This window comes from Paraburkholderia tropica, assembly GCF_014171495.1.
GTDB lineage: Bacteria > Pseudomonadota > Gammaproteobacteria > Burkholderiales > Burkholderiaceae > Paraburkholderia > Paraburkholderia tropica.
On record NZ_CP049137.1, the window covers coordinates 978,499 to 1,036,169 of the forward strand.

The following is a 57,671-nucleotide window of genomic DNA, read 5'->3' on the forward strand; positions in this document are numbered from 1 at the left end:
CAGTCAGTGCGCGTGGGCGTACGAATACCGGCGGGAGTAGCCCAGGCGATGCACGCGATACACGCCACGCGCCCTCGCGCCTCGCCTTGCTCACGCGCCGCCCGCTGCTGGCCGCGTTTGGCTTCGGCGCCTGCGTGCTCGCCTCGCAGGTCGCGACGTTCACGTTCGTGGGCTTGCGGCTCGCGCAGCCGCCGTACGGCTTCGGCACGGTGCAGATCGGCGCGCTCTACGCCGTGTTCCTGCTCGCCGTGGTGGTCACGCCGCTCGCGGGCCGCTTCGCGCGCCATCGCTCGCCGCGCGAACTCGCGCTCTACGCGGCGCTGCTCGCGCTGCCCGCCGCGGGACTCACGTTCGCGCACGGTTTGCTGCCGATCCTCTGCGGTCTCGCGCTCGGCTCCACGGCGGTGTTCGTCGAGCAGGCCGCCGCGAATGCCTTCATCTCGCAGACGGCGGGCGCCGCGCGCTCGACGGCCATCGGCGTGTATCTGTCGTGCTACTACCTGGGCGGCAGTCTCGGCTCGATTCTGCCGGCATCCGCGTGGCGACAGTGGGGTTGGGCGGGCTGCGTGGGGTTCGTGATGGTGGCGCAGGCGATCGCGGGCTGGCTCGCGTGGCGCTTCTGGCGCGATCCCGCACGCGCCCGCGCGACGGAAAAGCGCATGCCCGCCGTGCTCGATGGGCGATAAACAATAAACGCGTGCGTTACTTTGTGTCCGATGAACGCGCCGGGCGGGCATAGCGCGCGAGAAACATATCGGCGGCGCTTTGCGCAACGTGATCCTGCTCGGCGGCGCTGAGCGTCGGCTGCCCCATCGTCACCTGCGGCCAGAATGCGAATCCCTTCACCAGCGCATGCAATTGATGCGCGGCAAACAGCGGATCGAAGGGCGCGCCGTCCGCGTTGCCCAGACGCGCATCGGCGGCCGCCGCGCGGATCCAGATCGTCACGTCCTCCTCGCGCTCGCCGATGCGCGCGACCATGTCCCGCGCGCGCTCCGGCGAGTGAATGCCCGCCGCGAGCGCCACGCGCACGAGCGCGAGAAACGACGCGTCGCTCATCAGCCGCAGCTTGCGGTGCAGCAGTTCGAGCAGTTGCGCGCGCAACGGCGCGTCGGCGCGATAGGCGGGCGCGGCGCCCGTGAGCGCGGCATCCCAGAGCCGGTGCAGGATGGCCGCGAACAGCGCTTCCTTGCTCGGAAAATGGTTGTAGACGGTGCGTTTCGACACGCTCGCGCGCGCGGCGATGCGGTCCATGCTGGTGGCGTCGTAACCGGCGGCGAGAAATTCCTCGATGGCCGCTTCCAGAACGGCGGCGCGTTTCCGGTCGGTCAGGCGTTGTGGGGTGTCGGCGGTGCTCATGAGGGAATTTTACACCGGGCAGTTTACTTTTCTCCCGAATAAACTACACTAGCCAGTCTACTTTTGTCTTCAGGATGCCGACATGGCTTCGATCCCCGATTTTCTCGGCCGCACGCTCGGCTTCGCCGCCGCGAAGCGTTCGCGCACGCTCGCGAACGGCTCCACGCAGCACGACGGCGCGCGCTTTCGCAATGTGCGTCCGCGTCCGCAGGAAAGCCTCGCGAAGAGTCTGCGCATCATCTGGAACGTGCTGTTTCGCAAGCCGGGCGGTACGGTGCCGTCGGCGGCGCTGCCCGTCGACGCCCTGAGTCGCGCCGATCTGCATGCCGCGCCCCACGGCAGCCTCTGGCGTCTCGGCCACTCCACGATGCTGATGAAGCTGCGCGACGAATTCTGGCTGACCGATCCGGTGTTCGGCGAGCGCGCCTCGCCCTTCAAACGGCTTGGGCCGAAGCGCTTTCACGCGCCGCCCATAGACCTGGCCGACCTGCCGCCGCTGCGCGGCGTGATCCTCTCGCACGATCACTACGACCATCTGGACCGCGAAACCGTGCTCGCGCTGGCCGCGAGCACGGGCGTGTTCCTCACGCCGCTCGGCGTGGGCGACCGGCTGATCGAGTGGGGCATCGACGCGGCGAAAGTGCGTCAGTTCGACTGGTGGCAAAGCGCGAGCATCGCGGGCGTGACCTTCACGTCCACGCCCGCGCAGCACTTTTCGGGGCGCAGCCTGTTCGACGGCAACAGCACGCTGTGGTGCTCGTGGTCGATCGCGACCGACGATCTGCGCGTGTTCTTCAGCGGCGACACGGGGTATTTCGACGGTTTCCGCGAGATCGGCGAGCGCATGGGGCCGTTTGACGTCACGCTGATCGAAACGGGCGCGTACGACCCGCAATGGCCGTACGTCCACATGCAGCCCGAGGAAACCGTGCAGGCGCATCTGGACGTGCGCGGGCGCTGGCTCGTGCCGATTCATAACGGCACGTTCGACCTCGCGATGCATCGCTGGCAGGAACCGTTCGAACGCGTGATGGGGCTCGCGGCCGCGCGCAGCGTGATGCTGGCGACGCCGCGCATGGGCGAGCGTCTGCATCTCGCCGATCCGCAGCGCGGCGAGCGCTGGTGGCGCGAGGTGGCCGAGGAAGCCGCCGCGAGGAAGCCGCGCTCGCGCGTCTGGCCGTGCCGCGCGGCCGGCGGCGCCAACTCGTAAAAGGCGGGCTGGCCGCGCGCGCAAAGCGCGGCGGGCGGGAGCAGGGGGACGCCCCGGCGCGCTCGCGCCGCCTGGGCGGCGGCCGTGAGGCTGCGCGTTCGCCGGTCAAGGCCCTCGGTGGTTTATCGTGACGCGCAACGCTCTGGACGGCGCGGCGGCCCGCATGCCGCGCCGGCTCCCCTGTCTGGCCGGCGCGGGCGTGTCGGTCCGCCTTTCGCAATGCCTGGGCGCGAACGCCGAAGCGTCCCCCGTTCTTGCTCCCTGCGCCGCATGGCGCAAGGCCTGAGGAGCTTACCGGATGCGCATGCGCGGACTTGACCGTGCGTCTCAGTGCATGTCGGTGCGTCTCGATGCGCCTCAAGATGTGTCTCAAGCCCGCCGATTTCCGTGGCTCGAATCCGCGCCGGGGCTGAAAGCCGATCGTTGGTCTTTTTGTTATTTTTGCAACGAAGGCTTAATTATTGCCGCAGAGAGTCGACATACAGTCGGTCACCCCATCGGCTTCTTATGTCATTTCTCTCTCATCTGAAAATCGGCCCGCGTCTGTCGGCGGGCTTCGCGGTCGTACTGCTTCTTCTCGGTGCCGTCGGCGGCATCGGACTCCTCCAGGCTTCGCGCATCTATGACGGCACGCTCGCACTCGGCGACGACTGGCTGCCGAGCGTGCAGACGCTGGGCCGGCTGCGCTCCGTCGCCGACGACGTGCGCCGCACCTCGCTGCGCTCGCTGCTCGCGGTCGACGCCGCCGACAAAGACGCGCTGCGCACGCAGCACGCGCAGTTCATCACGGATTTCGCGGCGACGCTCGACGTCTATTCGAAGCTGGTTTCGTCGGCCGAGGAACGCCGTTGCTACGACGAGATCAACGCTGCGTGGACGGCCTATCTCGACCACGACAAGCAGTTGCAGACGCTGGCCGACGCCGGCGATTCCGGCGCCGCCGATGCGCGTGCGCTGGCGTCCGGCGCGTCCGCGAAGTCCTTCGCCACGGCGCAGTCGCTGATCAACGACGACATCAAGCTCAATCAGCAAGGCGCCGAGGCCGAGGTCGCGCGCGCCAAGTCGGCGTATGCGGGCGCGTTCGCCTGGACGATCGGGCTGATCGCGCTGGCAATCGCGCTCGGCATTGTCATCGCGCTCGTCATCACGCGCTCGATCACGGCGCCGCTCGCGCGCGCGGTCAGCGTGGCGGAAACGGTGGCGCGCGGCGATCTCACGGCGCGTATCGACGTCACGGGCAACGACGAGGCGAGCCAGTTGCTGTCGGCGCTGCGTCATATGAACTAGCGTCTCGTCGATCTGGTGGCCCGCGTGCGCACGGGCAGCGAAGGCATTGCGACGGCGGCCGCGCAGATCGCGGCGGGCAACACCGATCTGAGCCAGCGTACCGAGGAACAGGCGGCATCGCTCGAAGAAACGGCCGCGAGCATGGAAGAGCTCACGGCGACCGTGAAGCAGAACGCCGACAACGCCACCCAGGGCAACACGCTCGCGGGCCAGGCGTCGAGCACGGCGACGCGCGGCGGCGAAGTGGTGGGCCGCGTGGTCGATACGATGCGCGGGATTTCGCAAAGCTCGGAACAGGTCGCGCAGATCATTTCGGTGATCGAGGGCATCGCGTTCCAGACCAACATCCTCGCGCTGAACGCGGCGGTCGAGGCCGCGCGCGCGGGCGAGCAGGGCCGCGGTTTCGCGGTGGTCGCAGGCGAGGTGCGCACGCTCGCGCAGCGCAGCGCGACGGCGGCCAAGGAGATCAAGGATCTGATCGCGACCTCGGTCGAGCGCGTGAACAACGGCACGGCGCTCGTCGACGATGCGGGCCGGACGATGAGCGAAATCGTGCAGTCGGTGCGCCGCGTGGCCGACCTGATGGGCGAGATTACCGCCGCGTCGGGCGAGCAGCGCACGGGCATCGAACAGGTCAGCCAGGCCGTTTCGCAGATGGACGAGGTGACGCAGCAGAACGCGGCGCTCGTCGAAGAGGCGTCGGCGGCGGCGCAGTCGCTGTCGACGCAGGCCGGCGCGTTGCGCGAGCTGGTGTCGGTGTTCAAGGTGTCGGGGGCGGCGGCTTCGGCGGTTTCGATGACGTCGACGACAGCCGTGCGTGCGCCCGCCGCCGTGGCTGCGCCGGCGGTCAAGCCGGTATCCGCGAGTCCTGCTGCCGCGAAGCGCCGCGCGACGCCCGCGCCGCGCGCAGCGGCTAGCGAGCCCGCGCTGCGTCAACCGGCGCCGCGCGCCGAGCCGGTGGCCGCCGCCGCCGCCTCGGACGACGATTGGGAAACGTTCTGATCGGCGCGTCCTTCGCGTGAGGCAGTGAAAAACGCCCGGCCTGTGCCGGGCGTTTTCGTTTCCATCGCGTGATCGACGACATCGCGCACGCCAGCCGCGCCGCCTGCGCGCCCGATTAGCCCCCAAAACCCCGCTTACGCGCGCGTCTACATGCAAATTGCATTACAGCCAATCGTAAGTGTTGGTTTTTTGTAAAGAACTATCAAAAGCCAGGACCCTTTGCTAATATGCGCGCCTTATGTAATGCGAATCAGTCTCATTGACGTTTAGATTCTTTAGCGTTAAACCGGGGCGGGAGACGCCTCGAACACTGGCCGATATGAACAATCACGAAACCGCACGCCGTAGGGGCCAAAAGCTGCCCCGTCCTTTGCAGATCGCAGTCTGGCTGACGTTTGCCGCCGCCGCGCCATCCGCGTTTGCCCAGACCGCCACGACCGCGAACGACAGCGCCGCCGCGCCGGCCGGTGCGAGCGCTGCGGCCAGCGCCGCCGCGTCCGCCACAGGCGCGGAGAAGGCGTTGCCCGCCGTCAACGTCAACGCGGCCGCCGTGGTCGACTCGCCGCTGCATCTGGCCACGCCGGTTTCGAGCGGCGCGCTCGGCACGCGTTCGCAACTCGACACGCCGTTCTCGACCACGGTCGTGACGGGCGAGGATCTCGCCGACCGCCAGGCCAACAAGCTCGGCGATGTCTTCGCGGGCGACGCCTCGGTCACCGACAACAGCAGCGCCTATAGCGCGTGGGCGACCTACATCACGGTGCGCGGCCTGCCGATCGACTGGCAGAACGGTTTCAAGATCGACGGCAATCCGTTCATTTCGTATGGCATCACCATGCCGTACGAAAACCTCGAGCGCGTCGAACTGCTTAAGGGCGCGGGCGGTTTCATGTACGGTTTCGCGCAGCCGGGCGGCGTGGTCAATTACGTGACGAAGAAGCCGGGCAAGGACCCGGTCACGAGTTTCGACATCGGCTATCGCATGGACGGCGTGCTCAGCCAGCACGCCGACCTGAGCCGCCGCTTCGGCCCGGACGGCATGTTCGGCGCGCGCATCAACTACACGCACGAACAGGGCAAGACCTATAACGCGGGCGATATCAACCGCAATTCGGTGGCGCTCGCGCTCGACGGTCAGCTCACGCGCGACCTCGACATCTATTTCAACGCGATCTACCAGACGAGCCGTTCGAGCGGTCAGACGCCGGCGATCTATATTCCGTCGAGCTACGTGGGCACGAGTCTGCCCGCGACCATCAGCGGCGGCTCGAATCTGCTGAACAGCGCCGGCCAGCATCTGAACACCAATCTGCAGCTCTACACGGCGGGCGTGAAGTATCAGATCACGCCGGACTGGACGTTCAACACGTCGGCGAGCTACAGCAAGTCGGCGCGCGACCGCAACGAAAGCACGCTCACGCTGCTCAACCAGTCGGGCGACTACTCCGACTATCGCTGGAACGGCGACGAGGGCCACCAGGACATCTACTGGCAAGGCGCGTTCGAAGGCAAGGTGAAGACCGGTCCGTTCACGCATCAGATCGTGGCCGGTGCGTCGATCCAGCATCAGACCAACGACTACAGCACGGCGGCGGGCACTGCGGGCGGCACGCTCGGCGCGGGCAATCTCTACGTGCAGAACCCGTATGCGTTCTACTCGGGCAGCGGCCTCGACAAGTACCGGGCGAGCGAGATCAACCAGAAGGCGCTGTTCCTGAGCGACACGATGCAGATCACGAGCCGCTGGTCGCTGCTCGCGGGCCTGCGTTATACGAACTACGATCAGGAAAGCTTCTCGGAAGCGGGCGGCACGACCTCGTCGTACGGCAAGAACGGCGTCGTCACGCCGACCTTCGCGTTGATGTACAAGCTCGAACCGGAAACCACGCTGTACGCGAGCTATGTCGAATCGCTCGAAGCGGGACAGGTTGTTTCGGATATCTACGCAAATGGCGGATCGGTGCTCAATCCGCTGCGCTCGCGTCAGTATGAAGTGGGCATCAAGAGCGAGCACGCGCGCTGGAGCGCGAACGCGGCGCTGTTCCGCATCGAGCGCGGCGCGTCGTATGCGAACGACCAGAACGTGCTGATGCAGGACGGCAACTCGATCTACGAAGGTCTCGAAGCAGGCGCGAGCGTGCGTCTGGGTCGTAGCTGGCAAGTCGCGGGCGACATCATGCTGCTCGATACGTGGTACGCGAAGGGCCAGACCTATAACGGCAAGCGCGTCGCGGGCGCGCCGCAATTCACGGCGGCCACGCGCGTGACGTACGACGTGCCGTACGTGCCGGGCCTGCAACTGGGCGTCGATGCGAAGTACACGGGCAACACCGAAGTGCGTCCGGCCGGCGATCTGGAAACGGGTGGCTACCTGCTCGTGAATGTCGGCGCGAACTACGTGACGCGCATCGGCGGCCACGACGTGACGCTGCGCGCGGCGCTCGACAACATCACGAATCGCCGCTACTGGATGTTCCAGTACGACAGCTACATCGCGCCGGGCGATCCGCGCACGATCAGCCTGAACGCGAAGATCGACTTCTGATCGTCGCGACCTCATAAACGGCACGCTCTCGTTGCCGTGACCCCGCAGGCCACCCCTGACGCAGCATCCGGATGTTCCGGCTGCGTCGCGGGTGGCCTGCTGCTTTGCGCACGGACTGGCTCTATGTGCCGATGATCGCGCGCGTTAAGATACGCGCGTCGAAAAAATAAAGCATGGGCGAGACAGGAATGAGAAAGCATGTCGATGGGGCGGCCGTCGCCATCATGGTGACGCTGTGCTTCATCTGGGGTACGCAACAGGTCGCGATCAAGGCCGTGGCCGGCGACATCGCCCCGATGCTGCAAGTGGGCCTGCGTTCGGGCGGCGCGGCGGCGCTCGTCTGGCTGTTCAACCGTTTCGTGCTGCGCGAGCGCTGGCTGCCGGGCGTGGCGCTGCGCTCGGGGCTCGTCGTCGGCGTGCTGTTCGCGTTCGAATTCCTCTGCGTCGCCGAAGGGCTGCGTCTGACCAACGCCTCGCATATCGCCGTGCTGCTCTACACCGCGCCGATGTTCGCGGCCATCGGCCTGCATATCAAACTCCCCGACGAACGGCTCGCGCCCCTGCAATGGGCGGGCATCGCGCTCGCGTTCGTCGGTATCGCCGTCGCGTTTCTCGGGCCGGCGCTGCTGGGCAGCGGCCTGTCCGCGCCCGGTCTGCCCACGAATCCCAACTGGCTGCTCGGCGACCTGCTGGGCCTGCTCGGCGGCGCGGCGTGGGGCCTGACCACGGTGGGCGTGCGCACGACGCGACTCAGCGAAGCGCCCGCCACGCAGACGCTCTTTTGCCAGCTCGCCTGCGCATTCGTGCTGCTGATTCCGTTCGCGCTGTTCACGGGGCAGACCGCGTTTCATGGCACGCCGCTCGCGCTCGCGAGCCTCGGTTTCCAGACCGTGGTGGTGACGTTCGCGAGCTATCTGACCTGGTTCTGGCTGTTGCGCCGCTACTTCGCCGCGCGGCTCGGCGTGCTCTCGTTCATGACGCCGCTGTTCGGCGTCGTGCTCGGCGTGGTGGTGCTGCACGAGCACGTCGACGCCGCTTTCATCGCGGGCTCGGTGCTCGTGCTGACCGGCCTGCTGGTCGTGAACAGCCAGGCGTGGCTGCGCCAGCTGTTCGGGCGCGGATCGCGAGCGCGCGCGGGCGTCTAGGGCGTCTAAAGCGCAGGCGAAGGCAAACGGCCGACCACGCGCCAGGGTTGTGCCTGGCTTGACCGGGCGAGCCACGCGCGACGTCCGCGCGTCGATCGCGCGCTATGCCGAAATCGTCATTGCCGGCGGGCCGTTGCGACAAGACGGCCACGCGGGCGGCACCTACGATTGACGGCATGAAAACCCTCTCCGTCATCGATTCCCATACCGGCGGCGAGCCCACGCGGCTCGTGACCGAAGGCGGCCCCGAGCTGGGCCGCGGACCGCTCGCCGAGCGGCTCGAGATTTTCCGCCGCGACTTCGACCGCGTGCGCGCAGGCATCGTCTGCGAGCCGCGCGGCTCCGACGTGATGGTCGGCGCGCTGCTGTGCGAACCGCACGATCCGGCCTGTTCGGCGGGCGTCATCTTCTTCAACAACGTGGGCTTTCTCGGCATGTGCGGACACGGCACGATCGGCCTGATCGTGTCGCTCGCGCACATGGGCCGCATCGCGCCGGGCGTGCATCGCATCGAAACGCCGGTGGGCAATGTCGAAGCCGAACTGCACGCCGACGGCAGCGTCACCGTACGCAACGTGCCCGCGTATCGCTACCGCACCAACGTGCCGGTCGACGTGCCGGGCCTCGGCCGCATGCATGGCGATATCGCGTGGGGCGGCAACTGGTTCTTCCTCGTCGCCGATCACGGCCAGTCGCTCGACTTCGCCAACGTCGAAACGCTCACGAATGTGTCCTGGGCGATTCGCCAGGCGCTCGAAGCGAATGGCATCACGGGCGAGGGCGGCGCGCTGATCGACCATATCGAACTGTTCGCCGATTCGACGACGCCGGGCCTCGACAGCCGCAACTTCGTGCTGTGCCCCGGCAAGGCGTACGACCGCTCGCCGTGCGGCACCGGCACGAGCGCGAAGATCGCCTGCCTCGCCGCCGACGCGGCGCTTGCGCCGGGCGCCGTGTGGAAGCAGGAGAGCATCGTCGGCAGCGTGTTCGAGGCGAGCTACGAAAGCCACGAAAGCGACGGCGATCTCGCGCCCGGCTACGTGCGCCCGAGCATTCGCGGCACGGCGCACGTGAGCGCGCAGGCGCAGCTCATTTTCGCCGACGACGATCCGTTCGCATGGGGCATTCGCGCGTGATGAACATGGCAGCATCGCGTCCCGATGTCGTGGTGGTGGGCGCGGGCATCGTCGGCGCCGCGTGCGCGCACGAACTCGCGCGAGACGGCGCGAACGTGCTGGTGATCGACCGCGCGGGCATCGGCGGCGGCGTGACGGCGGCGGGCATGGGCCACCTCGTCGTGATGGACGATACGCCCGCCGAGTTCGCGCTTTCCGCGTGGTCGCGGCAGTTGTGGCTTGATCTTGCGCCGCGTCTCGATGCGCGTCAGGCGTTCGTGCGCTGCGGCACGCTCTGGGTCGCCACCGACGACGAGGAATACGAACTGGCGCAGTCGCGTCAGGCGGCGCTCGTGCAGCAGGGCATCGCCTGTCACATGCTCGACGCGAAACAGGTGCGCGAAGCCGAACCGTCGCTGCGTGAAGGCTTGCGCGGCGGCATGATGGTCCCCGACGACGCCGTGGTTTACGCGCCGTCCGCCGCCGCGTGGCTGCTCGCGCAACCGGTGAAAGGGCGCATCGCGTGCCGCCTCGATACGCGCGTGGCGCAGCTGAACCGGCAAGGCGTCGTGCTCGCCGATGGCGAAGTCATCGCGACCGGCGCGGTGCTGCTCGCCAATGGCCTGCAAGCGGCCGAACTGCTGCCCGGCTTGCCGATGCAGGCGAAGAAGGGTCATCTGCTGATCACCGACCGTTATCCGGGCGCGATACGCCACCAGATTCTCGAACTCGGCTATATCAAGAGCGCGCACAACGCGACCGGCACCTCGGTGGCGTTCAACGTGCAGCCGCGCCCGACCGGTCAATTGCTGATCGGCTCGTCGCGGCAATTCGACAGCGAAGATCCCGCCATCGAGCCGGAGATTCTCGCGCGCATGCTGCGCCGCGCCGCCGAATATCTGCCGCAGTTGCCGTCGTTGAACGCGATACGCGCGTGGACCGGTTTCCGTCCGGCGACGCGCGACGGCTTGCCGCTGATCGGCCCGGCCGGTCCCTTCGCGCGCGACGACGGTCATCCGCAGACGTGGCTCGCGACCGGGCACGAGGGACTGGGCGTGACGACGGCGCTTGCGACCGGCAAGCTGATCGCCGCGCAGATGCTCGCTGCGCGCGACGCATTGCCGATCGACGCTACACCGTATTGGCCCGCGCGGTGCGCGACGCAAGGAGCGGCTCATGTCTGATTTCGTCGTGCTCGACGTGGATGGCCGCAGCGTGCGCGTGGCGGCGGGCAGTTCGGTGGTCGCGGCGATCGCGCTCGCGACGAGCGATGGCGTTGTCGCGACGCGCCGTTCCGTGACCGGCGCGCTGCGCGGGCCGTTGTGCGGCATGGGCGTGTGCCAGGAGTGCCGCGTGACGATCGACGGCGTCGCGCATCGGCTCGCGTGCCAGACCGTGTGCGCCGAGGGCATGAATGTGGTGACGGCAAGAGGCGCGCAATGAAGTTCGATATCCTGATTATTGGTGCGGGGCCGGCCGGTTTGCAGGCGGCCCGCGTGGCCGCCGAGGCGGGCAAGCGCGTGGGCATCGTCGACGATAACACGCGGCCCGGCGGACAGATCTGGCGTCAAGGTCCGGCGCATTCGCCGACGGGCGAGGCGCGCGCGGTCATCGACGCGGTGGAGGCGTTCGTGCGGCGCGGCAGCGTGGTCCGCTTGAGCGGCACGCGCGTCGTGCAGGCGCCCGGCGTGCGGCAATTGCTGGTGGAAGACGCGCAACGCGGCTACACGATCGATTACGACAAGCTGATCGTCGCGACCGGCGCGCGCGAGCGCTTCCTGCCGTATCCGGGCTGGACGCTGCCGGGCGTGACGGGCGCGGGCGGTTTGCAGGCGCTCGTGAAGGGCGGTTTGCCGGTTCGCGGCGAGCGCATCGTGATCGCGGGATCGGGGCCGCTGCTGTGGGCCGCCGCCGTCACGGCGCGCGAGCAGGGCGCGCGCGTGCTGGCAATCGTCGAGCAGGCGCCGCCGTCGGCGGTGCGGCGCTTCGCGGCCGGGCTCGTCCACACGCCTGCGAAATTGATGCAGGCGGCACGCATGCGATTCGATCTGCGCGCGACGCCGTATTTCTGCGGTGCGCACGTGGTCGAAGCGATCGGCGAAGACAAACTCACGCGTGTGCGCATCCAGCACGGCGACAAGACGATTGCGCTCGATTGCGACCGCCTCGCCTGTGCGTATGGCCTCGTGCCGAATACGCTGGTGGGCGCGGCGCTCGGTTGCCGGACCACGGAGGCGCAGGGCATGGCCGCGCTCGCCGTCGACGACTGGCAAGCGACCTCGCTGCCCGACGTCTATGCGGCGGGCGAATGCACGGGCGTGGGCGGCATGGAGCTGGCGGCGCTCGAAGGACGCATCGCCGCGCACGCCGCCGTCGGCGAGCAGGACAAGGCGCGCGCCTTGTTTGGCGAACGCGCGCGCTATCGCGCCTTCGCCGCGCGGCTGCACGATGCGTTCGCGCTTGCGCCGCATCTGCGCACGCTCGCGGCGCCCGACACCGTGCTGTGCCGCTGCGAGGACGTGACGTACGGCGAGGCCGCGCAACACCGTTCATGGCGCGATGCGAAACTGCATACGCGCTGCGGCATGGGACCGTGTCAGGGCAAGATCTGCGGCGAGGCGGCGGCGTTCTGCCTGGGCTGGCCGCGCAACGGCCAGCGTCCGCCGTTCTCGCCCGCGCGTATCGGGACCTTGCTGGAAGTGTCGTCGCAGGCGTAACGCGCCGTTTCATGCGATATCGAATCACGGGCGGCGCGCGCGAGTGCGCCGCCCGATTTTCGTTTCAGATGCGCAAGCGTGCAACGGAAGGGCATAATCGTGCGGATCACGACTCGCCGCTCATCGCAATGCCCGAACTCGTTCTGCCCGCCGCCCTCGAAAACACGACGCTGCCGCAGATGGTGGCGCATTTCGCGTTGCTCGAACCGCTATTCGACGCCATGCCCGACGTGGTCTTCTTCGTGAAGGATCACGATGCGCGCTATGTGATCGCGAACGTCACGCTCGCCGCGCGCTGCGGTTTCAAGGACAAACGCTCGCTGCTCGGCAAGACCGCGGCGCAGGTGTTTCCCACGCGCTTCGGCAGCAGCTATACGGCGCAGGACGAAGCCGTGGTGCGCCTGAACAGCCGCTTCATCGATCAACTCGAATTGCATCTTTATCCGGGGCGTCAGCCGGGCTGGTGCCTCACGTCGAAAGTGCCGCTGCACGACGCGCACGGACGCGTGCTGGGCGTGGCCGGTATTTCGCGCGATCTGCAGGCGGCCGAGGGCACGCATCCGGCGTATCAGCGTCTGGCGATTGCCGCGAAATACATTCAGGACAATTACGCACAGCCGCTCAAGCTTTCGCATCTGGCCACGCTCATCAATATGTCGGTGGCGCAAATCGAGCGCTATTTCCACAAGATTTTCCATCTCACGCCGCGCCAGATGCTGCTGAAAACGCGGCTCGATGCGGCGTCCGAATTGCTCGCGAGCGAGCTGAGCATTACCGATATCGCCACGCGCTGCGGTTATAACGATCACAGCGCATTCACGCGTCAATTCAAGGCAACCGTGGGCCTCACGCCGAGCCAATATCGCGCGCTGCTGCATCCACAGGTTGCGCAAACCGGCGACGCCGCCGAAAAAGTTTAATGACCTAAGCGCGAAAAATACGGGTTGTCCCGGATAGCGAAAATGCACCCAAATGAGGCGTCGATGCACGTGTTCGGGACTGCGCCGCGATTGTGCTGATTTCGTCTCTTTGAGTCGCGAAAGGTCTCAAGCCTCGATCATTCTGGATAGCGATACTTCTTCGCATCGCCACACGGGTTGGCGCGATTTTTCAAACGAAGGAGATTGTCACTGTGAGCCGTAACGCTATCCAATGGAGCGGTGTGTTTCCCGCCGTCAGCACGCAATTCAAGGCGGACTTCTCCGTCGATATCGAAGCGACGCACCGCGTGGTGAGCAACCTCGTGAAGGACGGCGTGTCGGGCCTCGTGGTGTGCGGCACGGTCGGCGAAAACACGTCGCTCAACACGTCCGAGAAAATGGCCGTGATCGAAGCTGCGCGCGATGCCGCCGGCGGCAAGGTGCCCGTGATCGCGGGCGTGGCGGAATTCACCACCGAGTTCGCGCGCCAGACCGTGCGCGAAGCGCAGCGCGTGGGCGTGGACGGCGTGATGGTGATGCCCGCGCTGGTCTACTCGGCCAAGCCGCATGAAACGGCCTCGCACTTCCGCGCCGTGGCGTCGAGCACGGACCTGCCGGTGATGGTCTACAACAATCCGCCGATCTACAAGAACGACGTGACGCCCGACGTGCTGATCGCGCTGCAGGACTGCGAGAATATCGTCTGTTTCAAGGACTCGTCGGGCGATACGCGCCGCTTCATCGATCTGCGCAACGCCGTGGGCGACCGCTTCGTGCTGTTCGCGGGCCTCGACGACGTGGTGGTCGAAAGCGTGGCCGTGGGCGCGGAAGGCTGGGTCTCGGGCATGTCGAATGTGTTCCCGAAAGAAGGCGAGACGCTGTTCCGCCTCGCGAAGCAAAAGCGTTTCGACGAAGCGCTCGCGCTGTATCGCTGGTTCATGCCGCTGCTGCACCTCGATGCGCGTCCGGACCTCGTGCAATGCATCAAGCTGTGCGAAGAACTCGTCGATCGTGGCAGCGCGCTCACGCGTCCGCCGCGCCTCGCGCTCGAAGGCGACGCGCTCGCGCACGTGCGGTCCGTCATGAAACAGGCGCTCGCCACGCGTCCGCAACTGCCGGACGTCGGTCTGTAAATCCCCTTGCGCGCCGCGTGGGCGCGCTTTCTCTTGCCGCGCGCCTCTCGCGTTTCCATTCCTCTTTTGCGAGTCCGGCGGCGCGCGGCACCGACCGCGCCGCGTGCCCACACAACAACAACGGCACGCCGGCGCTGCGCCTCATCCCTTAACGAGGAGACACGGCTATGTCCACTCAAGGCAAGCTGCGCGGCGCGCTGCCCATGAGCGATGCAACGCGCGAGCACACCGGCGAAGGACGCTTCAAGAAGCAGCTCTCGCTCACCGATCTCACCTTCATCGGCCTCGGCGCCATTTTCGGCTCGGGCTGGCTGTTCGCCGCGAGCCATGTGTCGGCCATCGCGGGACCGGCGGGCATCGTGTCCTGGCTCATCGGCGGCTTTGCGGTGCTGCTGCTCGGCATCGTCTATTGCGAACTCGGCGCGGCTTTGCCGCGCGCGGGCGGCGTGGTGCGTTATCCGGTGTTTTCGCATGGTCCGCTGCTCGGTTACCTGATGGGCTTCGTCACGCTGATTGCGTTTTCCAGCCTGATTGCAATCGAAGTGGTGGCCGCGCGCCAATATGCGGCCGCGTGGTTTCCGATGCTGAGTCAACCGGGTTCGGGTAATCCGACCACGATCGGCTGGCTCGTGCAACTCGCGCTTTTGGGCCTGTTTTTCAGGCTCAATTACAAAAGCGTGAAAACTTTTGCGCGCGCGAATAATCTCATCAGCATTTTTAAATTCATCGTGCCGATTTCGGTGATCGGCGTGCTGTTCACGTTTTTCAAACCCGCCAATTTGAGCGTGCATGGATTCGCGCCGTTCGGCATGTCGGGTATTGAAATGGCGGTGTCGGCGGGCGGCATCATCTTCGCGTATCTCGGTCTCACGCCGATCATTTCGGTCGCGAGCGAAGTGCGCAATCCGCAACGCACGATTCCCGTCGCGCTGATTCTTTCGGTGCTGCTTTCCACGCTGATTTACGTGCTGCTGCAACTCGCCTTCATCGGCAGCATTCCGACCGCGATGCTCGAGAGCGGCTGGGAAGGCGTGAGCAAGGCGTTTTCGCTGCCGTACCGCGATATCGCGCTCGCACTCGGCGTGGGCTGGCTCGCGTATATGGTGGTCGCCGACGCGGCGATTTCGCCGAGCGGTTGCGGCAACATCTACATGAACGCGACGCCGCGCGTAGTGTATGCGTGGGCGAAGACCGGCACGTTCTTCCGCGTGTTCACGCGCGTCGATGAAGCGTCGGGCATTCCGCGCGCCGGCCTGTGGCTCACGTTCGCGCTCGCGGTGTTCTGGACGCTGCCGTTTCCGTCGTGGGAAGCGCTCATCAACGTGGTGTCGGCGGCGCTGGTGTTGAGCTATGCGGTGGCGCCCATTTCCGTCGCCGCGCTGCGCCGCAATGCGCCCGATATGCCGCGCCCGTTCCGCGTGAGCCGCTTCGGCCTCGTCGGGCCTGTGTCGTTCGTGATCGCCGCGCTGATCGTGTACTGGTCGGGCTGGAGCACGGTGTCGTGGCTGCTGGGTTTGCAGATCGTGATGTTCGTGATCTATCTGGCGGCAGGACGTTTCGTGCCGACGCGCGAATTGAGCCTGCGCGAACAGGTGCGTTCGTCGGCGTGGCTGATCGCGTTCTATGCCGCGATGATCGTGTTGTCGTGGCAGGGCAGTTTCGGCGGCGTGGGCGCGCTCGCGCATCCCTACGACACGCTGGCCGTGGCGATCGCGAGCCTCGGCATTTACTACTGGGGCGCGAATACGGGCGTGCCGGGCCACAAGCTGCAACTCGACGGCGACGATCAGTGAGCACGCATAGAGCGTAATTTCCCTTTCCATCGATTCAAAATCGGGCCGCGTCGGCCCGGTTGCTTTTTGCAGGGACCACCATGACGATTACCGGCCAGTCGCTGATTGGCGCGACGAGCGTGTTCGGCACGCAGGGCGCGTTTCATGGCGTCGATGCCCGCACGGGCGTGGCGCTTGAACCCGCCTTCGGCGGTGCGACGCAGGACGATCTCGAACGCGCGTGCGCGCTCGCGGACGCGGCCTTCGACACCTTCCGCGAAACGCCGCTCGACACGCGTGCGCGTTTTCTGGAAACCATCGGCGAGCAGATCATGGCGATCGGCGACGCGCTGATCGAACGCTGTATGGCGGAAACCGGTTTGCCGCGCGCGCGGCTCGAAGGCGAACGCGCGCGTACGGTCGGCCAGTTGCGTCTCTTTGCCAACGTGTTGCGTCACGGCGATTTCGTCGATGCGCGCATCGATCCGGCGCAACCCGATCGCAAGCCGATGCCGCGTGTCGACCTGCGTCTGCGTAACGTGGCGATCGGGCCGGTGGCGGTGTTCGGGGCGTCGAATTTTCCGCTGGCGTTTTCGGTGGCGGGTGGCGATACGGCGTCGGCGCTCGCGGCGGGATGCCCCGTGATCGTGAAGGCGCACGGCGCGCATCCGGGCACCTCGGAACTGGTGGGCCGCGCGATTCAGAAGGCGGTGCAGCAGTGCGCGCTGCCTGAAGGCGTGTTCTCGCTCGTGTTCGACAGCGGCCTGTCGATGGGGCAGGCGCTCGTGGCCGATGCGCGGATCAAGGCGGTCGGCTTCACGGGCTCGCGCGCGGGCGGCGTGGCGCTCATGAAGATCGCGAATGCACGCGCGGAACCGGTGCCCGTATATGCGGAGATGAGTTCGATTAATCCGGTCGTCTTGCTGCCGCATGCGCTGACCACGCGCGGCGCGACGATTGCGCAGCAGTTTGCGGCGTCGCTCACGCTGGGCGCGGGGCAGTTCTGCACCAATCCCGGTCTCGTGCTCGCGGTGGACGGCGACGCGCTGCGCGCGTTCGAACGCGCGGCGGCCGACGCGCTCGCGCAGTCGCCTGCATCGACGATGCTCACGCCCGGGATTCACGCGAACTACGCGAAAGGCGTGGAGCGCCTCGCGACGCATGTCGATGTCGAGCGACTCGCGCGCGGCAAAACGGGCGGTCCTTTCGACGCGCAGGCCGCGTTGTTCGCGACCCCATCACAAGCGTTTCTCGCCGATCCCGCGTTGCGCGAAGAAGTGTTTGGCCCGGCGTCGCTGATCGTGCGCTGCGGCGATCTCGACGCGTTGCACGGCGTGCTGAAAGCGCTCGAAGGCCAATTGACCGTCGCCGTGCATCTGCACGGCGACGACCGCGCCGCGTGCCGCGCGCTGCTGCCGACGCTCGAACGCAAGGCGGGCCGTATACTCGCCAATGGTTTCGGCACGGGCGTGGAAGTCGGGCATGCGATGGTACATGGCGGCCCGTTCCCGGCGACCTCGGACGCGCGCACGACGTCGGTCGGCAGTCGCGCGATCGAGCGTTTCCTGCGGCCGGTTTCGTATCAGGATCTGCCCGACGACCTGCTGCCCGACGCGCTGCGCGACGCCAATCCGCTGACGCTCGCGCGGCGTATCGACGGTACGCTTCATTGCGAGGAACATCAGGATGACTGATCAATCCGACGACGTGGTACTTTCGCTTGACGCGCTGTTCTCACTTGCGCGTAAGGCGCTGATGCATCACGGCGTGTCCGAAGCGCACGCGGACGCCATCGCGCGTGTCATCACGCAAGGTCAGCGCGACGAGTGCCATTCGCACGGCATCTATCGCCTGCTCGGCTGCGTGCGTTCGGTGAAGAGCGGCAAGGTCGATCCGCGTGCCGAGCCGACCCTGCGCGACGTGGCGCCCGGCGTGCTCGCGGTCGACGCGCATTATGGTTTTTCGCTGCTGGCTTTCGAAACGGGCCTGCCCGTGCTAGCGGAGAAGGCTCGCACGCAGGGGCTCGCGGCGATGGCGATCAATCGCTGCTTCCATTTTTCGGCGCTCTGGCCCGAGGTCGAAGCCATCGCCGCGCAGGGTCTGGTGGGGCTCGCGATGAACCCGAGTCATAGCTGGGTCGCGCCCGCGGGCGGCACGCGCGGCGTGTTCGGCACGAATCCGATCGCGTTCGCCTGGCCGCGCGCCGAAGGCCATCCGTTCGTGTTCGACTTCGCCACGAGTGCGATCGCGCGCGGCGACATCGAACTGCACGCGCGCGAGGGTAAGCCCATTCCTTCGCACTGGGCGATCGACAGCGCCGGGCAACCGACCACCGACGCACGCGCGGCGCTCGACGGCGCGATGCAGACGTTTGGCGGCCATAAAGGATCGGCGCTGGCGGCGATGGTCGAATTGCTCGCGGGCGCGCTGATTGGCGACCTCACGAGCATGGAGTCGCAAGCCTTCGACGGCGGCGCGGGCGCGAGTCCCTGCCACGGCGAACTGGTGATCGCGATCGATCCGCGCCGCTTTCTGGGCGACGATTACGCGGCGGGCGAGGCGCGTGCCGAACGTCTGTTCGACGCCGTCGTGGAGCAGGGCGCGCGCTTGCCTTCGCAACGCCGTTTCGAAGCGCGTGCGCGCAGCGAACGCGACGGTGTGCGCATTCCTTCCGCGCTGTATCGCGATGTGATGAATCTTTTTGATTGAATGAAGTTTTAGCAAAAGCAGCAGAAAAAAGCGCGTGCGATCCGAGGCACACGCGCTTTCGGTCGCAATGGCCCATTCAATTGACGATACCGCCGATTGTGTGAATTTATCGGCGAATTCGCGCCTGTTCCGGTTGCGCCGCAGCGTTGCACTTTTTATGTGCATGAACGCCGCGGCACGCGAATTCGAAAACTGTCCCTTTTACATTGGCGACACTCAAGGTTAATGCTTATTGCGGTGCAGCAAAATGCTGCCTACACTGAGCTTGACCGCCTATGGATTCGGAAGTTTTCGAAAGGAGGGCGTGCCATGATCACGTCACAGATGTCGATGCTGGAAGCGTCGCCGAAGCTACATGTTTTCGAGCAGGAAGGGGGCTGGCATTGGGGCATTACGGTCCCCAGGTCGGCGGGCAGCGGCTTCAAGGTCATTGCCTATAGCGAAACGTCATTCAACGGCGAGACCGAGGCTCGCCGCGACGGCAATCGTGCGCTCGATAGCCTCCCTGCCGATCTCCCTGCTAGTGCGGCATTTGCGTTCATGCCTTAATGCGCGGATCGTTCTACACTGAAACCCGGTGAACGGGAGAAACGGTATGAACCCGCGTGACGAGAAGGACACACGTTGCAAGCACTACGCCATGCGCCGCCTGACGCGGGCGATGCAGCGGCTCACCCATGCGCAGGACGGCATGGAACGCACGATGGCGCGGCGCTGGGTCAATGCGTGGAGCAGCGCCGTGGGCGAGCGCTCGATGCGGCGAATTACGCCGCTTCCGGGTACCGCTTTAACGAGTTCCGTTCCGCCGCGTGAATCCACGCATTTGCGCCGCGTGTCGTAATGCTTGAGTGGCTGAATGGCATTCGCATTGCAGCCTGCATCATCGTTTCGGGTTGAAATATGAAACAAAACGCATATTTCGTTGACTGATGCTTCATTGAAGCGATATTGTCATACTTTAGACATTTTTCGCTTCACCCTTGGCTTCTGCAGATTATGAAATCACTCACGCCATGAGCGTGAATGTGGACGGTGTCGACTACACCGGTAAGTGGCGCGTGATGACCGGCTCGGTCATCGTGTATTTCGCCAATGAAATCAAATTCGCCCCGCACGGCGCAAATCGGCCCGAGCAAATCGCTCGCTGGCTATTGACCGACCTGTGCAAAAAAATCGAGTCGCGCAAACGCAAAGGGATCAAACGCTGATTCTTTGCGGCGCATTGGCGTCGGCGGTTTTTGCGTGCTCTTTTGCGTGCTCCTTCGCGTCCCAATAGCCTTCGCGTTTGAAAATCGCGGAATAGAAGTCGATAAAGGCGCGCACTTTCGACGACACCGTCCGTTTGCGCGGATACACCGCCCAGACCGCCGGCGCATGCTTCGTCGGCTGCGCTTCCCATTCCGGCAGTAGCCGGATCAGTTTGCCTTCCCGCAATGCGTCGCCGACGGCCCACGTCGGCAGCAAGGCAATGCCGCGTCCTGCCATGGCGAGATCGAGCAGGGCTTCGGTGTCGTCCACGCGCAGCCTGCCGTTCAATGCAACCGTCACCGATGCCTCGCGCTGACCGTTCGCCGCATTGGCGTGCTGCACGAGCAGCCAGCGATCGTCCGCCGCGAGTGAAAAACGCAGCGCGGCGTGCGCGGCCAGGTCGGCGGGCGTAGCGGGCGCGCCGCATTGCGCGAGATAAGCGGGGCTCGCGCAGACAATGCGCCGATGCGCCGTCAATTGCCGCGCCATCAATTGCGAATCCGGCAGCGCGCCAATGCGAATCGCGAGATCGATGCCCGAGTCGATGATATTGACGACGGTATCGGTCATCACGATATCGACGTCGATCTTCGGATACCGGTCCATGAATTCCGGCAGATGGCCCACGACATGACGGCGTCCGAACGAGCGCGGCATGGTCACGCGCAACAAACCGCGCGGCGAGCGATTCAGCGACGAAGCGATTTCACGCGCTTCGTCGAGATTGCGGATCACACCGATCGCATGCTCGCGAAACACGCGGCCGCCTTCGGTAAGCACGAGACCGCGCGTCGAACGATTGAATAGCGCAATGCCGAGATCGCGTTCGAGCTCGGTGATATAGCGCGACACGGTCGACGTCTTGACCTCGATGCGGGCCGCCGCTTTGCTGAAACTGCCCAATTCGGCAGCCGAAAGGAATGCGCGGATTGCGCCGAAATAATCCATATGCGTGCGGACGTGTTGATGGCTTTGTTGTGCAGTGTAAGAGAAAACGCGCTGGTGCCGGGTTTCACGCGCTTTCCGCAGTGATCGACTTCCGGTTATCCCTTTTCTGCAAAGCTCATTTCCCATGCGCGCCGTTCCCGCACACGGCTGCGGCTTCTAAAGTCCATTCACGCTGCACGATTCGCTCGCCGAGCGATGGACATTTTCAGGAGCCTTATCATGCTGGACAAAACCGCACTTTCATCGCTTGCATTCGACGACGATACGATCACGCGCGACGCGCAATTTTTCGAATACACCTCATCGGCGAATCCGATTGGCGCGAAGCTGATTTCGCGCGTGCCTTATCGTTCGTTTGCCGCCTCGCTTTACGACGATGGTCCGACGCGCATCGTGCCACTCGATGTGTCCGCGGAATTGGGCTGCGATTATCCGGCCACCGGTCCGGGCTTGATGGCGAGTTTTCTGCGCATCGTTGCGGGCGACACGCTCACGGTCGATCCGAACGCGACTTCACAGGTGTTCTACGTACTCGATGGCGCAGGGACGATTGCGCAAAACGGCACGGCATTTTCATTCGGCAAAGGTGACTTCTTTGCGCTGCCGGGCGGCGGACAGGCCGTATTGTCGGCGCAGTCGACGGCGCGCCTTTATTACGTGAACGACGCCCCGCTGCTCGCTTATCTCGGCGCGAAGATCGACGTTGCGCGTTTTACGCCGACGCTGTATCCGGCTGCGCGGGCTCAGGCCGAGCTCGCGAAAGTGGCCAGCGCGCCGGGCGCCGCGCAGCGCAATCGCGTGAGCGTGCTGCTCGGCAATCGCCATTTTCCGCAGACGCGCACCGTCACGCATTCGCTGTGGGCGATGTTCGGCATGATCGCGCCGCACAGCGTGCAAAAGCCGCATCGTCATCAATCCATCGCGCTCGACTTCATTCCGGCGTGCGAGCCCGGCGTATATACGCTCGTGGGGACCGAGATCGACGAGCAAGGCCGGATTGTCGATCCCGTGCGCGTGGACTGGACGCCGGGCATGGCGTTCATCACGCCGCCTGGTTATTGGCATGCTCACTTCAATGAATCGGATTCGCCCGCCTATGTGATTCCGCTTCAGGATGCTGGACTGCAAACGTATTTGCGTTCGCTCGATATTCGTTTCGCGCGTTGATGAATGACAAGTAGACAGTTTGCACGGCGTTTAAGTGCATGCTGCGATTGTTTGGACTGCGCGATGCTGGGTTGATCCTGCTGGCGTGCCGGCTGGGTATTCGCAAGGTTACGTTCGATGTGGCGGTGACACGTTACGCCCACGACGTAACGCGGCGCGATGCCTGACCGTCACGCCTTTTTTCATGTGATGCACGATACGCCGCCGGCTAAGGGGCGCGCGCTTGCATCGCGTCGATGGTGTTGTTTCCTTTGCTAACGAATCGCGCGTGTAAATCGCGCAAAAACGTTGGCGTGGAATTTGCAGATTTCGAGCGCCGATTCCGCCATATTCGAGCGCAGCGTTACCACGCCGACGCTCCACCATTCTTCCAGGCGACGCGTATCCACGCGCAATCGGGACAGCAGAAATAGTACGCATCGACCGTATTTGAAAAACCGATCAGCGGTTTTCCGGGGGCACTGATTACACCTTTGACCAATCAGGACGCGAGTTCATCGCGAAAGGACTAATCATGGCTCCCTTCAAACACACGCTTGTTGCATCGGCGAGCGCACTCCTATGGTGGTCGCTGGCGCCGTCGGCTTATGCCGGCGATGGGACGACATCGTCGCCGCCTGCTTCCATGCAAGGCAGCGGATGGAATGGCGTCTGGCAGTTCGGCCCCGGCTATGCATGGGCCGGTGGCGACGGTATGAGCGGCGGCTGGACCGGGACCGGTGGCGGGTATGGCGGCGGCTCGGGCGGTTATGGAGGTTCGGGGGACGGGGGAAGTGGGAGTGGGTCGGGCAGCTGGGGTGGCACGGGAGGGGACGGTGGTTCGGGCGAGGGTGGTCACGGCGGCTGGAGCGGTGGTTCCAGTGATGGTGGTCATGGCGGTAGCGGCGGTGCCGGGGGAACGGGCGGATCAGGAGGCACTGGCGGCTCCGGTGGCACTGGCGGTAACGGAGGCAGCGGAGGCAGCGGAGGCAGCGGAGGCAGCGGCGAAGGTGGTCACGGTGGCTGGGGCGGTGGTTCTGGTGACGGCGGCCATGGTGGTTCAGGCGGTTCAGGCGGTTCAGGAGGCTCAGGTGGAACGGGAGGGACTGGCGGCAACGGTGATGGCGGCCACGGTGGTAGCACTGGCGATGGTAGCCACGGCGGCTGGGGCGGTGGTTCCAGCGACGGCGGCCATGGCGGCAACGGTGGTTCCGGAGGCAACGGTGGTTCCGGCGGAAGTGGTGGCTCCGGCGGTTCTGGCGGTTCAGGAGGCATTGGCGGTAACGGAGGCGCCGGCGATGGCGGCCACGGCGGCTGGGGCGGTGGTTCCGGCGACGGCGGCCATGGCGGCAACGGTGGTTCCGGAGGCAACGGTGGTTCCGGAGGCAACGGTGGTTCCGGAGGCAACGGTGGTTCCGGCGGAAGTGGTGGCTCCGGCGGTTCTGGCGGTTCAGGAGGCACCGGCGGTAACGGAGGCACCGGTGATGGCGGTCACGGCGGTTGGGGTGGCGGCACGGGTGGCACCGGCGGCACCGGCGGTTCAACCGGCACCGGCGGCCACGGCATCTCCGGCGGCTCCGGCTCCGGCAACGCCGGTCACGGTGGCACGAGCATCGGCTCGGGCAACGCTGGCGGCACGCAATCCACAGGCGGCTTGCTCAGTCCGCTCGTCGATCTCGTCGTGAACGTTGGCGCGGTCAGCGTGCCGGTGGTGCCGATCACAATCGGCAACAACAGCGGCAGCGGCAATGGGAACGGCGTGAACAACGGCGCATCGAGTGGTTCGCATGGCGGCTCGGGCGGTGCATCGGGTGCTCAGACGGGCAGCGGCGGCCTGTTGTCTCCGGTGACGAACCTGCTTGGCGCGCTCACGGGCGGTGCGACGACGACCAGCGTCGTTTCGTCGAGCGGCAACACGCACGGCGGATCGAATAGCGGATCGAATAGCGGACCCAATAGCGGATCGAGCGGCAACACGGGAGGCAACACCGGCGGCGGCAGTTCGCACGGCTCGACGTCATCGGGGGGCACGTCCGGCACGTCGAACCCGACAGCGCCGTTGACGAACCTCGTCGGCACGCTGACCGGCGCGCTCAAGGGCGCGGGCGGCAACAGCAGCAGCGGAGCCGGCGGCACGAGCACTGGCGGCACCGGGTCCGGCGGCTCATCCGCCACCTCAACGCTCGCTCCGCTGGCCAATCTGCTCGGCGGTCTGACAGGCGGCGCGCCGGGCGGCTCATTGGGAGGCTCATTGGGCGGCAGCAGCAACACCGGCAGCAGCAACGGCCCGAAGAAACACTAAGCACGCAAGACGCATCCAAGCCCGAGCGCCCGGCCTCATCGACACCGGGCGTATCCCAACCCGTCCCGCAGCACCACGCGGCGACGGGCTTCTTCATCCCATCGGCAAGCCGCTCCCACCCTCCAGCACGACCGTCCTAATCCCGGATTACCTCCGCGACCTTGATTTAAGTCAACTCAATCTCCGCGCCCGCCTGCTACGTTCGCCATATCTCAAAAAGACAACAAACGCGGTACGGGGCGCGACATGCAACACCACACGCTGGACGTCGAAATAGGACGTCTTCTTTCCGGGCCGCTGCTCGCCTGCGGGCCCGACGTGCCTATCCGCGAAGCCGCGCGCCGCATGGCCGAGCACCGTTGCAGCGCGATCGTCGTGATGAATCACGGCGAGCCGGTCGGCATCTGGACCGAGCACGACGCGCTCGCGAGCGCCGCGCACCGCACGCATTCGGCCGACGCGCGTCTCGTCAACGCACTGATCGACGAACCGCTGCCCGAGCCTCCCGACGATCCCGCCGACGAACCGGCCAATCGCCCGATCCGCACTGTCATGAGCCAGCCGGTGCGCGCGCTGCCCGCGAGCACGCCCGCGCGCGAGGCGGCGGCGTGCTTCGTGCGCGAGGGCATCCGCCACGGACTCGTGATCGACGACAACGGCCACGCGCTGGGTCTCGTCACACAGACCGATCTGGTCATGAGTCAGGGCCCCGAGTGTTTTCTGCAACTGCGTACGCTCGGCTGCGCGAAGCCGTCGAAGCCGCATTGCATCGACGCTGCCGCGCCGTTCGCACAAGCGCTCGCGCGCATGCGCGAAGAGCGCTTGAGCGCGATCGTCGTGTGCGCCGCCGACGGCAGCCTCGGCATCCTCACCGAGCGCGACGTGGTGCGCGCGATCGGCGAAGGCGCGCGCGAAGACGGCGCCACGGCGGGCACCTTCGCGAGCTGGCCGCTGCGCTCGCTGCCGCACACGCGCAGCCTCTATTCCGCGCGCCAGTATCTGCTCGACAACCGCATGCGCCACGTGGGCGTGCTCGACGACGCGGGCCAGTTGTGCGGCCTGCTCGGCCTCGCCGACATCCTGCGCGACATGGAGCACGAATACGTGCGCGAACTGCAGGCGGCGCTGCGCGAACGCGACGACGCGCTGCTCGCCTCGCGCGCGAATCTGCGTCTCGCCGATCAGGTGGTGGAATCCACGCTCGACGGCGTGATGATCACCGACCTGCAAGGCACGATCGAGCGCATCAATCCGGCGTTCACGCGCCTGACCGGCTACACCGAAGCCGACGCGCTCGGCCGCAACGCGCGCCTGCTCAGCTCGGGCCGCCAGGGTCCGGCGTTCTACGCGGGACTGTGGGAAAGCATCGAAACCAAGGGTCACTGGAAGGGCGAAATCTGGAATCGCCGTAAAGACGGCACGCCCTACCTCGAATACCTGACGATCTCCAGCATTCGCGACACGCAAGGCCTGTGCACGCACTACGCCGCGATTTTCGCCGACATCACGCAGCGGCGCGAAAATGAGGCGCGCCTCAGTTATCTCGCGACGCACGACGCGCTCACCGGTCTGCCCAATCGCACGCTGTTCACCGAGCGCATCGCGCTGGCGCTCGCGCGCGCGCGCCGTTCGAGCAAACGCGTCGCGGTGATGTTTCTCGACCTCGACCGCTTCAAGCTCATCAACGACACGATGGGTCACGGCGTGGGCGACGAAGCGCTCTCCGTGATCGCGCGGCGTCTGCGCGAATCGGTGCGCGAAACCGACACGGTGGCGCGACTGGGCGGCGACGAATTCACGCTGCTGATCGAGGATATCGACGACATCCGCCACGTGGGCCGCATCGCCGAAGCGCTGCTCCTCAGCGTGGGCGCGCCGATCCGCACCGGCGAGCAGACGCTCTTCGTCACGCCGAGCATCGGCATCAGCATGTTTCCCGACGATGCGCAGGATTCCGGACGCCTCTTGATGCAGGCCGACCGCGCGATGTACGAAGCGAAAAGCGCGGGCAAGAACAATTTCCAGTTCTTCGCCGCGCCGATGACGTCGAGCGCGATGGAGCGCATCCAGCTCGAAACGGAATTGCATCGCGCGATCGACGGCAACGAATTCCTGCTGCATTACCAGCCCGAATTCGACGTGCGCAGCGGCCGCCTCTCGAACGTCGAAGCGCTGATCCGCTGGCAACATCCACAGCGCGGCCTCGTGCCGCCCGACCAGTTCATTCCGATTGCCGAGGAGTCGGCGTTGATCGTGCCGATCGGCGCGTGGGTCCTGCGCGAAGCGTGCCGCCAGGCGCGCGCGTGGCTTGACGAAGGCTTCGAATTCGGGCGCATCTGCGTGAATCTGTCCGCGCGCCAGTGCCTGCACGACGGCTTTCTCGCGCAGCTCGCCAACATACTCGGCGAGACCGGCTTGCCGGTTAACCGTCTGCAACTCGAACTCGTCGAGAGCATGGCGATGACGTCGAGCCACGGCGGCACCGAAGCGCTGCTGCACGAACTCGCGGCGCGCGGCATCAGTCTCGCGATCGACGATTTCGGCACCGGTTATTCATCGTTTCGCTATTTGCAGTCGCTGCCCGTCGACACGCTCAAGGTCGACCGCTCGTTTCTCGCGGAGGTCGGCGAAAACCGGCCGCTCATGCGCGACGAGGGCAACGGCTCCATCGTGCGCGCGATCGTGGCGATGGCGAAGTCGCTCGGCGTGTCGGTCGTCGCCGAGGGCGTGGAAACGCCGAACCAGTTGCGCTTTCTGCGCGAGATCGGCTGCGAGCGCGCGCAGGGTTTTCTGCTCGCGCGTCCCGCACCGGCCGCGCGCATGCCGCGTGCGTTGCCCGCGTGATCGACGCTGATCATGCCTGCTGGCGCGCGCGTGCAGGATGCCGCCCAATGCCTCGTTGAGGCGCACCTTTTGATTGGAGAAAGACCGTGACCACCAACGATGAGATGCTGCTGCGCTCGATGACGGCGCTCGTCAGTTCGCATGGCAAGGCCATTTCGCGCTTCGGCGCGAGCGTGGTCGTGATGAGCAAGTTCGCGGAAGCCGTGTTGCCGCAACTGTCCACGCAACAGGTCGAACGCACCGTCGAGGCGTTTCGCATGCTGATCGGCGAGGCGCTGGACGTGGCCGACAACGCCGTGTTGCCCGGCGACTATCGCGCCACGCTGCTCGAACAGAGCAACGTGCTGTTGAACCGTCTCGGCGGCAATGCCGCGGCGTCGCATTGAAGGAGGCGTCATGCGCAATCTGACGATACGCGCCGGCTTGCTCGCGGTGCTCTGCACGTTCGCGGCGATGCTGGTGATCGGGGCGGTGGTCGGCGTCGGCATGATCGGCCGCGCGGACGATGCCGCGAACCGCGTGAACCTCGCGGCGGGGGCGGGTGCGCTCGCCGATGCGATCGGCGGCCACTCGGCGCGCGCGCAGGCGACGCTCGCGCGCGCCTATGCGGCGCTGAAGGAGCAAAACGATACGTCGGCGCGCGACACCGCGCTTGCTGCCGCCCGCGATCTCGTCACCCAGGCCGCGCACGATGCGGAGACGCTGCGCGCCAATGCGCCCGCGGCCGAGGCTTCGTCGGGCAGCGCATCGGATTCATCGACGAATACCGCTTCGAACACGGCTTCGAGCGCCGCATCGGACACCGCCGCAAGCGCGCAATCGGCGCGCCGTGCAGCCGTGCTCGACGCGCAGGCCGCCATGAACACCGTGCTCACGCGTGCCGCCGACGCGCTGCAAACCGGCGACACCGCGGCCTACGCCACGCTCGCGACGGGCGAGATGGCCCAGACGGGCACGCAACTCGCCGCGAGCATCGCGGCCTTCCACGCCGACAAGGACGCCGCCGTGCGCGCCACGCTCGCGCGAGGCGAGCGCGAGCACGACTGGGTCATGGCGATGGTGGCGGTGGGCCTCACGGGCGCGCTCGCGCTCGTCGTCGTCACGCATCTCGCGCTGCGCAGGCTCGTGACCGCGCCGCTGGCGGTCGCCGTCGAAGCGCTCAACCAGATCGCGGCCAACAACCTCGCGGTGCCGATCGCCACGGGCGGGCGCAATGAGATCGGCCAGTTGCTCGATGCGATGCGTCGCATGCAGGAAGGCCTCACGCTCACGGTGAGCAACGTGCGCGCGTGCTGCGATGCGATCAACACGGGCGCGCGCGAAATCGCGGCGGGCAATCTCGATCTGTCGAGCCGGACCGAGCAGCAGTCGGCGTCGCTCGAACAGACGGCCGCGAGCACCGAGCAACTGACCGCGACGGTGCGCCAGAACGCCGAACACGCGAGCGAGGCGAGTTCGCTGGCGGCGCGCTCGGCCGAGGTCGCGCAGCGCGGCGGACGCGTCGTCGAAGAAGCGATGGAGACCATGGAGGCGATCACGCGCAGCTCGGGCAAGATCGCCGACATCACCGGCATCATCGACGGCATCGCGTTCCAGACCAATATTCTCGCGCTCAACGCGTCCGTGGAAGCCGCGCGCGCGGGCGAGCAGGGACGCGGCTTTGCGGTGGTCGCGGGCGAAGTGCGCAACCTCGCGCAACGCAGCGCGGCCGCGGCGCGCGAAATCAAGTCGCTGATCGACGAATCGGTCGAGGACGTGCGCGGCGGCCGTGCGCGCGTGACCGAGGCGGGCGCGACGATGGCGGAAGTGGTGGCGTCGATCGAGCGCGTGTCGGGGCTGATGAAGGAGATCGCGTCGGCGACCGTCGAGCAGAGCGCGGGCATCGAGCAGGTCGAGCAGGCCGTGACGCAGATGGATCAGGTCACGCAGCAGAACGCGGCGCTCGTGGAAGAGGCGGCTGCGGCGGCCGGTTCGCTGGAGCAGCAGGCCAACTTGATGGCCGACGCGGTGGCGACGTTCCGCCTGCGCTCCGATGGCGCGATGAGTGCGCGTGCGCGTCAATGGACGAGCGAAGCGGCGAACGAGTCAGCCGGAGAGGCGCAGCCGGAGTTTGCGGCGTAGGGCGCTTCGTGTTGTCGACGGTGGTGGGCGGCAACCCGGTATCGACGCGCCGCCGTCTCTAACGGCACGCTGCGCATGCAAGGCATGGGCGCCGACTCGGGCGGCGAGCGACGCGCAGATGATCGTGTGAATAAATTAATCGGATTCCTGATTAATTGACGGCGCTCCCGCAGCCCTTGGCGAAGTGGTCGCGATCGAACCCTATTCCACTCTCCACGTGGAGATATTTGCTAAATATGGCTTGAATCTGTCCAGCAAGCCGACGCGCGACGCCGTCAAACCGCCAAAAACGCTGCCATGACGGCCATCCACGCGGCCTGTCACCCTCGATCCGCGTATCCTCGATCATTTGCCAACCGGCACATCGCGGCCATTCCTTCCCGATCGAGGAGCAACGTATGCGAACGATGCAGGCAGTGCAGGTGACGAAAGCGGGCGGTCCGCTCGAACTCGTCGAGCGCGAGGTTCCGGCGCCGTCCGCGGGCCACGTGCTGATCAAGGTGCAGGCGTGTGGTATCTGCCATAGCGATTCGATGACGAAGGACGGCCTGTGGCCGGGGCTTGCGTATCCGCGCGTGCCGGGCCACGAAATCGCGGGCGTGATCGAGCAACTTGGCGCGGGCGTCGAGGGCTGGCAACCCGGGCAGCGCGTGGGCGTGGGCTGGCACGGCGGCCATTGCGGCCATTGCGAGCGCTGCCGCCACGGCGACTTCGTGCTGTGCCAGACGGCCCAGGTGCCCGGCATCAGCTACGACGGCGGCTACGCGCAGTACATGGTCGCGCCGCAGGAAGCGCTCGCGCGCATGCCCGACGACCTCTCCGACGTCGACGCCGCGCCGCTGCTTTGCGCCGGCATCACCACCTTCAACGCGCTGCGCAACAGCGGCGCGCGCGCGGGCGACGTGGTGGCGATACTCGGCATCGGCGGCCTCGGTCATCTGGGCGTGCAGTTCGCGCGCAAGATGGGTTTCGTCACCGTGGCCATCGCGCGCGGCCAGGACAAGGCGCCGCTCGCGAAAGAACTCGGCGCGCATCACTACATCGACAGCCAGGCGCAAAACGTCGCCGAAGCCTTGCTCGCGCTCGGCGGCGCACGCGTGATGCTCGCGACGGTCACGAGCGGCAAGGCGATGAGCGCGGCCATCGGCGGTCTCGGGCTGAACGGGAAGCTGATCATGGTGGGCGTGTCCGAGGAGCCCGTCGAGGTGCCGATCACGCAGTTCATCATGGGACGCCATTCGGTGCAGGGCTGGCCTTCGGGCACGGCTGCGGATTCGCAGGAAACGCTCGCATTCAGCGCGATGTCCGGCGTCAAGCCGATGATCGAGGAGTATCCGCTGGAACGCGCCGCCGAAGCGTACGAGCGCATGATGAGCGGCAACGCGCGCTTTCGTGTGGTGCTCAAGCCGGCAAGGTAAGCAGGATGACTAAGTAATTTTATGGCGCGGCCGGATGGTTCACGCGGCCGCGCGCCGGGTTTTTCCGGCGGCGCGATCCGGCTCGCGCGCCCGCATCACCACCCCGCGCATTGGCTTGTCACCTTCCCGCATCGCATTCCCGCCCGGCCGCCCAGGCCGCCGCCGTACGCCAGGGTTCCCCACCCATTGACGCCCGCCGTCGATCCTGCGATACAGCATATAATTCCGCGAACCCAAAACCGTGCCCGTGCTCGCGGCACGCGCGCCCACTTCATTCTTATCGCAATGTCCGATACCGCGCCGAAGCCGGCTCGCAAAAGCGCCCACAAGGAAGATCGTCATTTCGTGACCGCGCTGGCCCGCGGGCTCGACGTCCTCGCCTGCTTTCGCGGCGGCGACACTTCGCTGACCAATCAGGAAATCGCACAACGCTGCAAGCTGCCGCGCTCGACCGTCTCGCGTCTGACCATGACGCTCACGAAGATCGGCTATCTGATCCACCTCGAAGACACCGGGCGTTATCGGCTCGGCACGGCGTGTCTGGCGCTCGGCAGTTCGATGCTCGCGCGTCTGGATGTGCGCAAGATTGCGCGGCCGATGATGCAGGAACTCTCGGAGTTCTCGGGCGGCACGGTATCGCTCGGCGTGCGCGACCGGCTCTCGATGCTCTACATCGAAAGCTGCCGCAGCACGGCGGCGCTGGCGCTCACGCTCGACGTGGGTTCGCGCATTCCGCTGGCCACCTCGGCCATCGGGCGCGCGTGGCTCGCGGCCGTGGCGCCGCGCGAACGCGACGACGTCATGGAGCAGATCCGCGAGCTCGACGACGTGGCGTGGCCGCACGTGCGGCGCGGCATCGAGCAGGGCGTGCGCGATCACGAGACGCTGGGCGTGACGTGTTCGTTCGGCGACTGGCAGAAGGATGTGAACGGCATTGCGCGTGCGTTCGAACCGGGCGGCGGCTTGCCGGTGATGGCGATCAACGTGGGCGGTCCGTCGTTTTCGCTCACGTCCGAATTTCTGCTCAATGAGGTGAAGCCGAGGCTGGTGCAGATGATCGGACAAATCGAAGCGGCCGTGGCCGGACGATAAGCACTCAAGCCGGCTGTAGAGAAACGCAAGCGCGACGAGCGGCTTGCGTTCTTTTTCGTCTGAATCGCGGTTGAATAGTTCGATATCCTGATCAAATTGGCGACGATAATCTTTTTGAAAGGCGCTCGCGCGAAGCCGAGCCGTTCCGCTGTCAACCCATGCCGATTGAATCTCCAGCGCGCTTCGCACTGGGGTTTTTCCCGAGCCAATCGCGCTTCATAGATCTTTACACAGCGCTGCCGCACAGGCTAGCATTTCTGCAATGCAGAATTCACACCTGCTTTGCAGAATTTTCATGCGGCGTCAATCGGGCGGATCTGCGTCCCAAAGCGCCGCGGATGGAGGCTGCCCGAACCCATGAGTATCGATCTCCAGTCGAGCTTCAGCGGCACGCGCCCCGTCGCGGACGCGCATGTCTTCGACGTCGCCCGTCTCGCCACATGGATGCGCGAGCATCTGCATGATTTTGCCGGCGGCGTTCACGTCGAACAGTTCAAGGGCGGGCAATCGAATCCCACGTTTCTGCTCGATGCGGGCGGCGCGCGCTATGTGCTGCGGCGCAAGCCACCCGGCGTGCTGCTGCCGTCCGCGCACGCCGTCGATCGCGAATACCGCGTGATTCGCGCGCTCGCACAGACCGACGTGCCGGTCGCGAAGGCGTACGCGCTGTGCGAGGACGCGGCGGTGATCGGCTCGCCCTTCTATCTGATGGAGTACGTGGAGGGCCGCATCTTCTGGGACGCGGCGCTGCCGGGCATGACGCCGCAAGCGCGCGGCGCGATCTACGACGAAATGAATCGCGTGATCGCCGCGTTGCATTCGGTCGATCCCGACGCGATCGGTCTCGGCGATTACGGCCGCGCGGGCAATTACATCGAGCGTCAGGTCGCGCGCTGGACCAAACAATATCGGGCCTCGGAGACGGAGCGCATCGAGGCCGCCGATCACCTCATCGACTGGTTGCCGAAGCATCTTCCGGCGGGCGACGAACGCCGCATCGTGCATGGCGATTACCGGCTCGACAACGTGATTTTCGATGCGCGCGAGCCGCGTATCCTCGCCGTGCTCGACTGGGAATTGTCCACGCTCGGCCATCCGCTCGTCGACTTCGCGTATCACTGCATGATCTGGCATATGGAGGCGGGCGCGCGGCGTGGCCTGATCGGACTCGATCTCGACGCGCTCGGCATTCCTGGGGAAAAAGCCTATTTGCAGCGCTATTTGCAGCGTGCCGCGCGCGTCTCGCGCGACGACGTTTCCGAAGTCGATTGGGGCTATTACCTCGTCTTCAACATGTTCCGGCTCGTGGGCATTCTGCAGGGCGTGATGGCGCGCGCGCTGCAAGGTAATGCGTCGAGCGCGCTCGCACTCGAAACGGGCAAGCGCACGCGTCCGCTCGCGGAGCAGGCGTGGGCGCTCGCGCGCGAAGTCGATGCCATGCGCTAGCGCGGCGCGAGCCTCGCGCGACATTCAACCGGTCAATCCAGCGGAAATCAGCTTATGAACTTCGAACATTCGAGCAAGGTGAAGGATCTCCAGGCGCGGCTCACGGCCTTCATGGATCAGCATGTGTATCCGGCGGAGGAACAGTTCGCGGCCGAAATGGACGCGGCGCGCCGTGCGGGCAATCCGTGGCAGCCCGCGCCCGTGATGGAAAAACTCAAGGACAAGGCGCGCGGTGCGGGACTGTGGAATCTGTTTCTGCCTGCGCACGAATCCGAGGGCGGCCTCACGAATCTGGAATACGCGCCGCTGTGCGAAATCATGGGGCGCTCGGCCATCGGCGCGGAACCGTTCAATTGCTCCGCGCCCGACACGGGCAATATGGAAACGCTGCTGCGCTACGGCAGTGAGCCGCAAAAGCGCGCGTGGCTCGACCCGCTGCTCGACGGCACGATCCGCTCGGGTTTTGCGATGACCGAGCCCGCCGTGGCCTCGTCGGATGCGACCAATATCGAAGCGCGCATCGAACGCGACGGCGACCATTACGTGATCAACGCGCGCAAATGGTGGACCTCGGGCGCAAATGATCCGCGCTGCAAGATCCTTATTTTCATGGGTAAAACCGATCCGCACGGCGAGAATCGTCATCAGCGCCAGTCGATGGTGCTGGTGCCGCTCGATACGCCCGGCGTCACGGTGCTGCGTCATCTGCCCGTGTTCGGCTACGACGATGCTCCGCACGGTCACGCCGAAGTGCTGTTCGAAAACGTGCGCGTGCCGGTCACGAATGTGCTGCTCGGAGAGGGTCGCGGTTTTGAAATCGCGCAAGGGCGGCTCGGGCCGGGTCGCATTCACCACTGCATGCGATTGATTGGCCGCGCCGAACGCGCGCTCGAAGCCATGTGCAAACGCACCGCGAAACGCACGGCATTTGGCCGCGCGATTGCGGATCAGGGCGTCACGCGCGAGCGCATTGCGAATGCGCGTATTCTCATCGATCAGGCGCGTTTCCTCGTGCTGCACGCGGCATGGAAAATGGACACCGTGGGCAACAAGGCGGCGCGCAAGGAGATCGCGATGATCAAGGTGGCCGCGCCCGCGATGGCCTGCCAGGTGATCGACTGGGCGATTCAGGCGCATGGCGGCGCGGGTGTGAGCGACGATTTCGGTCTCGCGCGCGCCTACGCGAGCGCCCGCACGATCCGCCTCGCGGACGGCCCGGACGAAGTGCATCGCAACGCCATCGCCAAGATGGAACTCGCGAGCTATCTCTGATCAGCGGAGCACCACGACATGACTTCCACAGCAGCGCTCGACCAGCCGCCGTTCGAAAGCATCGGCGAGCAGATCCGCAGATGGGCGCGCGAGCAGGGCGATCACGCGGCGCTCGTTTGCGACGACACGGTTTACAGCTACGCCGAATTCGACGCGATGATCGATCAGTGCGCGAGCGCCTTGCAGCGCGACGGCGTGAAGCCCGAAGACGTGGTGGCGATCTGCGCGAACGCGTCGCCGTGGTACGCGGCAGTGTTTCTCGGCGCGTTGCGCGCGGGCGCGGCGGTCGCGCCGCTGTCGCCGGCTTCGCATCCGGACAGCCTCGCGGGCATGATCGACAATGCGGGCGCGCGCGTGCTATTTCTCGATGAGCCGGTGCAGCGCGCGCTGGACGGCGCGGCGAAAGCGCCGGCCGTGTGCCGCGTGAGGCTCGACGCACAGACCGGGAACGCGGCGTTCACGAGCCTCGACGCATGGCTCGCCCCGCGTGGCCAGGCACCGCGCGACGTGCGCATCGAGCCGCAGTGGGCATTCAACATCATCTATTCGTCGGGCACGACGGGCATGCCGAAGGGCATCGTACAGTCGCACGCCATGCGCTTCGCTTATGCGCTGCGCAGCGTCTCGCGCGGTTATGGTCCCGAAGCCGTTACGCTGATTTCCACGCCGCTCTATTCGAATACCACGCTCGTGAGTTTCTTCCCGACCTTCGCGCTGGGCGGCACCGTCGTGCTGATGCCGAAGTTCGAGACGAAGCGTTACCTCGAACTCGCGCAGCAGCATCGCGCGACGCACACGATGCTGGTGCCGGTTCAATATCAGCGCCTGCTCGCGGAACCGGAATTCGATCGCTACGATCTCTCGAGTTTTATTTCAAAGTCCTGCACGAGTGCACCGTTCAATGCCGCGCTCAAAGCCGACGTGGTGCGGCGCTGGCCCGGCAGTCTCACCGAGTTTTACGGCATGACGGAAGGCGGCGCGTCGTGCGAGCTGTGTGCGGACGAGTTTCCCGCCAAGCTGCATACGGTCGGCAAGCCCATGCCTGGGCACGAAATGCGTTTGATCGACGCGGCGGGCGAGGAGTTGCCGCCGGGCAGCATCGGCGAAATCGTTGGGCGCTCGCCGACCATGATGACGGGCTACTATCGCCAGCCGGAGAAGACCGCTGAAGCCGAATGGCACGACCGCGACGGGCAGCGTTTCATTCGCACCGGCGATATCGGCCGCTTCGACGAGGACGGTTTTCTCGTGCTCATGGACCGCAAGAAGGACATGATTATTTCGGGCGGCTTCAATATCTATCCGAGCGATCTGGAGCAGGTGCTGCTCGGCCATCCGGCGGTGATGGAAGCGGCGGTGGTCGGCGTGAGTTCGCAGCGTTGGGGCGAAACGCCTGTCGCTTTCGTTACGCTGCGTGAAGGCAGTGGCGATGGCGCGACATCGGACGCCATCGCCGCCTGGGCCAACGAGCGCCTTGGCAAGATGCAGCGGCTTGCCGAAGTGGTGGTGGTCGAGGCGCTGCCGCGTAGCGCGATCGGCAAGGTGCTCAAGCGCGAGTTGCGCGATACGTTCGGGACGTCCGCGCATTGAGCGTTCGAGGGTTTGCGTAAGCCGCGCTCAGGGCACGCCGGCGTGCGGCACGTCCACGCGCACGGCGAGGATGCGGCCCGCGCGTCGCGCGCCGTTCTCGGCGCCGATGCCGGGCGCGGCGCACAGAAACAGCGTGTGGCCGTCCTCGCCGCCGAGCGTGCACGCGTAGCATTGCTCGTCGCCCATCGCAATGCTGTCGACGATGCCCGCGCCTTCTTTCACGCGCAGCACGCGATTGCCGCGTGCGTCCGCCACCCACACCGCGCCTTCGGCATCGAGGCAGAGACCATCGGGATAGCTGCCGGCAAGGTCCGCGAACACGCGGCGGCGTGACAGCGCACCGTTGCCTTCCACATCGACATCGAATGCGCTGATGCGCTGCCCGAACGTTTCCGCGACGATCAGCGTGCGGCCATCGGGCGTGAGCGCCATGCCGTTCGGAAAGCGCAATTCGCGCGCGGCCACGCGCACGCTGCCGTCGGGTAGCACGCAGAGCAGATCGGTGGCGCGCTCCGGTTCGTCTGCATAGAGATTGAAGCCGAAATTGCCCACATAGGCGCGCCCGGCCGGATCGACGAGCATGTCGTTGCACGGGCCCGGCACGTACTTCGAGAGATTGGCGTAGACGCGCGTCGCGCCGTTTTCGTTGCCGTTTTCTATCGCCAGTACGGTGCAATCGTGCATCGATACGGCCAGCATCGTGCCATCCGGCAGCCAGCCGAGTCCGCTTGGCGAATGCGGCACATGTGCCACCGATTCGAGCCGGCCGCTCGCGTCGGCGCACAGCACTTCGTGGCGAAAGAAATCGGAAAACCACAGCTTGCCCGCGTGCCAGCGCGGCGCTTCGGCAAAACACAGTCCTTCGACGAATACCTCGGGCGTTCTGGTGTGCGTCATGGAATCCTCGCGAGAAAAAAACCGGCGCCGCGCTTGCGCGACGGCGCCGTTGCTTCATGCCGGTCGATTCAGTTCAAGGCGATGCCGTTCAATGCGATCACTTCGCCGAAGCGACCGAGTCGGGCAGCGCCTTGATGTTGCCGTTCTCGACCACGGCCACCACGGCGCGGCCCATCGTGATGCCGCCGCGCGCATCGACGCCGGTGAGGCCATGCGGATTGTTCTGCGGCGAGAGCGATTTCAGCGCCTGATCGTAGGCCTTGCGGATCGCGGCGGCGTCGGTCGTCGTGCCCGCGATCTTCATCGCCTGCGCGGTCGCCCACACGGCGGTGTAGTTCAGCGACGCTTCCTGCGTCGGCAGACGGCCCGCATGCGTCTTCGTGAAGCGCGCGACAAAGGACTTGGCGTCGGGCGAGGGATCGTCGCCGATCGGCATCACGCCAATCGAGCCTTCGAGCGCGCCGTAGCCGCCCGCGATCTTTGCGACTTCGTCGAGCTTGGCCTGGTCCATCACCGCGAAGCCGCCCTTGAAGCCGAGTTCGCGCGCCTGGCGAATGATCAGGCCCGTAGGTTCGGACGGGCCGCCCACGAAGATGACCTTGGGCTTCGCGGCCAGCACGCGGCTCACGCCGCTGTAGAAGTCGGTGGCGCGGTTGTACGAGAGCGGATTGTCGGCGACGACCTTGCCGCCCGCGGCTTCCCACGCGGGCTTGAATGCCGCCGTCCATGCCTTGCCGTAATCGGTGTCGGTGCTCGCGATGGCCACTTCCTTGCCGTACTTGCTCATCTCGTACTTCACGAAAGCAGGCGTGTACGAAGTGAATTCTGGCGGGATGCGGATCGTCAGCGGATTGCCGCGCGCGGCGAGCTGCGGCACGCTCGTGTAGGCGAGCAACAGGAGATTCTGCTGCGCGTTGATCGTCTGAACGGCGTAACAACCGCCCGAGTGCGGCACCAGCACGACCGGCGCGCTGTATTCCTGCGAAAGACGGCGCGCGTTGATGGCCGTTTCGCTCGGGTTGTACTGGTCGTCGAGCGCGACCACGTCGACCTTCACTTTCTTGCCGCCCACGACGAGCCCGGCCTGATTGATTTCGGCCACCGCCATCTGCATGCCTTCGAGCACGTTCTGCCCGTATTTGGCGGCGCCGCCGCTGAGCGGCCCCGAAAAGCCGATATGCACGGTGCTCTCCTGCGCCATCACGGGCGAGGCGACGATGAGCGAGGCGGCAAAGGTGGCGGAAAGCGCGAGGCACAGCTGCTTGACGATCATGTACGTGTCCTTGAGGGAGGGGCTATCGTTGAATGCGCGGGGCGAGCGTCGCGGCCTTATCCGCCCACATAGGCGCGGCGCACGGCTTCGTTGCCCGCAAGACTGTCGTAGTCGCCTTCGAGCACGATGCGGCCCGACTCCACGACGTAAGCGCGATGCGCGATCTTCAGCGCCGCGTGCGCGTTCTGCTCCGCGAGCAGCACCGTGGTGCCCGCGCGATTGATGCGCTGGATCACCTCGAAAGTCTGCTTGACGACGAGCGGCGCGAGGCCGAGCGAGGGTTCGTCGAGCAGCAGCACGCGCGGACGGCTCATCAGCGCGCGGCCGATGGCGACCATCTGTTGCTGACCGCCGCTCAGCGCGCCGGCCGGATCGTCCTTGCGTTTGACGAGATCGGGAAAGAGGCCGAATACGTCGTCGAGCCGCGTGCGATTGCCCGCGCGGTCGCGCCGATGCGGATACGCGCCGAGCATCAGATTCTTCAGCACCGAGAGCGCGGGAAACAGCTTGCGTCCCTCGGGGCAGTGGATCACGCCCGCGCGCACCACCTCGGCGGGACGCTTGCCGACGAGGTCGACGTCCTTGAGCCGGATACGCCCGGCGCTCGCGCGCGTGAGCGCACTGGCCGCGCGAAAGATCGAACTTTTGCCCGCGCCGTTCGCGCCGAGCAGCACCACGAGTTCGCCTTCGTCGGCGCGCAGATTGATGCCGTGCAGCGCGCGAAAGCTGCCGTAGTCGAGGCTCACGTCATTGAACGTCAGCATGGTCGCTCCCGAGATAGGCGTCGATCACCGCCTGGTTCTTGCGGATTTCGTCGGGCGTGCCCTCGGCGATTTTTTCACCGTGGTCGAGCACCATGATCTTGTCCGCGAGATTCATGATCATGCTCATCTTGTGTTCGACGAGGCACACCGTCATGCCGCGCCGCGCGATCTTGCGGATCAGCGCCGCGAGGCCGTCGGTCTCCTCGGGATTCACGCCGCCCGCCGGTTCGTCGAGCAGCAGCACGGTCGGGTCGGTGGCCAGCGCGAGCGCAATCGCCACGCGCTTGCGCTCCTCCTGCGTGATGCCGCCCGCGGGCTTCGTTTCCAGATGCGCGAGTCCCACGAAGTCGAGCGATTCGCGCGCCTTGTCGCGGCACAGGCGTTCCTCGTGCTTGCAACGCGCGGTGCGCAGCAGGGCGTCCCAGAGATTCGAACGCGTGCGCAGACGGTGGCCCACGATCAGGTTCTCGAGCACCGAAGCCGTCTCGAACAGCGCGGTCGCCTGAAACGTGCGGGCCACGCCGAGCCGCGCCATCTGATCGGCGCGCAGGCCGGTGACGTCCTGGCCGCGCAGCTTGATGCTGCCCGTGCTCGGCCGGTACATGCCGCTGATCAGATTGAAGAACGTGGTCTTGCCCGCGCCGTTCGGACCGATGATCGCGTTGATGCGGGCTTCGTCGATGCGCGTGCTGACGTCGCTGACCGCAGTCAGACCGCCGAAGTGTTTCGAGAGCGAAGCGATTTCAAGCATGGCCGTCTCCGCTGGACGTGGCGCGGCGCGTTCGCGCGGGCGCGACATCGCGCGTGGCGAGGCGGCTGCGCACGCTCTGATAAAGACCGACGAGACCGCGCGGCAGGAAGATCAGCAGCACGATCAGCAAGGGGCCGAAGACGAGAAAGCGATAGTCCTGCATGAACTGCAGCGACTGCGTGAGCCACGGCAGCGCAATCGCGCCGAGCAGCGGACCGGCCAGCGTGCCGATGCCGCCGACCACCACGTACATCGTCATGTCGAAGGTATGGCCGATGTTGGCGAGATCGGGGCCGAGAAAACGCACGAAGCCCGCATAGAGGCCGCCCGCAATGCCCGCATAGAACGTCGAAATCAGGAACGCGAGCATCTTGTTGCGCATGAGGTCGATGCCGAGCGCCTGCGCGAGATGTTCGCTGTTGCGGATCGCCACGAAGGTATGGCCCACGAGTGAATTGACGATGCGGTGCATGATCCACATGCCCGCGGCGAGAAACGCGAACGTGAGGTAATAGAGCGCGCGCGGATTCTCGAAGGAGATCGGTCCGATCGAAGGCGGCGCGGCGATGCCGATGATGCCCACCACGCCGTGCGTGAGGCTGTCCCATTTCTCGATCGCGAGAAAGATGATGTAGCCCACGCAGAGCGTGAAGATCGCGAAGTAGTTGCCTTTCAGGCGCAGCGAAACGAGGCCGACGAAAAAGCCCAGCACGACGCTTACCACGCCCGCGAGTGCGAACGCGATCCAGAACGGCACCTGGTAATCCACGGTGAGAATGCCCACCGTGTACGCGCCCACCGCCATGAAGCCGCCGTGCGCGAGATTGAACTGGCCGGTGTAGCCGGTGAGCAGATTCAGGCCGATCGTCGCGAGCGCGAAGATGAAGGCCGTCGACATGACCGTGAGCGAATAATCGGAGCGCACGAGAAACGGCAGGGCGAGGCCGATCACGAACAGTGCGAGCCAGCCCAGATTGCGCGTAGGCATCATGATGCGCGCATCTCCCTCGAAAAGAGCCCTTGCGGGCGCAGCGACAGGATCGCCACGAGCAGGACGAATGCAATCAGGTCCTGGTAATCGGGCGAGACGTAGAAGGCGCTGAAGCTTTCCGCGAGCCCGATGATCAGACCGCCGACGACGGCGCCGGGCACGCTGCCCATGCCGCCGAGAATGATGATCACGAAGGCTTTCAGGATCACTAACTGACCCATCGCCGGATAGATCAGGTTGATGGGCGCGTAGAGCGCGGCGGCCACGGCGGCCAGCACGCCCGAGAGCGCGAAGGTGGCCATGCCCACCTTGCGCGGATCGATGCCCATGAGCGCGGCGCCTTCGCGGTTCTGCGCCACGGCGAGGATGGTCGAGCCGGCCACGGTGTGATGCAGGAACAGTTGCAGCGCGAGCACGAGGCCGAATGCGCCTGCGATGATCAGGAGCCGTTGGATGGGCGCGATCACGCCGCCCCATTCGAGCACGCCGGGCCATGGCGGCGACATGCGATGAAAGTCGGTGCCCCAGAGCGCCTGCGCGCCCGCTTCGAGAAACAGCATGAGGCCGATGGCGGCGATCATCGGCGCGAGTTCGGGCGCGTTGCGCAGCGGATGAAAGACGAGGCGTTCCGCGAGCACGGCGAGCACGCCCACGCAGAGCGCGGCGACCACCATGGCGCTCCAGTAGCCGAGGCCGAAGTGCGTCGTGAGGAAGAAGGCCGCGAAGGCGCCGACCATGTAGAACGCGCCGTGCGCGAAGTTGGGCACGGCCATGATGCCGTACACGAGCGTGAGGCCCAGCGCGACGAGGCTGTAGATGCCTCCGAGCGTCAAACCGTTGAGCACCTGCTGCAAAAACAGATCCACCGTGACCTCCGTGTGCGTCGATCGCCAGCACTTCGTGAGCGCTCATTTGGCAATGAATTCTGCAATGCAGTCAGCCTGGGGAAACTACCAGACCGATTCGCAAAGCGTGCTGATTTGCCGGATTGCTATCTCTAATAGATAAATTCTGCGATACCGCATCGTAAAAACAAGCGTGATTCGCCCGATTGACGCTCAGGGTTCATCTCTATAAATTCTGCAATGCAGACGTAAATTCTGCATTTCGGGCAATTCAGAACAAACCGGTAACGCTCACATCGAGAGGTGAAGGACGATGCGATTCAAGGACAAGGTGGCCCTCGTGACCGGCGCAGCCAGCGGAATCGGGCGCGCGACGGCACAACGGCTGTATGACGAAGGCGCGTGCGTCGTGCTCGTCGACTGGAACCGCGACGCGCTCGCCGAGGCCGCCGCGCAGTTCGACGCGGCGCGCGTCTGGCACGGCGCGCTCGACGTCGCGCGCGAGGACGAGGTGGCCGCGTGCGTCGCGCAGGTGCGCGAGCGCTTCGGCGAAATCGACGCGCTCTGCAATATCGCGGGCATCGCGGGCGGCGATTATTCGATCGTCGCCGAAACCGATACGGCGGTATGGCAACAGATCCTCGGCGTCAATCTCATGGGCGTCGTGCATTTCACCAAATGGACCTCGCAGGCGATGATCGCGCGCGGGCAAGGGGCGATCGTCAATGTGGCGTCGGTGGCCGGCGTGCGCTCGGGCGCGGGCGGCAATGCCTATAGCGCTTCGAAGGCCGCCGTCATCAACCTCACGATGACGAGCGCCTGCGATCTCGCGCCGTGGGCGATCCGCGTGAACGCGGTCTGCCCCGGCCTGATCGAGACCGGCATGACCGCGCCCGTGTTCGACCGCGCGCGCGAACTCAACAAGACCGATCGGCTCGGCTACCGTTGCGAGCTGCGCCGTCCAGGCCGCGCGGCCGAAGTGGCCGCGGCGATTGCGTTTCTCGCTAGCGACGACGCCAGCTATATCACCGGCCAGGCGCTGCCCGTCGACGGCGGCAACACGGCTTCGCTGAATCTGCCCGGCATGAAAGTCTGAGCGCTGCGCGGGGTCTCGAAGCGCGCTCCGCGATGCGTTCGCGGAGCGCGCCGCGATCAGAACATATGGCGGATGCCGATGCTCGTGCCGACGGTCGAGCCGGTCACTTCGTTGAGCGCATTGTTGATCGACAGGCCCGTGTGCATGTTGCCGTGATTGTTCACGTAGCCCACCTGGCCGTAGAGCGTGGTGCGCTTCGAGAGGAAATACTGCACGCCGGTCGCGGCGAGAAGCGAATGATTCGAGCCTTCGTTGCCGTCGTGCGTGTACCAGACGCCCGCGTTGACGCTCAGGTACGGCGTGAAGAAGTAGCTCGCGCCGCCCGAGTACACGCTGTTGCTGAAGGAGCCCGCGACCTTGTAGAGCGCATAGGACGCGTACACGCTGAGGCTGTTTTCGAAACGGTAGCTCGCGCCGAGCGTGCGGCCCACGAATTCGACGGTGCTGGGCACCGGCGTGCTGGTCGCGCTGCCGCCCGCGTTGCCGTTGTAGAGCGCACCGGTCAGCGTGAGGCCGCCGAGGTGATAGCGCAGGCTCGCCGAATACTGGCGGCCCGCCTGGAAGTCGCCCGCCGTGCCGCCGAGCGCGAGCATGCCGGCCGCTTGCAGGCCGTAGATTTCCGGCGAGGTGTAGGTCAGAGAATTGCTGTTGAACAGACCCGTGACGTAGACGTTGTTCACGTAGCTCACGAGGCCGCTGCCGAAATACGACATGCCGCGCGGGTCGGTGTCGTAAAGCGAGAGGAAGAACGGCGAGAATTGCAGACCGGCCTTGACCGTGCCGTACGCGCTGCTCATGCCGACCCACGCCTGGCGGCCAAACATGTTGCCGTTCGAATTGTCGAAGCCGCCGTTGGCCACGCTGATGCCGCTCTCGAGGGTGAAGATCGCGCGCATGCCGCCGCCCAGATCCTCGGTGCCGCGCAAGCCGAAGCTCGATCCCGTCATGCCGCTGTCGGTGAAGGAGAACTGGTGACCCGCGTTTTGCCCCGTCGTCGTGTTGAGCGTATGGCTCGTGTAAAGCAGCGAGCCGTCGACGATACCGTACAGCGTCACGCTGCTCTGCGCCTGCGCGGCGCCCTCCACACCCAGCAGACCCGTGGCCGCGACCCCGGTCGCAAGCAGTTTTTTGCGTAGCGTATTGCGTTTGGACATTTTGGAATCCTGATTGTCTGGATGGATTTGGGGTGCGGCAAAACAGCGGGATTCGAACGACTTCTTTCGCGGTACGTCAGGGCACACGGACGCGGCGTGCGAACGCCGTCCATGCGCGTGGCGGTGGATGCCCGTGGGGGCGCCGCCGGCGATGCGTCACGCGGACGCCATCACGGGGATTGTTGCGGTGAAGCGGGAAGGGATGCCGTGCGGGCGAGGCCAGTTGAGCGGGCGCGATCGTGTCGGCGCGGCGCGAAACTGTGGCGGATTGCAGGTTGATGCAGCTGCTCGTTCACCGATTGCCTCTCCGTAAACCCGATGGGCTTGCAACGTCATCCACAGGGATGTCAGACGTGATTATTTTTGTACGGTCGTACGGAAAGTGTCACCCTGGGGGAAACGTGGGGTGCGTTGCGGCAAAGGCGAAAGATGCGGTAAGGCGGGGGTGATGGCGGGGTGTTGGCGGGGGATTGATGCGCCGCGCGCGCTGATCGGCGAGTTGATCGACGTCGTTTTTTGACGTGATTTTCGTCGTGCGCGCGCGGAAAGGTAAACGTTATTAAACCGGCAGCGGTTCGTCCACGACGGCCTGATTGAACTGCGCGATGAAGCCGTGTTCGTTCACGCCGGGGTTCGCGCGGAACGCCTTCGCGGACTCCACCAGCACTTCGGTTTGCGCCTCGGGCAGCGCGGCCAGCGTTTCGGCGATGAAGGCGTCGAGCGGCATCGCGCGCGGGTCGCCGCTCTTGCGGATCAAGTCGGTGTCCACCCACGGCGGCGCGATTTCGAGCACGCGCACGCTGGTGTCGCGCAGCATGAAGCGCTGCGAGAGCGTGTACGAATGGATTGCCGCCTTGGTCGCCGAATAGAGCGCCGTGGCCGCGAGCGGCACGTAGGCGAGCACCGAACTGTTGTTGATGATGGTCGCCTCGCGCTGCTGCTTGAGATGCTCGATGAAGGCGGCGCTCACGCGCACCGGGCCGAGCAGATTGGTCTCGATCATGCGCACGGCCTGGGCGTCGTCGAGTGCGCCGCCCGCGTCGTCGAACGGCATGATGCCCGCGTTGTTGATCACCACGTTCAGCGACGGATGGCGCGCGATCACCTGCTGCGCCACGGCGCGGATCTGCGCGGCGTCGTTGATGTCGAGCTGCACGGTGTCGATGCCCGGGTTCGCGCGCGCCACCTCGTCGAGCAGCGCCTGGCGGCGACCCGCGATGATGACCTGGTTGCCGAGCCGATGGAACGCTTCGGCGAGACCGCGTCCGATGCCCGAGGTGCCGCCCGTGATGAAGATCGTGTTGCCGGTGGTTTTCATGATCGTCTTTCCTTGTCGGATGAAGTTGGAGCCAGCGCGCTGTCGAACCCGTCCCATGGCGCGATGTCTTGCCGCCATTCTGGTCCGGATTGACCGTGGCTGAAATGACGTATAGGGTAGTGATTCAGGACATCAGCAAAAAACCACGGCCACACGGCGAGGAGCGGGTCATGCATCGCATCGGTTATCTGCTGTGCGACGGTTTTCAGGTCATGGCGATCGCCACGCAGACCGTTTTCGAATTCGCGAACGAAGCGGCCGGCAACGCGTTCTACACGTTAGAAAACTATTCGATCGCGGGCGGCGAAGTGCGCTCGTCGTTGGGCATGAGCGTGCGCACGCTGCCCGCGCCGCCGCGCCGGCAGATGGATACGTGGATGGTGGCGGGCGTGATCGATCCGGTCGCCATGCCGGCCTCGGAGGAGGCGCTCGCGTATCTGCGCCGCGCGAGCGCGCGCGCGCGGCGCGTGGCGGGCATCTGTACGGGCGGCTTCGTGCTGGCCGAGGCGGGCTTGCTCGACGGGCGCCGCGCCACCACGCACTGGGCGATCGCGCGCGAGATGCAGGCGCGCCATCCGGCGGTGCGCGTGGAAGAAGACCGCATCTATATCGTCGATGGCACGGTGTGGACCTCGGCGGGCATGACGGCCGGTCTCGATCTCGCGCTCGCGATGGTGGAGAAGGATCTGGGCGCGGACGTGGCGCGCTCGGTCGCGCACAAGCTCGTGATGCATCAGCGCCGCTCGGGCGGGCAGTCGCAGCATTCGGAAATGCTCGACCTCGCGCCCAAATCGGACCGCATTCAAAACGCGCTGGATTATGCGCGGCGCAATCTCGGCTCGCCGCTGACGGTGGAGACGCTGGCCGAGGCCGTGCATCTGAGCCCGCGTCAGTTCAGCCGCGTGTTCACCGCGGAAACGGGGCAGTCGCCCGCGCGCGCGATCGAGGGATTACGGCTCGAAGCGGCGCGATTGATGATCGAGCAGAGCGCGCATCCGCTCGATACGATTGCTCGCGAAACCGGCTTCCGCGACCGGCGCCATATGCGCGAGGCGTTCATGCGCGGTTTCGGCGTGCCGCCGCAGGCGGTGCGGCGCGAGGCGCGCGCGGCGGGGTGAGGCCATGAAGCGGCGCGGCGAACGCGTGCCGCCGGTGCGTCAGGCGTCCGCCATCGCCAGCACGCGTTGCGCCATGCGCACGTTGGCGAAATCGACGAGCTTGCCGTCGAGCGAGACCGCCGCGAGCCCGGCGGCTTGCGCCGCCTCCAGCGCTTCGATCGTGCGCCGCGCGTCGCGCACTTCGTCGTCGGTCGGCGAGAAGGCGGCGCGGGTCGGGTCGATCTGCGAAGGATGAATCACCTGCTTGCCGTCGTAACCCATCGCGGCGGCCTTCAATGCCCACGCGCGCGTGAGCACGGCGTCGCGGAACGCGCCGCACGGACCGTCGATGGCGCGCAGGCCGAAGGCGCGCGCGGCCACCAGCAGACGCATCATCGGATAGGTCCAGAGATCGAGCGCGGTCGTGCTGTAGTGGCCGTCGTCGGTCTTCGCGGTGTGCGCGTAGCCCGCGTGCGCGCCGCCGATCTCCACCGTGCGCGCGCAGATCGACGCCGCGAAATCGCCCACGCCGAAATGCAGCGCCACGAGCCGTTCGCTCGACGCGGCAATGTCGTCGACGCAGACGAGACCGCGCGCCGTTTCAATCAGCGCTTCGATGGCGAGGGGGCGATGTTCGGCGGCGCGCTCGCGCAGCCGCCGCTCGACTTCGTGCACCGTCGCGATGTTTTCCACCTTCGGCACGAGCACTGCATCGAGGCGGGCGGCGTCGCGCACGAGCGTGTCCACTTCGTGCACGGCGATACCGTGCGCCGTCGTGTTGATGCGCACCGACACCCACTTGCCCTGCCAGTCGAGCGTGTTGAGCGCCTGAACCGCGCCGTCGAGCGCTTCGCGTTTCTTGTCGAGCGGCACGGCATCTTCGAGATCGATGAACACCGCGTCCGCCGCGCTCGCCGCCGCCGATTGCAGCATGTTCTGCCGATGCCCAGGCACCGCGAGCACGGTGCGCGTCACGCGCGGCGCGTTCATGCTTCGCTCCGTTGCGCGGCGCGTTCGGCAAGCTCCGCGAGAATGGATTCGGTGTGCTCGCCCACGGCGGGCACCGGACCCATCACGGGCTCCACGCCCGCGATCGTCACGGCGGGCAGGAACATGTCCATCGCGCCGCGCTCGGTGTCCACGCTGCGATAACGATCGCGCTCGACGAGTTGCGGGTGCTCCAGCAGCGCCTCCACGTCGTTCATCTTGCCGTTGGCGATCGCGGCGCGGTCGAGCCGCGCGAGCACTTCGTCGCTCGTCCACGCGGCGAAGCGTTCGGTGATGCCGCGTTCGAGCGCGTCGCGATTCGCGAGGCGCAGCGAATTCGTCACGTAGCGCGGATCGGTCGCGACGCTCGCATCGCCGAGCACGACCTCGCAGAAGCTGCGCCATTCGCGTTCGTTCTGCACGCCGAAGAACACCGTCTTGCCGTCGCCGGCCGCGAACGGTCCGTACGGCGCGATGGTCGCGTGGCGCGCGCCGCTGCGCGGCACGGGTTCGCCGCGTCCGCGCGTGTAGTAGGCGGGGTAGCTCATCCACTCGGTCATCGCGTCGAACAGCGAGACTTCGAACGCCATGCCGCGGCCCGTGCGCGCGCGCTGATGCAGGCCCATCAGGATGCCGTTGAGCGTGTACATGCCGGTGGCGATGTCGGCGATCGCGAGGCCGCATTTCGAGGGCGTCTCGGGCGTGCCGTTGATCGAGAGGAAGCCGGTTTCGCACTGCACGAGCAGGTCGTAGGCCTTCTTGCTGCTGTACGGGCCGCCGCTGCCGTAGCCTGAAATATCGCAGGCGATCAGGCGCGGGAAACGCTCGACCAGCGACTTCGCGTCGAGGCCCTGACGCTTCGCCGCGCCCGGCGCGAGGTTCTGGATAAACACGTCGGCGCGCGCGAGCAGCGCTTCCAGCGTCTCCTGACCTTGCTCGTCCTTGATGTCGAGCGCGAGGCTTTCTTTCGAGCGGTTGGTCCAGACGAACTGGCTCGACAGCCCGTCCATCGCGGTGTCGTAGCCGCGCGCGAAATCGCCCGCGCCCGGACGCTCGATCTTGATGACGCGCGCTCCCCAGTCGGCGAGATGGCGGCTGGCGAGCGGCGCGGCGATAGCCTGTTCGATCGAGACGACCGTGATGTCGGCGAGCGGGAGAGCGGAGTTATGCATGACGTCGGGTTTCCTTGCTAGTGTGCGGCGCGGCGGCTTGCGCATCGATGAATCATGCGGGCCGCGCGACGCGAAATACGGGTCTGGCTATACAGCGTGAAATTGACTTGCGACAACGTGCGTTACGGCACCATCCAGCCGAGCAGCGGCGTGGACTGCGCCCAGACGAGCAGGCTCAGCGCCGCGATCATCAGCACGGTCCAGCCCGCGACGCGGCGAAACAGCATGCCCTCGCGGCCGACGAGGCCCACCGCGACCGCGCCCACGGCGAGGTTCTGCGGCGAGATCGCCTTGCCGACCACGCCGCCCGAGGTGTTCGCGGCGGTGAGCAGAATGTCGGAGAGGCCGGTGTGATGCGCGGTCGTCAACTGGAGCATGCCGAACAGCGCGTTGGCCGAGGTGTCGGAGCCCGTGAGCGCGGTCGCGAACCAGCCGAGCACCGGCGAAACCGGCGCGAAGGCGGTGCCGGCGCGCGCGGCCCAGATGCCGAGCGTCACGATCTGCCCGGAGAGATTCATGATGTACGCGACGCCCACGACGCAGCAGACCGTGAACACGGCCCAGCGCAGTTCGTGCAGATTCTTCACATACGCGCGGGCGGCGGTGCGCACGTCGAGCTTGAGCAGCGGCACCGAGAGCGCGCCCGCGATCAGCACGATCGAGCCGGCGGACAGCAGCCATTCGAATTTCGCGTTGACGGCGGACACGGCCGCGCCTTTCGGATCGACGACATGCAGGCCGGGCCACGCGAACGCCGAGGTCAGCGCGCCCATCGCGTGTGCCACGAAACCGATCTGCGTGGCGGCGACGACGAGAATCACGGCGGCGTAGGGCGCGAGCGCGCGCAGCACTTCGGCGGTGGAGTCGCGCGGGGTGTCGGCGAAAGCGTGACGTTGCGTATGTCCTTGCGTCGTGTGTTGCGCGGCGGATTCGAACGACGCGCCGCCGCCCGTCATCGGCATGGCGAGCGCGCCGCCTTGCAGGCCCGCGCCACGTGCGTCGCGCGCTTCATGCGCGGGTTGCGCGCCGCCACCGGCCGCGGCGAGATCGCTGCGCAGCACCGCCGGCGACCACAGACGCAGAAACGCGATCGATGCGCCCGCGCAGAACAGCGCCGCGACGATATCGACGAGTTCGACCGGCAGCGCCATCGAGCCCGCGAACTGCGCGAACGCGAAAGCAAAACCGGCGACTGCGGCGAGTGGCCAGACTTCCTTGAGTCCGCGCCGGCCGTCGAGAATGAACACGAGCATGAGCGGAATGAACAGCGAAAGCAGCGGCGCCTGGCGTCCGACCATCACGCTGATGTCGTGCACCGGCAGGCGCGTGATCTTGGCGAGCACGGTGATCGGCAGGCCGAGCGCGCCGAACGCGACCGGGCTGGTGTCGGCGAGCAGGCAGACGGTCGCGGCCTTGATCGGCTCCACGCCGAGCGAGATCAGCAGCACGGCGCAGATCGCGACCGGCGCGCCGCCGCCCGCGAGTGCTTCGAGCAGCGCGCCGAAGCAGAACGCGATCAGCACGGCCTGCACGCGCTGATCGGGGCTCACATGGGCGAGTGCGCGGCGCAGCACGTCGGCGTGGCCGCTCGCCTGGGTGAGCTTGAACAGCCAGATCGCGTTGATGCCGATCCAGATGATCGGGAAGAAACCGATGGCCGCGCCTTCGAGCGCGCCGCTCACGACCTGGCCGCCGGGCATGCCGTAGACGAACGCGGCCACGATCATCGACACGATCAGCGAGGCGAGCGCGGCCCAGCGCGCGGGCAGGCGCAGCACGCCGAGCAGCACGAACAGGGTCAGGAGCGGGAGGGCCGCGAACGCGGCGGAAGCCGCGACGGAATGCGCGACCGGATCGAATATCTGGGTGTACATGCGTCTCCTTCGAACGCCTCACGGACGTTTTCTATCGAATCGAAGGAGACAATCTAACCGCCGGCGCGCGCGTCGTGAAATACCGATTACGGCTATCGGGTATAGGTCCAGCCTATAGCGGCTCTGTCAGCGCGCGGTTCAGCGGCGCGAACGGGGCGCGGATCGGCCCGGCAGCACGCCCGCCCAGACGCCGCTTTCCACGAGTTCGGCGACGAGCTGCTCGACCGTTTTCTGGATCGCCAGCGAGGCGGCGCTGGTCGGCAGCGCATTGGGCACGCACAACGCCACGGCGCGCGAGATTTCGGGTTCGACGAGGCGGTGGATCAGGTGCTGATCGGCGCTGCGGCCGAATGCGTCGGACGAGACCAGGGTGACGCCGCCGCCCTGGCGCGCGATCGCGAGCATGGTCGGCAGCGAGTCGATGTCGGCGACCACTTTCGGCTCGATGCCTTCGCGCGCGAAGGCGCGCTCGATCAGCAGACGCAGGCCGTTCGCGGCGCTCGGCAGCACGAGCGGCACGTCGGCGAGACGCCGCAGCGGCACGTCCGCGCCCGCGCCGATGCCGTCGATTTCGCCGAACACGTACAGGTTTTCTTCGAACAGCGGCTGCACGGCGATACCGCGCGTTTCGGCTTCGCGAAACAGGATCGCCATGTCGAGGCGGCCGTTCGCCATCAGCTCGGCAAGATAGCCGCTCATGCCCTCGACGATATGCAGCCGGATGCCCGGGTAGTGGCGCCGCACGTACTCATAGAGCGGCAGCGCGAACACCACGGCCACGCTGGTCGGCAGGCCGATGGCGACCTGGCCCGATTCGGTGCCTTTCACCTGCACGGCGAGCGGGATTTCCTCGACCTGGCGCAGCACGTCGCGCGCGCGCAGATAGAGCGCGCGGCCCGCCTCGGTCGGCTGCACGCCCTGATGGCTGCGCAGCAGCAACTGGCTCTTGAGTTCGCCTTCGAGGTTCGCGACCTGCTGGCTCAGCGACGGCTGCGCGACGCACAGCCGCTCGGCTGCCTTGGAGAGACTGCCGCAATCGACGATCGCGACGAAATACTTGAGTTGGCGGATATCCATAGGCCTAGCTTATCGCACGCCGGGCTCCGCCGTCATGTGTGTCGCGTCGTCGCTGGTGGATGGCGCGGTCGATGTCTCGGTCGAGGAATCGGGCGAAGATTCCGCCGAAGCCGCCTCTTCGATCAGCGCCCGGATGCGCGCGTTCGTCTCCGCGCCGAGCGGGTTGTAGACCAGCATGTGCAGATCCGGGCGGCCATCGACGGCAAACGCCGACTGCTCCATCTCCACGAGACCGAGCGTCGGATGATGCAGGCGCTTCACGCCGTGCGCCTCGCTTTGATCGTGTACTTCATGGCTGCGCCAGAGCGCGTCGAATTCGGGGCTCAAGCTGCAGAGTTCATCGACCAGCTCTCCTACGGCGGAGACGAGCCCGGCGCGCGCGACATCGGCCCGGAACGCGCCGACCACGAAGCGCGCGACCGCCTCCCAGTCGTGCTGCTTGGCGCGCACGTCGGGATTGCAGAACAGAAAGCGCAGGATATTGCGCTGGCCGGGCGGCAACTTGCTGTAATCGGTCAGCACGATGGCGGCGGCGCGGTTCCACGCCACCACGTCCCAGGTCGCCGTCTTGATGATGGCCGGGCTGTATTGCAGCGAATCGAGCAGCCGTTGCAGACGCGGATTCACGCCCTCGACGGGCCGGTAGCGCACTTCCGGCGGCCGTCCGAGACCGAGCATGAAAAGGTGCTCGCGTTCAGGTTCGGTGAGCATCAGCGCGCCCGCGATGCGATCGAGCACTTCGGGCGAAGGCGCGCCGCCGCGCCCCTGTTCGAGCCAGGTGTACCAGGTCGGGCTGATATGCGCGCGCTGCGCGACTTCCTCGCGGCGCAGGCCGGGCGTGCGGCGGCGGCCGCTGAAGCCGAAGCTGGCGGGATCGAGCCGCGTGCGGCAGCGCTTGAGAAAGTCGCCGAGCGAGGCGACCGAGGCAACGTGGGGAGGCATGTTCGCAGCGATCCTCGCTATCCTGTTAATCATCTTAATATGATGATCTCACTACTTTAACGGTATAGATAAACGGCAGATAGTACGCGTTCCACGACCCAGGAGTAGCAACATGCGTATTTTTCTGACCGGCGCGACCGGCTTTATCGGCTCGGCGCTCGTGCGCGAACTCATCGACGCGGGCCACGACGTGCTCGGCATGACGCGTTCCGATGCGGGTGCGCAGGCGCTCGAACAAGCGGGCGCGCAGGTGCATCGCGGCACGCTCGAAGATCTCGACAGCTTGCGCCACGGCGCGGCGCAAGCGGACGCGGTGATCCACACGGCGTTCGATCACGATTTCTCGCGTTTCGTCGAGAACTGCGAAAAGGATCGCCTCGCGATCCGCGCGCTCGGGTCGGCGCTCGCGGGCTCGAACCGTCCGCTCATCATCACGTCGGGCACGGGCGTCGGCAGCGGTCAGCACGGCGAGCCGGCCAGCGAGGACGTGTTCAACGCGACCCATGCGAATCCGCGCATCGCTTCCGAACTGACGGGCCAGGAACTGCTCGATGCGGGGCTCGACGTGCGCGTGCTGCGTCTGCCGCAGGTTCACAACCCGTACCGGCAAGGGCTCATTACGCCGCTCGTCGCGGTGGCGCGCGAGAAGGGCGTGTGCGCCTGGGTGGGCGACGGCCAGAACCGCTGGCCGGCCGGTCATCTGTCGGACGTGGTGCGGCTCTATCGCCTCGCGCTCGAAAAAGGCGCGCCGGGCGCGCGCTATCACGCCGTCGGCGAAGAGGGCGTGTCGAGCCGCGCGATCGCCGAGTCGCTTTCGCGCGCGCTCGGATTGCCGACGGCGTCGATTGCGCCCGCCGAAGCGGCGGCGCATTTCGGCTGGATGGCGATGTTCGTCGGCATGGACATGCCGGCGTCGAGCGCACTGACGCGCGCGCGGCTGGGCTGGCAGCCGGTTGGCCCGACGCTGATCGCCGATCTCGACGAAGCGCGTTTCGTGTAACGGAGGATTGGGACGCGGCGTGCGCAATGCTCACGCTAATGCCTGGTAATTAGTTCGGCATGCTGATCGATTGATTGCGATCTGAGCGCCGGATTTTCAGGTGTGCCGTGCCGCTCATGCGGGCACGGCGCACGACCTCGTCCGCATTCGGGAGAATCCTTACCAATACTTTCTACGTATTGCGAATTATCGGAGTCAGGCGCGGAAAGAACGCGTAACACAGCGTAAACAAGCTGCGATTGAATTCTGCAAGCATACCGGCCAGCTTGTTGCTTTATTTCGTTGCCTGAAGAAGAGAGTTTTCATGAAGAAGTTGCTGGCGCTGGCAAGCGCAATTGCAGTGGCGGCCGCGCTGGGCGGTTGCTGCCTGTGGCCGTTCTGTGGTCCGGGTGCGTGGGGTCCGGGTGGTGGTCCCGGCGGCGGTGGCGGTGGTGGATTCGGCGGCGGCCCCGGTGGCGGTGGCGGCCCGCACGGCGCGATCGTCGTGCCGCACGCGAGCACGTTCGCCTGATCGACCCGAAGCCTGAAGCGCGCATGACGGACCGCCGCGTTGCCGTGGCCGGTGCGTCGCGCGCGCATCCTCCGATATGGCAGTCACGCAGGATGTTGAGGATAACTTGAAAGCATCGCAGCTAGGCGTAGCGATCATCACCCTGAACGCCGGAAAGCATCTGGCGGAGTGCCTGCAATCCGTGCGCTTCGCCGACGAAATCGTCGTGATCGACAGCGGCAGCACCGACGACACCCTGGAGATCGCCCGCCAGCACGGCGCACGCGTAATCGAAGCGGATTGGCCTGGTTTCGGCGCGCAGAAGAATCGCGCGATCGATGCCTTGTCGACGCAGTGGATTCTGTCCATCGACGCCGACGAAGTCGTCACGCCCGAACTCGCGCAATCGATTCGCGAGGCGATCGCGCAACCCGATCAGGTCGTGTATGCGGTCGATCGGCTGTCGAGTTTCTGCGGTCAGTGGATCTATCACTCGGGTTGGTATCCGGACTGGATTCCGCGTCTGTTTCCGCGCGACGTGGCGCGTTTTTCGACTGACCTCGTGCACGAGCGCGTGGTGTACGACGCACCGTCTCGCCGTCTCACGGGCAAGCTGATGCATTACTCGTACGACGATGTCGAAAGCGTGCTGCGCAAGATGGATCTGTATTCGACGCTGGGCGCCGAGCAGCGGCGCGCGTCGGCGAAACGCAGCAGTGTGAGCAAGGCGCTCGGGCGCGGCCTGTGGGCGTTCATTCGCACCTATGTGCTGCGGCGCGGCTTTCTCGATGGCCGCGCGGGTCTCGTGATCGCGGTGTACAACGCCGAAACGGTTTATTACCGCTTCCTGAAGCTCGCGCGTCTCGGTACGCCGTAACGCGTGGAAAGCGGCGGTCGATGTGAGTCGATCGCCGTTTTTTTGATGCCTCTTTGCAACTAACTGCCAATCGCGCCGAGCGTTGCCCAGTCAGACCCCACGCGAAAAGCATCATGCCCGAACGCACCGCAAGAGCTTGCAGTGCGTCCGGTCATGCGGTCGGTCGTGCGTTCGGCTCCGACCGCGAATGCCGTCGGTTTTCTTGACGCGTCAGCGTGAAAAGCAGCGCGTTAACGCAGACGCTCGGCCCACGCAGCGACCTCATCGCCGCTGCTGATCTTCGGATCGACCAGCCCGTCGATCATGAAGGTCGGCGAAACGTGGATGCCATTCTGGCGAGCGTATTTCGCGTGCCATTTCACTTCGGTGTCGAGGCCGGGAATCGCGAACGCCTCGCGCAGCGCGAGGCCGCAATAGCGTTCGAGGCGCGCGATGATGTCGTTGGGCGTCGCGTCCATGTTGGGGCCGCCGCAATGGCGTTCGAATTCGAATTCCTCGCGCTGCGCAGCCACCGCGGCCATCACCGCTTTCGCGCTTTCCTTGCCGCCCGGCAGCGTCGACGCCGCCAGAATGCAGCGCACGATCACGCCCGAATACATATGCCACGGCTGCGATTGCAGGCGGATCTTGATCGTGACGTTCTCCGCGCCCGCGGTGTCGAGCAAGGCGTCGAGCTTGCCGAACGCGCGCACCGAGTACGGGCAGGTCGGTTCGAGAAAGACTTCGAACACGCGCGGGCCGTGGCCCCAGGCGAGCGGATCGGCACGCCACGTGGGCGCGGAAGAAGCGGGTTGCGTCATGGTTTCGGATTCCGGTTGAGGATGAGTGATGTCACGCGACGAGTACGCGGCGTGCGAGCGACGTGCAAGCGGCGTGCACGCGGCCTGAAAACCGCGCACGTCGCGTACCGTCAGGGTCTGGATTGCGGCAGCGGGAAAAGCGTATCGTCGCGCACGACGTACTGCTTCTGGAAGCCCGGACGCAGCATGAACGCGCCGTACCAGTCGATCGAAGCGGGCTCCTTCACGGGGCACGCCGCGGGACCGTAGCTCGACGCGAGTTTCGGGTCGCCCTTGCCGAGATAGTGCGCGATCTGCGGGAACGGATAGATCGGACGGCTCGCGAGCGCCGGCTGATTCGGGATCGCCACGGGAGGCAGGGCCGCGTGCGCGCCCATGCCGCCGCCGCGTCCGTCGCTGCCGCCTTGCGGGCCGTCCGTCTGCGGGGCGCCATGTGCGGTGCTAGTGGCCGAAGCCCCCGAGGCAGCGGAAGCACCCGAAGCCCCCGGCGGCGGCCCGAAGCCGCCCGCGCTCGCGGCGATACGATCCGCGTGCAGGCTCGCGGGCGCGGTGCCGCGCTCGACCCACGCCATCAGCGGGCTCAGCGTATCGACTTGCGCGAAGCCGTCGCCGCCGCCGCAGTGGCCCACGCCCGGGATCATGAAGAGGCGCAGGAAACGGTCGGTCGCGGCCACGCCCAGCTCGGCCTGCACGGCGCGATAGTAGGCGATGGAGATCATCGGCGCGATCGAGAAGTCGGCCCAGCCGTGCCACATGATGAGCTTGCCGCCGCGCGCGGAGAACGCGTGCAGATCGGGATTGGTCGCGTCGTTGAGCGGATGCAGTTCCTGCATGCGCGCGAATTGGGCGGTCGTGAACGGGAACGTCGTCGCGCTCGATTCGGCCTGCGACGGCGCGAGATTGACCACCGGCACCATGCTCGCGAACAGCGATTCGGACATCACGCGCGAGTTGGCGTCGCGCGGCACGAACGAGCCCCACATCAGTTCCGAGCCAGGTTCGAGGCTGCCCGGCAGGAAGCGATGACCGGCGGCGTCGGTCGGGCCCGTGTAGATTTTCTGCGCCACCGACCATTCGGCGGGCGTGAGGCAGTGCGCCGTATCGGCCGCACCGGTCTTGCACGCAACCCAGCCCGGCTGCACGCGACACGCGCGCGGATCGCTGAGCAGGCCGTCCTTGACGCCGTCGAGCGTGTCGCAATGTGCGATCACCGCATCGTGCAGCACGCGCAGCTTCGGCGCGAGCAGGATCGGCTTGCCGTTGCTGTCGCGATTGGCGGCTACGGTCCACGCGTGGAAGAACGAGTTCTGGATCTGGAACAGCATCGCGGGCGCGCCCGCCGAAATGCCGTCGAAGTCCTCGGGATAGCGCTGCGCTTCCATCAGCGCTTCGCGGCCGCCGTCCGAGCAGCCGGAGAAATACGCGTAACGCGGTGCGACGCCGTAGAACGCGCGCATCAGCGCTTTCGAGGCGAGCGCGGTCAAGTGATTCGCGCGATAAGCGAAATCGATGCGCTTTTGCGGATCGGCCGCGAACGCGCCTTCGTCGGGCGCACCCATGCGGCCCGTGTGGCCCATGTCGGTGGCGGCGACGGCGAATTCTCCGTCGAGCGCGGGACGGCAATCGCCCGCGTTGCCGATGCTCGCGTTGATCTGGCCGCAGAGCCCGCCGCAACCGGCTTGCAGATAGCGTTGCGTCCACTTTTGCGTCGGCAGGTCGAGCTTGAAGCCGATCGACGGCGCGATCGTGCCGCTCACTTCGCAGAACTCGCCTTGCGCGGTGTTCACGCGTTTCGTTTCGATGGCCACGGCGGCGCCGACGGCGACATCGAGCTTCGTCTGGGCGAGCGCCTCGCAGCTTTGCACGGGCGCGACCACGGCCAATGTCGTGCCGGGATCGGCGAAGGCGGGCGCCGCGCGCAGCAG

Annotated in this window: 49 protein-coding genes and 1 pseudogene (2 of these 50 only partly in view); 33 read left to right on the forward strand and 17 right to left on the reverse strand. The window is 66.1% G+C overall.

Annotated features, from left to right (window positions below):
- Positions 1-686: the 3' portion of an MFS transporter gene (locus G5S35_RS34765; protein WP_183040118.1), read on the forward strand. It extends 559 nt beyond the left edge of the window; only the last 686 of its 1,245 coding nucleotides appear in the window; its start codon lies off the left edge, out of view; the stop codon is at positions 684-686.
- A gap of 16 nt (positions 687-702) precedes the next feature.
- Here the strand turns inward: G5S35_RS34765 and G5S35_RS34770 are convergent, their stop codons facing one another.
- Positions 703-1,359, reverse strand: coding sequence for a TetR/AcrR family transcriptional regulator (locus G5S35_RS34770; RefSeq protein ID WP_074983169.1), 657 nt, complete (start codon positions 1,357-1,359; stop codon positions 703-705).
- 82 nt (positions 1,360-1,441) lie between these two features.
- On the opposite strand from G5S35_RS34770, the gene G5S35_RS34775 reads away from it, so the two are divergent.
- The 16 genes and pseudogenes from G5S35_RS34775 (at position 1,442) to G5S35_RS34850 (ending at position 20,122) form a co-directional block, all read left to right on the forward strand.
- Positions 1,442-2,569, forward strand: a complete 1,128-nt coding sequence (locus G5S35_RS34775) for an MBL fold metallo-hydrolase (protein WP_183040119.1) — start codon at positions 1,442-1,444, stop codon at positions 2,567-2,569.
- A gap of 507 nt (positions 2,570-3,076) precedes the next feature.
- Positions 3,077-4,858 (forward strand): annotated as a pseudogene (locus tag G5S35_RS39790) (methyl-accepting chemotaxis protein).
- 370 nt (positions 4,859-5,228) lie between these two features.
- On the forward strand, positions 5,229-7,403 hold the full coding sequence (locus tag G5S35_RS34785; RefSeq protein ID WP_110327063.1) for a TonB-dependent siderophore receptor: 2,175 nt from the start codon (positions 5,229-5,231) through the stop codon (positions 7,401-7,403).
- 188 nt (positions 7,404-7,591) lie between these two features.
- Positions 7,592-8,548, forward strand: a complete 957-nt coding sequence (locus G5S35_RS34790) for a DMT family transporter (RefSeq protein WP_183040121.1) — start codon at positions 7,592-7,594, stop codon at positions 8,546-8,548.
- Between the two features lie 176 nt (positions 8,549-8,724).
- A complete protein-coding gene (locus G5S35_RS34795; protein ID WP_183040122.1) occupies positions 8,725-9,684 on the forward strand; it encodes a 4-hydroxyproline epimerase in 960 nt (319 codons plus the stop codon).
- 5 nt (positions 9,685-9,689) lie between these two features.
- Positions 9,690-10,847: an NAD(P)/FAD-dependent oxidoreductase gene (locus G5S35_RS34800; RefSeq protein WP_065064223.1), complete on the forward strand. Its 1,158-nt coding sequence runs from the start codon at positions 9,690-9,692 to the stop codon at positions 10,845-10,847.
- Positions 10,840-11,106 (forward strand): 2Fe-2S iron-sulfur cluster-binding protein, encoded by a 267-nt coding sequence (locus G5S35_RS34805; protein ID WP_183040123.1) that lies wholly within the window; start codon positions 10,840-10,842, stop codon positions 11,104-11,106. The genes G5S35_RS34800 and G5S35_RS34805 overlap by 8 nt, the downstream gene beginning before the upstream one ends.
- A complete protein-coding gene (locus tag G5S35_RS34810; RefSeq protein ID WP_065064013.1) occupies positions 11,103-12,380 on the forward strand; it encodes an FAD-dependent oxidoreductase in 1,278 nt (425 codons plus the stop codon). The genes G5S35_RS34805 and G5S35_RS34810 overlap by 4 nt, the downstream gene beginning before the upstream one ends.
- Before the next feature lie 128 nt (positions 12,381-12,508).
- The gene (locus tag G5S35_RS34815) at positions 12,509-13,300 is read left to right on the forward strand and encodes an AraC family transcriptional regulator (protein WP_065064225.1); all 792 of its coding nucleotides are present in this window, start codon (positions 12,509-12,511) and stop codon (positions 13,298-13,300) included.
- A 212-nt stretch (positions 13,301-13,512) separates the two neighbouring features.
- The gene (locus G5S35_RS34820; protein ID WP_065064014.1) at positions 13,513-14,433 is read left to right on the forward strand and encodes a dihydrodipicolinate synthase family protein; all 921 of its coding nucleotides are present in this window, start codon (positions 13,513-13,515) and stop codon (positions 14,431-14,433) included.
- Between the two features lie 203 nt (positions 14,434-14,636).
- On the forward strand, positions 14,637-16,226 hold the full coding sequence (locus tag G5S35_RS34825) for an APC family permease (protein WP_231957722.1): 1,590 nt from the start codon (positions 14,637-14,639) through the stop codon (positions 16,224-16,226).
- An 80-nt stretch (positions 16,227-16,306) separates the two neighbouring features.
- Positions 16,307-17,899: an aldehyde dehydrogenase (NADP(+)) gene (locus G5S35_RS34830; RefSeq protein WP_183040124.1), complete on the forward strand. Its 1,593-nt coding sequence runs from the start codon at positions 16,307-16,309 to the stop codon at positions 17,897-17,899.
- Positions 17,892-18,914, forward strand: coding sequence for an Ldh family oxidoreductase (locus G5S35_RS34835; protein ID WP_065064019.1), 1,023 nt, complete (start codon positions 17,892-17,894; stop codon positions 18,912-18,914). The genes G5S35_RS34830 and G5S35_RS34835 overlap by 8 nt, the downstream gene beginning before the upstream one ends.
- A gap of 309 nt (positions 18,915-19,223) precedes the next feature.
- Positions 19,224-19,463 (forward strand): hypothetical protein, encoded by a 240-nt coding sequence (locus G5S35_RS34840; RefSeq protein WP_373681594.1) that lies wholly within the window; start codon positions 19,224-19,226, stop codon positions 19,461-19,463.
- A 46-nt stretch (positions 19,464-19,509) separates the two neighbouring features.
- Positions 19,510-19,755 (forward strand): hypothetical protein, encoded by a 246-nt coding sequence (locus tag G5S35_RS34845; RefSeq protein WP_074983153.1) that lies wholly within the window; start codon positions 19,510-19,512, stop codon positions 19,753-19,755.
- A gap of 172 nt (positions 19,756-19,927) precedes the next feature.
- Complete coding sequence (locus G5S35_RS34850; protein WP_065064021.1) at positions 19,928-20,122, forward strand: hypothetical protein; 195 nt, start codon at positions 19,928-19,930, stop codon at positions 20,120-20,122.
- Here G5S35_RS34850 and G5S35_RS34855 read toward each other — a convergent pair.
- Positions 20,112-21,110 carry a LysR family transcriptional regulator gene (locus G5S35_RS34855; protein ID WP_183040125.1) on the reverse strand — a complete coding sequence of 333 codons (999 nt, stop codon included), beginning with the start codon at positions 21,108-21,110 and terminating at the stop codon, positions 20,112-20,114. The genes G5S35_RS34850 and G5S35_RS34855 overlap by 11 nt on opposite strands.
- 219 nt (positions 21,111-21,329) lie before the next feature.
- Between G5S35_RS34855 and G5S35_RS34860 the strand changes: the two genes are divergently transcribed.
- The 11 genes from G5S35_RS34860 to G5S35_RS34910 all read left to right on the forward strand — a co-directional run bounded on the left by G5S35_RS34860 (position 21,330) and on the right by G5S35_RS34910 (position 36,341).
- Positions 21,330-22,277: a cupin domain-containing protein gene (locus G5S35_RS34860; protein WP_074983151.1), complete on the forward strand. Its 948-nt coding sequence runs from the start codon at positions 21,330-21,332 to the stop codon at positions 22,275-22,277.
- Positions 22,278-23,137: 860 nt separating this feature from the next.
- Positions 23,138-23,941: a hypothetical protein gene (locus G5S35_RS40130; protein ID WP_183040126.1), complete on the forward strand. Its 804-nt coding sequence runs from the start codon at positions 23,138-23,140 to the stop codon at positions 23,939-23,941.
- Complete coding sequence (locus G5S35_RS34870; protein WP_183040127.1) at positions 23,911-24,558, forward strand: hypothetical protein; 648 nt, start codon at positions 23,911-23,913, stop codon at positions 24,556-24,558. Before G5S35_RS40130 ends, G5S35_RS34870 begins: the two co-directional genes overlap by 31 nt.
- Before the next feature lie 246 nt (positions 24,559-24,804).
- Positions 24,805-27,402 (forward strand): EAL domain-containing protein, encoded by a 2,598-nt coding sequence (locus G5S35_RS34875; RefSeq protein WP_183040128.1) that lies wholly within the window; start codon positions 24,805-24,807, stop codon positions 27,400-27,402.
- Between the two features lie 86 nt (positions 27,403-27,488).
- The gene (locus G5S35_RS34880) at positions 27,489-27,788 is read left to right on the forward strand and encodes a hypothetical protein (protein WP_083400879.1); all 300 of its coding nucleotides are present in this window, start codon (positions 27,489-27,491) and stop codon (positions 27,786-27,788) included.
- 10 nt (positions 27,789-27,798) lie between these two features.
- On the forward strand, positions 27,799-29,523 hold the full coding sequence (locus tag G5S35_RS34885; protein ID WP_183040129.1) for a methyl-accepting chemotaxis protein: 1,725 nt from the start codon (positions 27,799-27,801) through the stop codon (positions 29,521-29,523).
- Between the two features lie 398 nt (positions 29,524-29,921).
- Entirely contained in the window at positions 29,922-30,941 is a 1,020-nt protein-coding gene (locus G5S35_RS34890; RefSeq protein WP_183040130.1) for an alcohol dehydrogenase, read from the forward strand.
- 285 nt (positions 30,942-31,226) lie between these two features.
- Positions 31,227-32,033 (forward strand): IclR family transcriptional regulator, encoded by an 807-nt coding sequence (locus G5S35_RS34895; RefSeq protein WP_074983138.1) that lies wholly within the window; start codon positions 31,227-31,229, stop codon positions 32,031-32,033.
- Between the two features lie 357 nt (positions 32,034-32,390).
- Positions 32,391-33,479 (forward strand): phosphotransferase, encoded by a 1,089-nt coding sequence (locus G5S35_RS34900; protein WP_183040131.1) that lies wholly within the window; start codon positions 32,391-32,393, stop codon positions 33,477-33,479.
- Between the two features lie 54 nt (positions 33,480-33,533).
- Complete coding sequence (locus G5S35_RS34905) at positions 33,534-34,751, forward strand: acyl-CoA dehydrogenase family protein (protein ID WP_074983135.1); 1,218 nt, start codon at positions 33,534-33,536, stop codon at positions 34,749-34,751.
- Positions 34,752-34,769: 18 nt separating this feature from the next.
- A complete protein-coding gene (locus G5S35_RS34910; RefSeq protein ID WP_183040132.1) occupies positions 34,770-36,341 on the forward strand; it encodes a class I adenylate-forming enzyme family protein in 1,572 nt (523 codons plus the stop codon).
- Between the two features lie 27 nt (positions 36,342-36,368).
- On the opposite strand, the gene G5S35_RS34915 is transcribed toward G5S35_RS34910, so the two are convergent.
- The 6 genes from G5S35_RS34915 to G5S35_RS34940 all read right to left on the reverse strand — a co-directional run bounded on the left by G5S35_RS34915 (position 36,369) and on the right by G5S35_RS34940 (position 41,883).
- Positions 36,369-37,238: an SMP-30/gluconolactonase/LRE family protein gene (locus G5S35_RS34915; RefSeq protein ID WP_183040133.1), complete on the reverse strand. Its 870-nt coding sequence runs from the start codon at positions 37,236-37,238 to the stop codon at positions 36,369-36,371.
- 97 nt (positions 37,239-37,335) lie between these two features.
- Complete coding sequence (locus tag G5S35_RS34920) at positions 37,336-38,511, reverse strand: ABC transporter substrate-binding protein (protein ID WP_074983129.1); 1,176 nt, start codon at positions 38,509-38,511, stop codon at positions 37,336-37,338.
- Between the two features lie 56 nt (positions 38,512-38,567).
- Positions 38,568-39,275, reverse strand: coding sequence for an ABC transporter ATP-binding protein (locus G5S35_RS34925; RefSeq protein WP_065064042.1), 708 nt, complete (start codon positions 39,273-39,275; stop codon positions 38,568-38,570).
- Positions 39,259-40,026, reverse strand: a complete 768-nt coding sequence (locus G5S35_RS34930; protein WP_124262692.1) for an ABC transporter ATP-binding protein — start codon at positions 40,024-40,026, stop codon at positions 39,259-39,261. The genes G5S35_RS34925 and G5S35_RS34930 overlap by 17 nt, the downstream gene beginning before the upstream one ends.
- Positions 40,019-41,017, reverse strand: a complete 999-nt coding sequence (locus tag G5S35_RS34935) for a branched-chain amino acid ABC transporter permease (RefSeq protein WP_110327050.1) — start codon at positions 41,015-41,017, stop codon at positions 40,019-40,021. Before G5S35_RS34935 ends, G5S35_RS34930 begins: the two co-directional genes overlap by 8 nt.
- Complete coding sequence (locus G5S35_RS34940) at positions 41,014-41,883, reverse strand: branched-chain amino acid ABC transporter permease (protein WP_065064046.1); 870 nt, start codon at positions 41,881-41,883, stop codon at positions 41,014-41,016. The genes G5S35_RS34935 and G5S35_RS34940 overlap by 4 nt, the downstream gene beginning before the upstream one ends.
- Before the next feature lie 292 nt (positions 41,884-42,175).
- Between G5S35_RS34940 and G5S35_RS34945 the strand changes: the two genes are divergently transcribed.
- A complete protein-coding gene (locus G5S35_RS34945; RefSeq protein WP_110327049.1) occupies positions 42,176-42,958 on the forward strand; it encodes an SDR family NAD(P)-dependent oxidoreductase in 783 nt (260 codons plus the stop codon).
- 56 nt (positions 42,959-43,014) lie between these two features.
- Here the strand turns inward: G5S35_RS34945 and G5S35_RS34950 are convergent, their stop codons facing one another.
- Both G5S35_RS34950 and G5S35_RS34955 read right to left on the reverse strand, forming a co-directional pair.
- Positions 43,015-44,112 carry a porin gene (locus G5S35_RS34950; protein WP_183040134.1) on the reverse strand — a complete coding sequence of 366 codons (1,098 nt, stop codon included), beginning with the start codon at positions 44,110-44,112 and terminating at the stop codon, positions 43,015-43,017.
- Between the two features lie 559 nt (positions 44,113-44,671).
- Entirely contained in the window at positions 44,672-45,430 is a 759-nt protein-coding gene (locus tag G5S35_RS34955) for an SDR family oxidoreductase (protein WP_176081697.1), read from the reverse strand.
- A 170-nt stretch (positions 45,431-45,600) separates the two neighbouring features.
- Between G5S35_RS34955 and G5S35_RS34960 the strand changes: the two genes are divergently transcribed.
- A complete protein-coding gene (locus G5S35_RS34960; RefSeq protein ID WP_065064054.1) occupies positions 45,601-46,548 on the forward strand; it encodes a GlxA family transcriptional regulator in 948 nt (315 codons plus the stop codon).
- Between the two features lie 39 nt (positions 46,549-46,587).
- Here G5S35_RS34960 and G5S35_RS34965 read toward each other — a convergent pair whose 3' ends face one another.
- From G5S35_RS34965 to G5S35_RS34985, 5 genes are all read right to left on the reverse strand, one after another.
- On the reverse strand, positions 46,588-47,517 hold the full coding sequence (locus tag G5S35_RS34965; RefSeq protein WP_183040135.1) for an HpcH/HpaI aldolase/citrate lyase family protein: 930 nt from the start codon (positions 47,515-47,517) through the stop codon (positions 46,588-46,590).
- On the reverse strand, positions 47,514-48,686 hold the full coding sequence (locus tag G5S35_RS34970) for a CaiB/BaiF CoA transferase family protein (RefSeq protein WP_065064058.1): 1,173 nt from the start codon (positions 48,684-48,686) through the stop codon (positions 47,514-47,516). Before G5S35_RS34970 ends, G5S35_RS34965 begins: the two co-directional genes overlap by 4 nt.
- 122 nt (positions 48,687-48,808) lie before the next feature.
- Positions 48,809-50,560 (reverse strand): L-lactate permease, encoded by a 1,752-nt coding sequence (locus G5S35_RS34975; protein ID WP_074983121.1) that lies wholly within the window; start codon positions 50,558-50,560, stop codon positions 48,809-48,811.
- A 138-nt stretch (positions 50,561-50,698) separates the two neighbouring features.
- Positions 50,699-51,637 carry a LysR substrate-binding domain-containing protein gene (locus G5S35_RS34980; protein ID WP_074983119.1) on the reverse strand — a complete coding sequence of 313 codons (939 nt, stop codon included), beginning with the start codon at positions 51,635-51,637 and terminating at the stop codon, positions 50,699-50,701.
- Positions 51,638-51,646: 9 nt separating this feature from the next.
- Positions 51,647-52,579 (reverse strand): helix-turn-helix transcriptional regulator, encoded by a 933-nt coding sequence (locus G5S35_RS34985; protein ID WP_183040136.1) that lies wholly within the window; start codon positions 52,577-52,579, stop codon positions 51,647-51,649.
- Positions 52,580-52,691: 112 nt separating this feature from the next.
- On the opposite strand from G5S35_RS34985, the gene G5S35_RS34990 reads away from it, so the two are divergent.
- The 3 genes from G5S35_RS34990 to G5S35_RS35000 all read left to right on the forward strand — a co-directional run bounded on the left by G5S35_RS34990 (position 52,692) and on the right by G5S35_RS35000 (position 54,946).
- Entirely contained in the window at positions 52,692-53,579 is an 888-nt protein-coding gene (locus G5S35_RS34990; protein WP_183040137.1) for an SDR family oxidoreductase, read from the forward strand.
- A 304-nt stretch (positions 53,580-53,883) separates the two neighbouring features.
- On the forward strand, positions 53,884-54,090 hold the full coding sequence (locus G5S35_RS34995; protein ID WP_065064067.1) for a hypothetical protein: 207 nt from the start codon (positions 53,884-53,886) through the stop codon (positions 54,088-54,090).
- Positions 54,091-54,196: 106 nt separating this feature from the next.
- Entirely contained in the window at positions 54,197-54,946 is a 750-nt protein-coding gene (locus G5S35_RS35000; RefSeq protein ID WP_176081692.1) for a glycosyltransferase family 2 protein, read from the forward strand.
- 230 nt (positions 54,947-55,176) lie between these two features.
- Here G5S35_RS35000 and G5S35_RS35005 read toward each other — a convergent pair whose 3' ends face one another.
- Positions 55,177-55,746, reverse strand: coding sequence for a DsbA family protein (locus G5S35_RS35005; RefSeq protein ID WP_183040138.1), 570 nt, complete (start codon positions 55,744-55,746; stop codon positions 55,177-55,179).
- Between the two features lie 110 nt (positions 55,747-55,856).
- Positions 55,857-57,671, reverse strand: partial view of a tannase/feruloyl esterase family alpha/beta hydrolase gene (locus G5S35_RS35010; RefSeq protein ID WP_183040139.1) — the 3' portion only. It continues 72 nt past the right edge of the window; only the last 1,815 of its 1,887 coding nucleotides appear in the window; its start codon lies off the right edge, out of view — the gene reads right to left on this strand; the stop codon is at positions 55,857-55,859.

What these genes read in the sequence shown, in the direction of transcription:
- G5S35_RS34950 (WP_183040134.1), bottom strand. Translation starts at nt 44,112, where the DNA reads ATGTCCAAACGCAATACGCTACGCAAAAAACTGCTTGCGACCGGGGTC.
- G5S35_RS34930 (WP_124262692.1), bottom strand. Translation starts at nt 40,026, where the DNA reads ATGCTTGAAATCGCTTCGCTCTCGAAACACTTCGGCGGTCTGACTGCG.
- G5S35_RS34925 (WP_065064042.1), bottom strand. Translation starts at nt 39,275, where the DNA reads ATGCTGACGTTCAATGACGTGAGCCTCGACTACGGCAGCTTTCGCGCG.
- G5S35_RS34935 (WP_110327050.1), bottom strand. Translation starts at nt 41,017, where the DNA reads ATGATGCCTACGCGCAATCTGGGCTGGCTCGCACTGTTCGTGATCGGC.
- G5S35_RS34845 (WP_074983153.1), top strand. Translation starts at nt 19,510, where the DNA reads ATGAACCCGCGTGACGAGAAGGACACACGTTGCAAGCACTACGCCATG.
- G5S35_RS34885 (WP_183040129.1), top strand. Translation starts at nt 27,799, where the DNA reads ATGCGCAATCTGACGATACGCGCCGGCTTGCTCGCGGTGCTCTGCACG.
- G5S35_RS34875 (WP_183040128.1), top strand. Translation starts at nt 24,805, where the DNA reads ATGCAACACCACACGCTGGACGTCGAAATAGGACGTCTTCTTTCCGGG.
- G5S35_RS34810 (WP_065064013.1), top strand. Translation starts at nt 11,103, where the DNA reads ATGAAGTTCGATATCCTGATTATTGGTGCGGGGCCGGCCGGTTTGCAG.
- G5S35_RS34805 (WP_183040123.1), top strand. Translation starts at nt 10,840, where the DNA reads ATGTCTGATTTCGTCGTGCTCGACGTGGATGGCCGCAGCGTGCGCGTG.
- G5S35_RS34840 (WP_373681594.1), top strand. Translation starts at nt 19,224, where the DNA reads ATGATCACGTCACAGATGTCGATGCTGGAAGCGTCGCCGAAGCTACAT.
- G5S35_RS34890 (WP_183040130.1), top strand. Translation starts at nt 29,922, where the DNA reads ATGCGAACGATGCAGGCAGTGCAGGTGACGAAAGCGGGCGGTCCGCTC.
- G5S35_RS34990 (WP_183040137.1), top strand. Translation starts at nt 52,692, where the DNA reads ATGCGTATTTTTCTGACCGGCGCGACCGGCTTTATCGGCTCGGCGCTC.
- G5S35_RS34855 (WP_183040125.1), bottom strand. Translation starts at nt 21,110, where the DNA reads ATGGATTATTTCGGCGCAATCCGCGCATTCCTTTCGGCTGCCGAATTG.
- G5S35_RS34905 (WP_074983135.1), top strand. Translation starts at nt 33,534, where the DNA reads ATGAACTTCGAACATTCGAGCAAGGTGAAGGATCTCCAGGCGCGGCTC.
- G5S35_RS34975 (WP_074983121.1), bottom strand. Translation starts at nt 50,560, where the DNA reads ATGTACACCCAGATATTCGATCCGGTCGCGCATTCCGTCGCGGCTTCC.
- G5S35_RS34825 (WP_231957722.1), top strand. Translation starts at nt 14,637, where the DNA reads ATGAGCGATGCAACGCGCGAGCACACCGGCGAAGGACGCTTCAAGAAG.
- G5S35_RS34910 (WP_183040132.1), top strand. Translation starts at nt 34,770, where the DNA reads ATGACTTCCACAGCAGCGCTCGACCAGCCGCCGTTCGAAAGCATCGGC.
- G5S35_RS34955 (WP_176081697.1), bottom strand. Translation starts at nt 45,430, where the DNA reads ATGAAAACCACCGGCAACACGATCTTCATCACGGGCGGCACCTCGGGC.
- G5S35_RS34770 (WP_074983169.1), bottom strand. Translation starts at nt 1,359, where the DNA reads ATGAGCACCGCCGACACCCCACAACGCCTGACCGACCGGAAACGCGCC.
- G5S35_RS34985 (WP_183040136.1), bottom strand. Translation starts at nt 52,579, where the DNA reads ATGCCTCCCCACGTTGCCTCGGTCGCCTCGCTCGGCGACTTTCTCAAG.
- G5S35_RS34795 (WP_183040122.1), top strand. Translation starts at nt 8,725, where the DNA reads ATGAAAACCCTCTCCGTCATCGATTCCCATACCGGCGGCGAGCCCACG.
- G5S35_RS34900 (WP_183040131.1), top strand. Translation starts at nt 32,391, where the DNA reads ATGAGTATCGATCTCCAGTCGAGCTTCAGCGGCACGCGCCCCGTCGCG.
- G5S35_RS34775 (WP_183040119.1), top strand. Translation starts at nt 1,442, where the DNA reads ATGGCTTCGATCCCCGATTTTCTCGGCCGCACGCTCGGCTTCGCCGCC.
- G5S35_RS34970 (WP_065064058.1), bottom strand. Translation starts at nt 48,686, where the DNA reads ATGCATAACTCCGCTCTCCCGCTCGCCGACATCACGGTCGTCTCGATC.
- G5S35_RS35005 (WP_183040138.1), bottom strand. Translation starts at nt 55,746, where the DNA reads ATGACGCAACCCGCTTCTTCCGCGCCCACGTGGCGTGCCGATCCGCTC.
- G5S35_RS34995 (WP_065064067.1), top strand. Translation starts at nt 53,884, where the DNA reads ATGAAGAAGTTGCTGGCGCTGGCAAGCGCAATTGCAGTGGCGGCCGCG.
- G5S35_RS34790 (WP_183040121.1), top strand. Translation starts at nt 7,592, where the DNA reads ATGAGAAAGCATGTCGATGGGGCGGCCGTCGCCATCATGGTGACGCTG.
- G5S35_RS34915 (WP_183040133.1), bottom strand. Translation starts at nt 37,238, where the DNA reads ATGACGCACACCAGAACGCCCGAGGTATTCGTCGAAGGACTGTGTTTT.
- G5S35_RS34850 (WP_065064021.1), top strand. Translation starts at nt 19,928, where the DNA reads ATGAGCGTGAATGTGGACGGTGTCGACTACACCGGTAAGTGGCGCGTG.
- G5S35_RS34800 (WP_065064223.1), top strand. Translation starts at nt 9,690, where the DNA reads ATGGCAGCATCGCGTCCCGATGTCGTGGTGGTGGGCGCGGGCATCGTC.
- G5S35_RS34815 (WP_065064225.1), top strand. Translation starts at nt 12,509, where the DNA reads ATGCCCGAACTCGTTCTGCCCGCCGCCCTCGAAAACACGACGCTGCCG.
- G5S35_RS34830 (WP_183040124.1), top strand. Translation starts at nt 16,307, where the DNA reads ATGACGATTACCGGCCAGTCGCTGATTGGCGCGACGAGCGTGTTCGGC.
- G5S35_RS34895 (WP_074983138.1), top strand. Translation starts at nt 31,227, where the DNA reads ATGTCCGATACCGCGCCGAAGCCGGCTCGCAAAAGCGCCCACAAGGAA.
- G5S35_RS34835 (WP_065064019.1), top strand. Translation starts at nt 17,892, where the DNA reads ATGACTGATCAATCCGACGACGTGGTACTTTCGCTTGACGCGCTGTTC.
- G5S35_RS34945 (WP_110327049.1), top strand. Translation starts at nt 42,176, where the DNA reads ATGCGATTCAAGGACAAGGTGGCCCTCGTGACCGGCGCAGCCAGCGGA.
- G5S35_RS34860 (WP_074983151.1), top strand. Translation starts at nt 21,330, where the DNA reads ATGCTGGACAAAACCGCACTTTCATCGCTTGCATTCGACGACGATACG.
- G5S35_RS34920 (WP_074983129.1), bottom strand. Translation starts at nt 38,511, where the DNA reads ATGATCGTCAAGCAGCTGTGCCTCGCGCTTTCCGCCACCTTTGCCGCC.
- G5S35_RS34965 (WP_183040135.1), bottom strand. Translation starts at nt 47,517, where the DNA reads ATGAACGCGCCGCGCGTGACGCGCACCGTGCTCGCGGTGCCTGGGCAT.
- G5S35_RS34960 (WP_065064054.1), top strand. Translation starts at nt 45,601, where the DNA reads ATGCATCGCATCGGTTATCTGCTGTGCGACGGTTTTCAGGTCATGGCG.
- G5S35_RS34980 (WP_074983119.1), bottom strand. Translation starts at nt 51,637, where the DNA reads ATGGATATCCGCCAACTCAAGTATTTCGTCGCGATCGTCGATTGCGGC.